Source organism: Ruegeria sp. BHSA123 (assembly GCF_059613425.1).
On record NZ_JBXWSL010000001.1, the window covers coordinates 169,056 to 217,347 of the forward strand.

Sequence of the window (48,292 nt, forward strand, 5' to 3'; positions counted from 1 at the left end):
GATCAGACCGATGCCACAGTTGAAGGTCTTGAGCATCTCAGCTTCCGCGATACCACCAGTCTGCGCCATCCAGCTGAAAACAGACGGCAATTGCCAGCTGCCCAGATCAATCTGTGCCCCCAACCCATCCGGCAATACGCGCGGCAGGTTCTCGGTCAGACCGCCACCGGTGATATGGGCCAGCGCGTGAACGCCACCTTCGCGGATCGCGGACAGGGCCGGTTTGACATAAAGGCGCGTCGGCGTAAGCAGCACCTCGCCCAATGAACCTTCACCAAAAGGGCACGGTGCATCCCAGCCCAGACCAGACAGTTCGACCAGTTTACGTACCAGTGAATACCCGTTGGAATGCACTCCGTTCGACGCCAGACCAAGCAGCACATCCCCCGCCTGCACCCCCGAAGGCAGGTCAGCGCCGCGTTCCATTGCCCCGACCGAGAACCCGGCCAGATCGAAATCGCCATCAGGGTACATGCCGGGCATCTCGGCAGTTTCGCCACCAATCAGAGCACAGCCGGATTGCGCACACCCTTCGGCAATTCCTTCAATGATCCGCGCGGCCGTGTCTGTGTCCAACTTGCCTGTCGCGAAATAGTCGAGAAAGAACAAGGGCTCGGCCCCCTGACAGATCAGGTCATTGACACACATGGCCACCAGATCGATGCCAACCCCGTCCACGACGCCGGTGTCGATCGCAATTCGCAGTTTTGTACCAACCCCATCCGTGGCACCAACCAGAATGGGATCCTGGTACCCGGCAGCTTTCAGGTCGAACAGTGCGCCGAAACCGCCCAGACCGCTCATCACGCCGGGGCGGTTGGTTCGCTTTGCTGCGGGTTTGATCCGGTCAACCAGAGCATTGCCCGCGTCAATATCCACGCCTGCATCGGCATAGGTGATTCCGTTCTTGCCCGCTGTCATGGCCAGTTCCTTTTGAATGCTTTGCGGGCGGGTTATTCGATTGTGGCGTTTGTTGCAACGGTCAGGCTTGACGCGGCTGTTCACCGTGATACGCAATGCGCCTAGGCGGGCCTGTAGCTCAATTGGTTAGAGCAGAGCGCTCATAACGCTTTGGTTGGGGGTTCGAGTCCCTCCGGGCCTACCAAATCACCGCCACTTGCCTTGAACACCCCGCACATCTCACTGGTTTTGTTTGCGTTTTTGACAACAAGCATTCATCCTGTCCCGTGCAACCTGTCCAAACGCGGTTCGAATTTAAAGGCATTGGTCCAGTTCGCAGATTTCCAGTTTCGATCAAAGCGTCCTTGGGTGACAGGTCTTGCTGAAATGCTCCAAAATCTTGTCGCGGGAATCCAGACGCACAAATTGTCATATTGGCGCGAGTTTGAACCGGTAGAGGTGTCAGTTTACCGGCCAATAATGATATCCGCGCACAAACCGCCCAAGCGTTCACTTTTGGCCAGTCTCAGGGTGCCACCATGGGCCCGTGCAACATCCGCCACGATTGCCAAACCCAAACCCACGCCACTGCCTTGATTCTGGTTGCGCGCAGGGTCGAGCCGCGTAAAGGGTTTGACGGCCTCTGTGCGCTGCTCTGCGGGAATTCCGGGGCCATCATCTTCGACACGGATGCGCAGCGACTTGGAATTCAGCGACAGGCTGACCTCAGCCCGGCTGCCGTAGCGCACGGCATTTCCGATCAGGTTTTCGACGGCCCGCCGAACGGCCATTGGGCGCAGCATTGCCGTTCCCTGCCCCTCGACAGCGACCAGTTCGGCCGGATGCCCGGCTCGTGTCGCGTCATCTACAATCTGTCGAACAAACTCAGCCGGATTGATTTCCTCAGGCGATCCTTCGGACGCCCCGCGCGAGAATTCGAGGAATGCATCAACCAAGGACTGCATTTCCGCCACGTCCTGTAACAAAGGTCGTGCCTCGTCCTCGGGCAGCATGGCCAGTCCAAGCTTCAGGCGGGTCAGAGGTGTGCGCAGATCATGGCTGACGCCGGACAACATCAGCGTCCGTTGTTCGATCTGACGTTCGATCCGTGATCGCATATCCAGAAACGCATTCCCCGCCGCGCGTACCTCGATGGCACCGCCCGGTGAGTACGGTACGCTCCGCCCTCGTCCAAACGCCTGCGCCGCATCGGCCAGCCGTGTGATGGGGCGCAACTGGTTTCGCATGTACAGAAATGAAATCGAGGTCATGATGATCGCGAAAAACAGCATCGTCACGATCAACTGATGCGGCGCCGCTGGCGACAATCTGCGCCGGTCGAAGGTCAGTTCCAGCACCCCCAGATGCGTATCCAGATACAAACGCGCCTCGCGGCTGCTTGGCAACGCAACAGCACTCAGCTCCGGCAGCCTTGCACGAAGTTCTGCCTCGACCTGAGGTGCTATGAAGTCGTACCACCGTGGACGGTCAGTTTTGGGAGTTTCGTTGGGAGGCAGAAATCGGGCCTGCATTTCCAGCGCCAGAAGATCCGGGCGCACTTCGGCCAATGCCAGGTGCTGCGTCTCGGCCCCGTCCATCATGGTGGTGATCAGCATCACTTCCCTTGAGGCTGCGCGCGTCATCTGGTCAGTGACATCTTCCAGATGCTTTTGAAGAAAGGAAACTCCTACAACCAGCAGCAACGCGATCACAGGAAGAACCAGAATCAGCGCTGCCCGGGCGTATAGGCTGCGTGGCATATAAGGTTTGAGCCAGTGCGTCGACATGCGCTAAACCTAGCGGGCTGCCCGGACAAGAGAAAGAGCACAGAATGCAGGCACCCGACGATTTCAATCCACCCGCTGGTGTTGCGACAGAATTGCAACCGGGTCTGCGGCGCATTCTGGCCCCCAACCCGTCACCGATGACCTATCGCGGCACCAACACCTATCTGCTAGGCGATCGCGACATTGCCGTCATTGATCCCGGCCCCGCAAGCGAAGAGCATTTGAACGCGATCCTGAATGAACTGCAACCTGGTCAGAGAATCAGCCACATAGTCGTCACGCACGCCCATCTGGATCACTCACCCTTGGCGGCACCCCTAGCCGCCCGAACGGGGGCTGCGATCTACGCGTTTGGCGGCCCCGAAGCCGGTCGCAGCGCAGTTATGACGACCCTTGCAGCACGTGGGTTGGCTGGAGGTGGCGAAGGCATCGACACCGCGTTTCGCCCGGATGTAGAGGTTGCGGATGGTGAGGTCATCTTGGGCGATAACTGGCAGCTTGAGGTTATTCACACTCCGGGGCATCTGGGAAACCACATTGCCCTGGCATGGCAGGATACCTGTTTCACCGCCGACCATGTGATGGGATGGGCCAGTTCGTTGGTGTCACCACCGGACGGAGACCTGACTGATTTCATGACAGCCTGCCACCGCCTGCGCGCGCGCGACTGGTCGGTTTTTCACGCGGGCCACGGTGCGCCAATTTCAGACCCTGCCGCGCGATTGGACTGGCTGATCCGACACAGGCAAAACCGCGAAGCTCAGATTCTAACTGCCTTGGAGGATGCAGACGGAACGGCGCGGCAATTGGCCAAGCGTATCTACACCGACACACCCGTAACCCTGCTGCCAGCCGCGGAGCGGAACGTTTTTGCCCACCTCGTTGATCTTACTGGTAAAAAACAGGTGTCACCACACGGCGAACTATCTGCCACCGCAATTTTTCGCAGAGATCCTTGAAGCCACGAAAATTTTTTAAAGTTCGCGTGCTTAACCTCTGGACGCCGGGAATCCGGATTGCTATACGCCCCTCAGTTCCGGCGTAGCTCAGCGGTAGAGCAGTTGACTGTTAATCAATTGGTCGTAGGTTCGATCCCTACCGCCGGAGCCAAACATATCTGAAAACCAGATATTTGGCTTTTCCCAGATCGCGATCTTGAATTTTCCGGTTTGCTGGAAATAACGTGCCAATCACTCACATGGCTAAGGTTCAATTCCAGTTTCATGCACATCTCAACCAAGCGTTAAGCTGGTTCGGCGCTTGCTTCTCGGACCCTTTAAGGAACAAACCGAATTTAACACGTCCCTAAGGGAGCGTTAACAATCGAATGACACGAATCAAGCGATCGACGGGAATCTGCATTGGCTCTACCTCGAATATCGCCATTCGACCAACAAGCTCAGGCTTAGGCAGAAACTCTTCCGCCGCTTGTAACCGTGGGCGATCACCGTAGTCGTCGATCAACAAGGTCACTGGTCGGGTAATATTGAAGGCCGTCGCCAAAGCACAACCCACGCGAAACCGACCGTCAACAAGAACCACATCCGGGTGCTTAAATCCGTTGCTCTGCCAGATTGACAGCGGATATCTGGGATAGCGCGCCGATTTGTCCTGATTTACCGGAAAACCCCACTTCTTGGTTTCACCGACATCGACCCATGAAATATTGACCTCAGTCCCTCTACTAGGAGGATTCTCACGAAACCAACGCCGCATCATGCGAGCCCAGCCTCGATCACTTTCGACACTGAAAACAGTTTTTGCTTCCATCTCCCCAGCGACCACAGTCGAACCGCCCGAGCCATATTCCAGAATTACAGAGGCCGCATCATAGTGCTTTCGCAGGACACGCTGCGCATTTTCCGGCATGGTTAAAACAGGTCTTTCAAGGCTTGCCGTATTCAATTTGATCTCCGGGTCTTTTCGCTTTTGATGCTTGACGTTGCAATTCACCGTGGTTTCTGAACCGGCACAATCTACCCCTACAGAATTCTCATCACATGACAGCGAAATCAATAGCGACGACTTGATTCCCCAGGCAAAGATTCCACCACAACGGCACCCCGACATATAAGTTTCAGTTGAGCCGGGATTGACAGCTTACCGTACAAGCATCAAGCAAACAGCAATGACCCAAGGAACAGCTTGACGCTCAGATTTCGGGCTGGGAAGATTTTCCTCAAGAATGCTGCTCTCCCTCTGGACGCCAGATACTCCGGTTGCTATACGGCGCGGACCGTTCCGGCGTAGCTCAGCGGTAGAGCAGTTGACTGTTAATCAATTGGTCGTAGGTTCGATCCCTACCGCCGGAGCCAATTCACCCCGCCAGATCGCGTCTCACCCCCCAAGGGCATCCTTGAAATCCGCACGCAGGTTGCGTTTCAGCACCTTTCCGGTTGCGTTCAGCGGCAGCGCGTCAACAAAGACAACCTTGTCCGGAATCTGCCATTTGGCGATTTTCCCTTCGAAGAAGGCCAGAACCTCTTCTTCGCTTGGATTTTCCCCCTCGGCCCTTACAGCGACCAGCAACGGCCGTTCGTCCCATTTCGGGTGCGGAACACCGACCACGGCTGCAGTTGCCAGTTTCGGGTGCGCAACAGCGATGTTTTCAAGTTCGACCGAGCTGATCCACTCCCCTCCGGACTTGATGATATCCTTGGATCGGTCACGAATGGTCATGTATCCATCGGCGTCTAGCGTTGCGACATCGCCTGTGGCGAACCAACCGTCTTGCAACAGATCCTGATCCTGCATCAGGAAATAGCTGTCCAGCACCCAATGCCCCCGCACCATCAGATCGCCCTGCGTTTCACCGTCATGTGGCAGATCTTTTCCGTCATCATCCACGATTTTCAGTTCAACCCCGAAAGGAGGCCGGCCCTGACTCAGACGGATAAGGTGTTGTTCTTCAAGCGGCAGCACCAGATGTTTGGCCAATGGGCAGTTGGCCGTACCAAGTGGGCTCATCTCACTCATTCCCCACGCATGGACCGTATCGACGCCATATTTATTCCGGAAGGTTTCCATCATCGAGGGCGGGCAAGCAGCTCCTCCGATCACGGTCCGTTCGAGGCTTTTCAAGCTCGTCCCGCATTTGGCGGCATGTGCCAACAGTCCCTGCCAGATGGTTGGCACCCCCATGGCCAGCGTCACGCCATAGGTGTCGATCAGATTAACCAGCGCCTCGCCATGCAGATCCGGGCCGGGCAAAACCAGACGCGAGCCTGACATGGCGCAGGCATAAGGCGACCCCCATGCATTAACGTGGAACATAGGAACAACGGGCATCACGACATCCATCGCCGAAAAGCCGATCACGTCGCGCGTATTCGACGCGAAACTGTGCAGGACCGTCGATCTGTGGGAATAAAGAACCCCCTTGGGATGGCCAGTTGTGCCCGACGTGTAACAGAGCCCCGAGGCCGTATTTTCATCCAGTTCAGGCCAATTAAAGGCCGCGTCACCGGTTTCGATCAGCTCATCACAGAATTTCACGTCGGGTATCTGTGCGGCGGCGTCATCATTGCGGGGGCCCATCAGAACAAAATGGCGAACATCCCTCAGCGCACCGTGCAAGGTGGCAACCAGCGGGACGAAGGTTGCATCAAAGAACAACACCCGATCCTGAGCATGGTTGATGATATAAGTCAGTTGTTCAGGAAAAAGCCTCGGATTGACCGTGTGACAGACATATCCCGCACCCGAGGTGGCATAATAGATCTCCAGATGGCGACGATTGTTCCAGGCCAGCGTCGCGACCCTGTCCTGCGGCTCCAGACCCAGCCGCGTCAGGGCCGACGCCAAACGCCGGGCGTTCACGGCTATCTCGGACCAGTTGGTTTCGGTCACTGTTCCATCCGTTTCGACCGAGATGATCTCGGTCTGGCCGTGGTAGCGCTGCGCGTGATCAATCAACGACGAAATCAGCAAAGGCTGCGTCATCATCTGTCCCAGCATGGACATCCTCCCGTCATGGGCGGGACCTTGCCTGGCCCCGGCCTGTTCCGTCTGGCACTGACAGGCAGAGGTGTTCCCTGTCACGTCAGTCCAGCCGTTTCCTAAGACGGAACCCTGCCAATCATTTAATTGTCTGACAATAAGAGAATGCAACCCACACCGATAGCGGACTACATTCCCGCCGCCTAATCCCGGTGTTTCAGTGCGTAGGCGACCAAGGCCGCGGTCGACCCATCCTTGCCCTCGGCGCTTTCTTCACCGTCCACAATGGGGCCGAGCGAATTGGCCAGTTCCTTGCCCAGCTCAACCCCCCATTGGTCGAAAGAGTTGATGCCCAGCAACACGCCTTCGACAAACACCCGGTGTTCGTAAAGCGCAATAATCTGACCCAACACAAACGGTGTGAGTTTGGGGTAAATCAACGTTGTCGAAGGACGATTACCGGGGAAGACCCGGTGCCGGGCCTGCCGGTCCAGTTCATCACCCAGATACCCCTGCTGCGCCATGCGTTGTCGCGCTTCTTCGAACGAACGGCCACGCATCAGGGCCTCGGACTGGGCCAGACAATTGGCCAAAAGCAGACGGTGGTGATGGGTCAGTTCGGGTTCGTGCCCCTCGGCCGCAACCATGAATTCGCAGGGAATGACATCCGTGCCCTGATGGATCAGCTGGTAAAACGCGTGTTGTCCATTGGTGCCCGGCTCACCCCAGACGACAGGTCCTGAAGGCATGGTTAAGGACGACCCGTCCATCGCCACGGATTTGCCATTCGATTCCATCTCCAACTGCTGGAAATAAGCGGGCAGACGCAACAACCGCTGGTCATAAGGCAGCACCGCACGGCTGGTATATCCCAGAACCTGTCGATGCCAGATGCCAACCAATGCCAGCATCACGGGCATGTTTTCATCCCAGTCAGCCGAGCGGAAGTGCAGATCCATCGCCTGCCCGCCACGCAAAAACGCGTCAAAAGCTTTTGAACCAACCGAAATCATGACCGGCAAGCCGACCGGCCCCCAAACCGAATAACGCCCACCGACCCAATCAGCGAAACCAAAAACATGCGCCTCGGGAATACCGAAGGCCTGCGTCTTGTCCAAAGCGCTGGAAACGGCGGCAAACTGACGCGTCGGATCGCCCCCGCCTTCGGACATCCACGCACGGGCGGTGCGTGCATTGGTCATCGTTTCGATTGTGGTAAAGGTTTTTGAGGCGACAACGACCAGCGTGCGCGTCGGGTCGAGCTGCCGCAACGTGTCCGCGATATGCGCCCCATCGACGTTCGAGACGTAATGCACCCGCGGCCCATCGTGATAAGGTGCCAGCGCCAACGTGGCCATGACCGGGCCAAGGTCTGACCCGCCGATGCCGATATTGACCACATCGGTAAAGTTGCCCCCCGCCCCAGCGATGGCGCCGCCACGCACCTCTTCAGCGAACACGCGCATCCGATGCAGCGTGTCCAGAACCTCGGGCATAACGTCCTGACCGTCCACCTCAACCGGCCCGCCATCAAGGTTGCGCAGGGCCGTGTGCAACACCGCGCGCCCTTCGGTCTCGTTGATCTTCTCGCCCGCAAACATCGCATCACGCCGAGACGCCAGATCAGCCTCTGCACACAATTGAATGAGCGCGGATCGCACCGCATCATCGATCTGTGTTTTTGAATAGTCGAAGACCATATCCCCAGATGAGGTTGAAAAAGCTCCAGCCCGGTTTGCATCTGCCGCAAACAGGTCAAGGATACGACGGTCACTTTTCGACAGAGCCAGTGTTTTCAAAGCATCCAGATGCATTGCCTTACTCCGCCCAGTGTACGGTCATGCCACCAAGAACTGCGGCGATCGGTGCCTCTTCCGGCGGTAGCGACATAGCTTTTTCAAGAACGGTGCGCTTTGCCTGACCATAGATGATCAGATGTTTCGACAGCGCCCCGTCCAGGACCGGAGCGGTCAGGGAAATTCGTGCCTCTGGCTGCACTTCGGTCCGGGCAACGATCAACGTAGGTGCATCACTGCGCAAAGCTTCCTCCAGCCCTTCCATCCCCGGAAACAATGAGGCCGTGTGCAAGTCTTCACCCATTCCCAGTACCAGCACCGACAATGGCAATACCGGCGCAATCAGCGACTCGATTTCGGGCAACGCTGCTTCAGGTTCTGCACCAGGGACATAAAGCGGAATATATTGCGCCGCAGAGGCCCTGCTGGTCAGCAATCTTTCGCGGATCAAACGCTCGTTAGAGCGGTCATGATCCGCTGGCACACAGCGTTCATCCGTTGGCAACACACGCACACGATCCCACTCAAGATCGGCGGCACACAGGCTGTCAAATACCGGGCCCGGAGTTGTTCCCCCGGGGACGGCCATTGCAACGGTATCATGGTGCAGCAATGCGGCCTCAAGATCGCCCGCCAACACGTTGGCCACGTCGATGGCAAGCATTTCGCGATCAGCATATTCCTGAATTTTCATGGCTTTATCCCTTGCCAGTGGCGTCCATCACGTTTCATTAGCAGTTCAGCGTCGCCCGGCCCCGTGCTGCCGCTGTCATAAGGCTTCGGCACGTCCCCGCGCGCCAACCATCCAGCGATGATCGGATCGGTCCAGGCCCAGGCGGCCTCAACCTCATCCCCGCGCATGAACAGGGTCTGGTTTCCACGGATCACGTCCATCACCAGGCGTTCATACGCATCTGGCGGGTCCTGATTTTCGGGGCCGAGGGCTTCGGCAAAGCTCATGTCCAAGGGAACATCGATCAGACGCATCCCGCCCTGCCCCGGTTCCTTGATCGTCACCTTCAGCGTGATCCCTTCATTCGGCTGCAACCGGATCGACAACGTGTTGGCGTGACGCCCCGCTTCTTCCCCGAAAATCGAGTGTGGCGCGTCCTTGAACATCACGTTGATCACCGACGAGCGCGCCACCAGACGCTTGCCTGTGCGCAGGTAGAACGGTGTACCTGCCCAACGCCAATTACTGATATGGGCCTTTAACGCCACATAGCTTTCGGTGGTTGATCGCAGGTTGCCAACGCAGTCCCGGTATCCCGGCCCGTCCGATCCGGCCGCAAACTGCCCCCGCACGATGTGATGCGGTTCAACCGGATTAAGCGCCCGGATCACCTTGAGCTTTTCATCCCGAACTGCGTCAGGATCGAACTTGGCCGGAGGTTCCATCGCAATCAGGCAGAGCAGCTGCATCAGGTGGTTCTGCACCATATCCCGCATCGCACCCGCGCGCTCATAATAATCTTCGCGTCCTGCGATACCGACAGTTTCCGCAACCGTTATCTGGATATGGTCGACATACTGGCTGTTCCACAGCGGTTCGAACAGCATATTGCCAAAGCGGACCGCCATCAGATTCTGGACGGTTTCTTTGCCTAGATAATGGTCGATCCGGTAGATCTGATTTTCATTAAAATGCGCGGCCAGCGTGGCATTCAAGTCCCGCGCGCTTGCCAAATCATGTCCAAACGGCTTTTCGACCACGATGCGGGTTTCTTCTGTCACCAGATCATACGCCCTAACCCGCTCGGCCAATGGCCCGAACAGGCTGGGACCGACCGAGAAATAGAAAGCGCGAACCCGGTCGGGCGAGAGCTTTTCACCCAGTACATCCCAACCTTCCGACGTCAAGGCATCCAGCGATACATAGTCGACCCGTTGCAGGAACCGGGTCAGGGCTTGCGAATCCCGGGCGCGTTCCGAAGCGTGCCGTTGCAGCGACTCAGCAACCATCTTACGAAAGGCGTCCGCCGAATGACCGGCGCGCGCCGCTGCGATAATCCGGGCATCCTCGTGCCACTGACCCGCACAATACCGACGGAAAAGCGCAGGCAGGATCTTACGCTGCGCCAGATCACCGGTGCCGCCGAAAATGATCAGATCAAATGGATCAACAGGGATGACACGTGAAACCATGAGTTGTCCTTACCCTGACCCTTCCGGCATGTCCAATGTTAGCGCAACCAAAGCTCAATAAATCTTGTTGATCAAAACTCTGTCAGAACCCCTGCACCAGACTTACCAAATCCGCGACAAAGGGCTAGATCAGTTTGATGACTTCAACGAACCGGATGCGGGAATGAAAGACAACGCCCCTCAGCTTGCCAATATCGGCAAGTTTCAGCGTAAACTGGTAACGGCCGATGGCCAGACCCGCGCAAAGGTTTCCCTGACCAACCCTCAGACCCTGTGGTTCAACACCGGCACGCTGTGCAATATTGAATGCGTAAGCTGCTATATCGCCAGCAGCCCGACCAATGACGCACTGGTTTATATCACTGCAGACGAGGTTCGTGACTACCTGGATCAGATCGAAGCCCGCAATTGGCCTGTGCGTGAAATCGGTTTTACGGGCGGCGAGCCCTTTATGAACCCCGAGATGATCGATATGACCCGCGCCGCGCTGGAGCGTGGATACGAAGTTCTGATCCTGACCAACGCGATGGCCCCGATGATGCGCCGCAAGGTGCGCGACGGGCTACTGGCATTGCAAAGGACTTTCAATGACAAGCTGACCCTGCGTGTTTCCGCCGATCATTACCGCGCAGAACTGCACGACCTTGAACGCGGCAAGGGGAGCTTTGAAAAAACCCTGACGGGTATGAAGTGGCTGCGCGATCACGGCTTTAACATGGCTGTTGCCGGGCGCACCGTTTGGGGTGAGTCTGACACGGAAAGTCGCGCGGGTTATGCCGCATTCTTTACAGAGCACGGCTTTGACATTGACCCGCATAACCCGGCTCGGACCGTCCTGTTCCCGGAAATGGACGAAACTGTCGAAGTTCCCGAGATTACAACGGCTTGCTGGGGAATACTGAACAAGTCACCCGATGCATTGATGTGCGCCAGCGCCCGCATGGTGGTGAAACGGAAAGGCGCTGACCGGCCTGCCGTGTTGGCCTGCACCTTGCTGCCCTACGAGTCGGAGTTCGAGATGGGGCATTCTCTGGCCGAATCCGAGGCTGACGTTCACCTGAACCACCCCCATTGTGCCAAATTCTGCGTGCTGGGCGGTGCCAGTTGCTCTGGCTGAACGATTCAGGAATTCCTGATTTCGCTTCGGACGGATCATCAGACACGCGCCGACCATTTCGCTTCAATGATTGAAGAGCATGCACCAACGGAACTCGTACCTGCCTCTCGCTCAGTTCACACGAAACTCGCCCACCATGTTGCGCCACTCACCCGGTGCGATCATTTTGCGATGGGTGAATTTGACCGAATGCAGCGGGCCTTCGATTTCGCGCTGCCAGAAGTCGATGAATTTGAACAGTTTCGGATGATCCGGCGCAAGGTCGTAATCCTGCCAGATGAACGTGTTCAAGACGTGGATATAGTCGGGCATATGATAGAAAAACTCAGCCGTTGTCAGCCCGTACCCCTTGAGCATCAATTCGGTTTCGCTTGGGTTCATGCAGACCTCCTGCTTGATACAAGGTCCATTCAAGATACCACGAAAAACTTCTAATACTTATATAACAATATGTTACTTGAGTATTACCGCGGAAAATCCCCGTAAAGGCGCTGCTTGCTTGCACCTTATGTGCCGGGTCTGATAAGATACACCCACAAGATATAGACCCAGAACAAGACACGGGCAGTTTACGTGAGCGATACGCCAGAAATTCCTGAAAACATGGATGAAACCCCGCCCGAGCGCCCAGTCTACGACGGCCCGACGGTTTCCATCGAATCCGAAATGCGCACATCCTATCTGGACTATGCCATGTCGGTCATCGTTAGCCGCGCGATCCCTGATTTGCGCGACGGGCTGAAACCGGTGCACCGCCGCATTCTGTATGCGATGCACGAAACGGGGAACACGCACGACAAGTCGTACCGCAAATCGGCCCGTCCGGTGGGCGACGTGATGGGTAAGTACCACCCGCATGGTGACAGCGCGATCTATGACGCACTGGTGCGGATGGCGCAGGATTTCTCGATGTCGCTGCCGCTGCTGGACGGTCAGGGCAACTTTGGCTCGATGGACGGCGATAACCCGGCGGCTATGCGCTACACCGAAGTGCGGATGGACAAGCCCGCCGCTTCCCTGTTGGCTGATATCGAAAAAGAAACGGTCGATTTTCAGGATAACTATGACGGCAAGGACCGGGAACCGACGGTTCTGCCGGCCCGTTTCCCGAACATGCTGGTCAATGGCGCCGGTGGTATCGCCGTGGGGATGGCGACGAACATTCCGCCGCACAACCTTGGCGAAGTAGTCGATGCGACTCTGGCGCTGATCGACGATCCCGACCTTACATCAGAACAGCTGATCGAATACATCCCCGGTCCCGACTTTCCGACCGGTGGCCTGATGCTGGGGCGTTCCGGTGCGCGCAAGGCCTATCTGGAGGGCCGTGGCAGCGTCATTATCCGCGCCAAGACCCGAGTAGAAGAAATCCGCAAGGACCGCTATGCCATCGTTGTCGACGAGATTCCCTATCAGGTGAACAAGGCCGCGATGATTGAAAAGATCGCCGAGGCCGTGCGCGAGAAGCGGATCGAAGGCGTGGCCCATGTACAAGACGAATCCGACCGCAACGGTGTGCGCGTTGTGGTCGAGCTCAAACGTGACGCGACGCCCGAGGTGGTGCTGAACCAGCTCTATCGCTTTTCGCCGATGCAGACCTCCTTTGGCTGCAATATGCTGGCGCTGAATGGTGGCCGCCCAGAGCAGTTGACCCTGCGCCGGTTCCTTACCTCGTTCATCGACTTCCGTGAAGATGTCGTTGCCCGCCGCACCGCCTACGACCTGCGCAAGGCGCGCGAACGCAGTCACATCCTGTGTGGTCTGGCTGTGGCGGTGTCCAACGTCGATGAAGTGGTCGCAACGATCCGGTCGTCTGCGGACGCGGCGCAAGCGCGTGAAAAGCTGATGACCCGCCGCTGGCCTGCCTCCGAAATCGAAAGCTATCTGCGCCTGATCGACGATCCTCTGTCCAAGATGAATGACGATGGCACCTATAACCTGACCGAGGTGCAGGCCCGCGCCATTCTGGAGTTGCGCTTGCAGCGCTTGACACAACTGGGCGTCAAAGAAGTCACGGACGAACTGGAAGAACTGGCAGCCAAGATCAAGGAATACCTTGATATTCTGTCCTCACGCGAACGGATCATGAGCATCATCGCTGATGAGCTGCGCAGCGTGCGTGAACAGTTCGCGGTCGACCGCCGCACTGAGATCGTCGACTGGTCGGGCGACATGGAAGACGAAGACCTGATCGAGCGTGAAGACATGGTCGTGACCATCACTTCGGGCGGCTATATCAAACGAACGCCGCTGGCAGATTTCCGCGCCCAGAAACGCGGTGGCAAGGGCCTTTCGGGGATGCAGACCAAGGAAGAGGATGTTGTTACCAACCTCTTCGTTGCAAACACCCACACTCAGCTGCTGTTCTTCACAACAGATGGGATGGTCTACAAGCTCAAGACCTGGCGCTTGCCCCAATCCGGGCGTACCGGCAAAGGTAAGGCCATCGTCAACATTCTTCCGATCCCAACCGGTGTTTCCATCGCCGCAATCATGCCCGTGGATGTACCCGACGAAGAATGGGAAAACCTCCAGATCGTCTTTGCCACCAGCGCAGGTGACGTGCGTCGTAACCGCTTGTCAGACTTCACCAATGTCCGGCGCAACGGCAAGATTGCGATGAAACTGCCCGACGGCGTTGAACTGGTGAATGCGCGCATCTGTTCGGAAGACGAAGACGTGATGCTGGTCACCAATTCCGGCCGCGCGATCCGCTTCCGGACCACCGACGTGCGAGTCTTCAACTCACGCGAATCCACAGGTGTCCGGGGGATCAGGCTGACCAACGGTGACCGTGTCGTGTCGATGTCCGTGATCCGTCATTTCGAGGCGACCCCCGAAGATCGTGTGGCCTATCTCAAGATGCGGCGTGCAGTTGCAGGGCTTACCGAAGAAGACGCTGGTGACGACGAGGAAGCCGCAGCAAGCAGCGATTTCAGCCAGGAAAAATATGCCGAGATGTCGGCGGCTGAAAACCTGATCCTGACCATCACCGCCGGTGGTGCTGGCAAGTTGAGTTCAAGCCACGACTACCCCGTGCGCGGACGTGGCGGCATGGGCGTAGCCGCGATGGACAAGGCGATGCGCGGTGGGGATTTGGTTGCATCCTTCCCGGTCGAGATCGACGATCAGATCATGCTGGCCACATCGAAAGGCCAATCTATCCGGGTGCCGGTCGATGGCATCTCTTTCCGCTCACGTTCCGCAGGTGGCGTGAAGGTATTCAATACCGGCAAGGGCGAAGAAGTCGTCAGCGTCGCGTGGATCGCCGATCAGGGCGACGAGGAAGAATGACAGTAACCCCGGGCACCGGTTCGACGATTCCCGGGGTTCAGTTCATGTCAGGTAGGCATTGAAAAAAGCGATGGTCCGGCTCCATGCCAGATTTGCCGCGGCTTCGTCATACCTGGGCGTCGTATCGTTGTGAAAACCGTGATTGACGTCCGGATAGAAGTGCACGCTGAATTTCTTTTGATTGGCTTTCAACGCCTCTGAATATGCAGGCCATCCAGCGTTGATACGCTCGTCCAGACCGGCATAGTGAATCATAAGAGGTGCTTCGATGGACGGAACATCTTCAGCTGGTGGTTGCCGACCGTAGAATGGCACCGAGGCCGCAAGGTCCGGATAGGCCACGGCCAAGGCGTTGCAAACACCTCCGCCATAGCAGAATCCGACAGCGCCAACCTTGCCTGTCGAAAGTTCGTGATCACGTAAAAACTCAAAAGCCGCGAAAAAATCCGCCATCAGTTTTTCCCGGTCCATCGAGCGCTGCATCTCGCGCCCTTCTTCATCAGTACCGGGATAGCCGCCAAGGGGGGACAACCCATCAGGTCCAAAAGCCAGGAAACCGGCCTTGGCCGCGCGGCGCACAACGTCCTCGATATAAGGGTTTAGACCCCGGTTCTCGTGCACGACCAGTACCGCAGGCAGTTTACCTTCGGCATTTGCCGGCATCGCCATCAGGCCGCTGGTTTCGCTATGCCCGTCCGGGCTGTCATATGCGACCACCATGGTTTGGATCGCGGGATCGTCCGGGGCCACCTGTTGAGCCCAGGCGTAATTAGGTTGCAACTGGTCCAGAATCATTGCGCCTGTCACTCCAGCAGCCGTGTATTTACCGGCTTTTGAGATGAACTCACGCTTGGACATCGTGCCGTGCACATATCCGTCGAATATCTCGAGGATACGCGGATCAAAATCACTGGCTTTCTTGCGGGCTTTTCCGGTCATCGTTGCCTCCCAGGCGATGGTATCGGTGCACCGATTCTAACGCTTGGGAGGCAATTCGGAAACTCACAAATCGTAGAGCGCGCCGAACTTGGCCTCGAGATAGCTTAGTAATGGGTCCGGTCCGGGTTCGATGCCGCTTGCACGGGCAATAACCTCGCGCGGTGCATAAAGGCCGCCATGCTGCTGCACATGCTCACGCAACCAGCCGGTCGCGCCGGACGTGCAGCCGCGGGCCAGTTGCGCATCAAGATCGGGTTCAGAGACGCGCAAGGCCTGATAGAGGCACCCAGCATAGACATTGCCCAGCGAGTAGGTCGGGAAGTAACCGAACAGCCCAACTGACCAGTGCACATCCTGCAAACAACCGTTCGAGGGCTTGTCGACCGCATAACCGAAATCTGCCTTGAACCGATCATTCCAGGCGGCCTCCAGATCGCCGACCTGCAAGTCTCCGGCCATCAGCGCGCGTTCCAGATCAAACCGCAGCATGATGTGCAGATTGTATTGGACCTCATCCGCCTCGGTGCGGATATAGCCGTTATGGACGCGGTTGACCGTCGCATAAAACGCGTCCGGATCGGCAATGCCGAAATCGCCGAACGCCTCTTTCATTTGTTCGAACAACCATCCGGTAAAGGCCCGCGACCGACCCAACTGGTTTTCGTAGATCCGGCTTTGGCTTTCATGCACGCCCATCGACACGCCAGACCCGAGCGGTGTCAGGAGGTATTTCTCGTCGATCCCCTGTTCATAGGCGGCGTGGCCCACCTCGTGAATGGTGGAATAGAAACAGTTGAACGGGTCTGTTTCGCTGGTTCGCGTGGTGATGCGGACGTCAAGACCGCTGCCGGAACTGAATGGGTGAACCGCCTTGTCCACGCGGCCATTGTTCAGGTCATAGCCAAAGGCGACCGCCAGTTTTTGTGTCAGACGCATCTGGGTCTGCTCATCAAAACTGCGGTTCAGGGCAGCGGGCTCGGGCCGCTCCAGCACGGCGGCACGCAGGGCTACCAGTCGTGGGCGCATCTGGTCGAAGATATCCGCGATCTGGGCGCTGGTCGTGTAAGGTTCGTAATCTCCGGCCATGGCGTCGTATACGTCGCCCCCTTGCGCCAGCGCCTCGCCTTCCTGTCGTTTCAGCGACACGACCTCTTCCAGAACCGGAAGAAAGGCCGAGACATCTTCGTCTGCGCGCGCCTGCGCCCACTTTCCCTGTGCAGCGGACGTCACACGGGCAATCGCCGTCGCCAGATCGGCAGGCACCTTCACCGCGCGATCATATGCGCGCCGGATTTCACGCATCTGCGCCTTGCCGACCTCATCCTGAGGTGCGGCCTGATCCAGCCATTCGGCAACACGAGGATCGGAACGGCGCGCGTGCAGGACAGATTCGATAGCTGCCATTTCTTCGGCACGCTGAGGCGCTGCGCCGCGCGGCATGACGGTTTCCTGATCCCAGCCAAGCCGACCGGCGATCTGGCCCAAAGCCGAAGTTTCCCGCTGAAAGGTCATCAGTTCATTGAAAGCGGTCATAGTTTTAAACTCCGCGCACAGATGTTGCGATTGGATAAGCCGTGAGGAACCGCGCGCGCAGGATCAGCGTCCAGACGATAACGGCCATAAACTGGTGGAAGATAGCGATCTGCCATGGCGCGCCATAAACCACGGTCACGATGCCGACGACGACCTGTAACGTAAGCGCGGCGAAAGCAGCGTTAAAGGCAAAACGTGTCTGCGGATGCGCGCTGCCGCCACCACGTCGCCAGACGACGACGGCAAAGATGAACAGCAGATACCCCGCACAGCGATGGATGAACTGTACCAGACCGGGGCTTTCAAAGAAATTTCGCCACATCGGTTCCAACATAGTCGCATCCGGGGGCAGCACGTGCCCCCCCATCAGCGGCCAGTCGGTGTAAGACCGCCCGGCGTCGATCCCGGCGACAAGCGCGCCAATGAGTATTTGTAAAAAGGCGAAATGCATCAGCCCTGTGGACAATGAAAACAGCCTGACCTCTTTGGCCCGGCGCGCCTGCATCAGATCACGTTCTTCCCGGCCGAGTTCAAAGATGTACCAGGCTAGGGCTCCCAGGATCACAAAGGCCAGCCCCAAGTGTATTGCCAGACGGTAACTTGCAACAGCCGTCATGCCTTCACCCTGGGTGACGCCCGAGGCCACCATCCACCAACCAACAGCGCCCTGCAGACCGCCAAGAAGACCCGGAACGATCAGCTTTCCGGTCCACCCTGTCGGGATCTTGCGGGCTGTTAGGAAGATTAGAAATCCAACGGCCCAGACCAGACCGATCATGCGACCCAACTGACGATGGCCCCATTCCCACCAATAGATGGATTTGAAGTCACCCAACTCCATCCACTGGTTCTGGATGCGCCATTGGTCAATCTGCTTGTACTTGTCGAACTCTGCCTGCCAGTCCGCCTCGGTCATCGGCGGCAAAGCTCCGGTGATCGGACGCCATTCGGTGATCGAGAGGCCGCTGTCGGTCAGGCGCGTCAGGCCGCCAACCGCGATCATCACAACGACCAGAGCAAACAGGATCATCAGCCAGATGCGGATCGCATTGCGAGCGCCGCCGCGCCCCCGGTCGATCATACCGGGTTGAACCGCCTGTTGTTTTTCGGTGTTCGTGACCTCTTCGAAGATGCTGCGCTTACCGCTCATGCTGTCCTCATGTCCTGATTTCGTCGCAAGCTAGGGCTTGGGTGAAGATAGGTCCAGCCTCAGCCTTTATCCTTCCAGCGGACCATCTGCCGCATGATCCCGTGCAACATCTGCACATCGGCCCGCGTCATTCGCATCCGCGACCACAGGTTGCGCAGGTTAACCTTCATCCCTTCGGCCTTTTCGGGAGGGTAGAAGAACCCCGCCTCCTCCAGCCTGTCCTCGTAGTGCTCGACAAGTTTTTCGACTTCGATCCCCGTGGCCCAGTCGCCTTTGCCCAGGTCGGTCGACTCATGCACTACATCCCCGGTCTGGCGCATCCACTCATAGGCGGTCAGCAATACGCATTGACCAAGGTTCAGCGAGGCATATTCCGGGTTCACCGGCACCGAGATGATCGCGTTGGCCTTGGCGATGTCTTCATTCTCTAGCCCCGCGCGTTCAGGGCCGAACAGAACTGTAACCTTCTCGCCCGCAGCGATCTTTTCGGCGGCAATCCTCATTGCGTGTTCGGGGCTGTAGACAGGTTTGGTCAAGCCCCGCTGACGAGCTGTTGTGGCGAAGACAAACGTGCTGTCGGCCAGCGATCCGGCCAGATCATCAAACAACTGCGCCTCATCCAGCAAGCGCCCTGCACCGCTGGACATTGCCACCGCTTTGGGATTCGGCCAGCCGTCACGGGGTGCTACAATACGCATCCGGTCCAGCCCAAAGTTCCACATCGCCCGCGCAGCAGCGCCGATGTTTTCACCCATCTGCGGGCGCACAAGAACGAAGGAAGGCTGGGGTTTGTCGCTGGGCATGGCTCACCTTAAGAAAACTTGGCCTGCTGTAATTGGCAGGCTCTTGCAGGGCAAGGCGCAGGGGCGTTATTTGCAGGCTCTTGACCATAAAAGTTTGCTTCCCAGCCGCAATCCGCTAAACCGCGCCAAAGACTGAAAGCCGAAGGACGCGCCCATGGACACCCCCGAGCAGCCGCAGATTTACCTGATCACGCCTCCGACTATCGAGTTGAGCACGTTCACGAACAAGCTGGCGACTGTGCTGGACGGGGTCGAGATTGCCTGTATCCGCCTCGCGTTGGCCGGAAGTGACGAAGATACCATCGCTCGCGCGGCCGACGCTTGCCGTGAAATCGCCCACGCGCGCGACGTGGCCATCGTAATCTCGAACCATGTATTGCTGGCGCAGCGTCTGGGGCTGGACGGGGTGCACTTGGATGATGCTGCACGCTCGGTCCGCACCGCGCGCAAGGAACTGGGCGCTGATGCAATCGTCGGAAGCTTTTGCGGCGCGTCGAGCCATGATGGTATGACTGCTGGCGAAAACGGAGCGGATTATGTGGCCTTCGGTCCTGTCGGCTCGGCCAAACTGAGGGACGGAACCCGCGCCGAAAAGGACCTGTTCCAATGGTGGTCCGAGATGATTGAGGTTCCGGTTGTGGCCGAAGGTGGGCTGACACCCGAACTGATCCGCGACCTGGCCCCCTGCACTGATTTCTTTGGCATTGGCGATGAGATCTGGGGCAGTGACGATCCGCTGGCGGCGCTGAAAACGCTGCTGGCGGCGTTGCCTTAACCCAGCACCCAAGGCTCGACAATCCAAAAGACACCGGCACCTGCAATCAACATCGAGGCCAGAACCGATATCCGGCCTCGGGTTCGGTGCGAGCCGCCAGAAAACAAAAGCGACAGAGCAAGCCCAGCAAGGGCCACAACAACAAGCGGCAGAATACTCCCGGCGCCAAAGCCCAGGATGGCCGGGGGCAAATGATCTGGTGGCACCCCGATCCCGATTAGGTTCGAGGCAATTACCAGACCTTGAAAACCGCCAATGGCGAGAACCGCCAACAAACGCCAGACCTGCAATCGCCGGGCAACCAGGTTCCACAGCGCCAGAACGATGGTCGAAGCAACCAGAACAGGGGCCTCGCTCACTTTTCCTGCATCCAATACGCCATACAATCCCAGCCCAAGCCCGATCAGGGCGCCCGCTGACAGGAACATCAGTTGAGATACCACCGGGCGCAATTTCAAAGACAGAAACACTAGCGCCAAAACAAGAATGGATGGCTTAATTGGGTTTCGGAGAAACTGATCGACCCCTTTTGTGAAATATGTCTGCAATGTTTGTTGCGTTGTCAGAGACGCCCCGCCTTGTAAGGGGATCAGCGGGCTGGCTTCACCGGCAGCCAAATACCCGGTGTATGGCGCCGCGACATTTTGCTGTCGCAGAACGATTGGTCCGCTTTCTGACGGCCAGGTCAGACGCAGGTTTGACGCCTGATCGGGCAAAGGAGCAGTCAGCAACAGTTTGGAAACCCGCACTTTCTCCGTATCTCCCACAACAGGGATACGCACGCCTTCATAAGACAAACTCAATCGCTCTGGTGCCTCCACTACAAGATTTTGTTTCCAGAGATGAACGAACTCTTTGATCTGGGGTTCCAGCTCAGACGAAACCATTCGCCGCAAGGATTTGTAGTTTGGATCGTTGGAAAACGCAGCGGGCTGCGCGGGATTGTTCCCGGTCAACATGGCCTCGGCATTCCATTTCAACTCAAGAAACAGAGTGTTGGACTTGATCCAGAAATCAACAACGGTCGGCGGGGCGGATTGCGCCCTGCCCGATCCGGGATATAAAGTTGCAAGAACAAAAAAACTCAGGGCACAGGTTTTGAGGGTTCGAAAGATGGCGCGGAAAGCAGGGCCATTCATACGAAAAGCTCCAACAGGAAAATCAAATCACCAATCATTGCTTTCGATTGTTCCCGCGAAGGCCGCAGATCGCAAGCCCAAAGGGTATATCGGACCTGTGGATCGTAAATCTCTGATTGCGGTAACGTTCTGACTTGCATGGGCATCACCGCTGCGGCATGACGTCCTTTATGACTCAGAACAGTAATATCCTGTGTATCGGCTCGGTCCTGTGGGACGTGATCGGACGATCAGCCAGTGCCATGCGGCATGGCTCGGACGTGCCCGGCCGGATTACTCGCCTGCCGGGTGGTGTTGCGATGAACATAGCCATGACGCTGGTGCGTTTTGGTATGACGCCCACCCTGCTGACGGCCATCGGTCGTGACCCCGAGGGCGACGAACTGATTCATGCCTGCTCCCGCCTCGGCATGATCACGGATCACATCTATCGCTCGCAGGACCTGCCAACCGACCGGTATATGGCCGTCGAAGGTGCCAACGGGTTGATCGCGGCCATTGCCGACGCGCATTCGCTGGAAGCCGCTGGAGCAAAGATCCTGCGTCCGCTGATGCACGGCCCGCTTGGTCATGAAAACATGCCCTTTGAGGGCCCCATTGCACTTGACGGAAACCTGACCCTGAACCTGCTGGAAGAAATCGCCCAAAGTCCTGCTTTCGCCCGTGCCGATCTGCGTGTTGCCCCGGCCTCGCCCGGTAAAGCAGAGCGCCTATTGCCCTTCCTGAAACATGCCCGCGCCACGCTTTATGTGAACCTCGAAGAGGCAGGAATATTGTGCCAGCGCGAATTCACCGATTCTGAATCTGCCGCAAAAGGCCTTCTGGATCGTGGCGCGCTACGCGTGCTGGTCACAGATGGCGGCAACTCGGCCACGGTCGGTAGTTCAGACGAAATTCTGACCCAAACACCCCCCTCCGTTCTGGTCACCCGTGTGACCGGTGCCGGGGATACCTTCATGGCGGCTCATATCGCCTCAGAATCCGGCGGCGCATCAAGTGACGAGGCTCTAACCCGCGCTCTGCATGCCGCAGCAACCTACGTTTCCGGAGAAACCCCACTGTGATCGACATCCAATATTCTGCCGCGGTCCGCGCCGCCAAGGACGCGGGCTATCCCATCGTTGCGCTGGAAAGCACCATCATCACCCACGGCATGCCCTACCCGCAAAACGTCGAAGTTGCGGCTCAGGTCGAACAGGACATCCGCGATGCGGGGGCGGTTCCGGCGACCATGGCGGTGATTGAAGGCAAACTGCATGTGGGGCTCGAGCCGGACCAGTTGCAGTGGCTGGGTCAGGCGCAAGGCGTTGCCAAAATCTCGCGCGCGGATATGGCGGCCTGCATCTCGACCGGCGGCACCGGAGCCACAACCGTCGCCGCCACTATGATCGCCGCGCATTACGCCGGGATCGAGGTGTTTGCTACAGGCGGCATCGGTGGCGTGCATCAGGGCGCCGAAACCACGTTCGACATCTCGGCTGATCTGCACGAACTTGGCCATACACCGGTCACCGTCGTCGCAGCCGGAGCCAAGGCTATCCTTGATCTGGCCAAAACCCTTGAGGTTCTGGAAACGCTGGGGGTTCCAGTCATCGCCCATGGTCAGGATGCGTTTCCTGCCTTCTGGTCTGCAAAGTCACCCTATGCTGCCCCCCTGCGCATGGACACTCCAGAAGCTATCGCCAAGGCCCATGCAACCCGTCGCGCATTGGGCCTGCCTGGCGGGCAGCTGGTGGCCAACCCGATCCCGATCGCGGATCAGATCCCTGCCGAAATACTGGCCCCCATCATCGCCGAGGCACAGGCTGATGCTGATGCGCATCGGATTACCGGAAAAGATGTGACGCCCTATCTGCTGCAACGTATCTTTGAAAAGACCGAAGGCCGTTCGCTGACTGCCAACATTGCCCTTGTGCGCAACAATGCGCGCCTCGCGGCGGCGATTGCACGGGCACTGGTAGAACAGGGATAACGCAAGCCTATTGTGCCAAGGCTACCGATTGACTACCTAAATCCCGATAACCACTCGGATCCAAGATGAATACACCGTTCGACGAAGAACCGCTTCATCGCCGCCCCGGCATGCTGGCACGGCTGCGCGCGTCGTTCCTGACGGGGCTGGTTGTCATTGCGCCGGTCTGGCTGACGGTCTGGCTGATCTGGTCGGTAGTCGGTTGGATCGACAGTGCGGTCCTGCCACTGGTTCCTCATCAATTCCAACCGGAACGTTACGTCGGTATCAACCTGCGCGGCGTGGGCGTCGTGATCTTCCTGATCTTTACCGTTATCGTAGGGTGGATCGCAAAAGGAATTCTGGGCCGGTCCCTGATCCTGTTCGCTGAAAGCGTGGTAGATCGGATGCCGGTCGTCCGCTCGATCTATTCCGGGATCAAACAGATCTCGGAAACCGTATTTGCCCAAACCGAACGCTCTTTTGAAAAGGCATGCCTGATCCAGTATCCCCGCCGCGGGATCTGGGCCATTGGATTCGTCTCGACAACCGCCAAAGGCGAAATCAGCAAACGCGCGGAAACTGGAGGAGAGCTGCTCAGCGTTTTTGTCCCGACTACACCCAACCCGACCTCGGGCTTTTTGCTGTTTTTCCCGATGGAAGACGTAATTATGCTGGACATGACAATAGAGGATGCCGCGAAACTGGTGATTTCGGCCGGGCTCGTTTATCCCAACGAAAAAGACCCCACGCAACCGCCCGAGTGATTAACCGAACATAGCTGGCAGATCGACAGTACTGGTCTGACCCAGATCACTCTTATGCTTGGCCAGAAAACGATCCGCCGCTACCCGCCCCGCCTGTTTCAGCTTGTGCAAAATAACCGGGTTGGGCACGGTTTTAGTGGCAACAGACAGGCTGCTCATCAACTCGTTATCGGCAATCATATGCACCAGAACGCGGCTCATGTCCCCGGCCTTCAGCTTGCCCTCTTTCAGAAGCCGTTGAACAAAGCTGATTGCCCGCAATTCGCGAAACAGGGATGAATTGAAGCTGATCTCGTTTATCCGGTTCTGGATCTGCTGCGGTGTGACCGGCACCGCGTCGCGCTCCAACGGGTTGATATTCACGATCACCACATCATCCGGCAGATCATTGTTGAACAGCGGATAGAGCGCCGGATTACCAGTATAACCGCCATCCCAATAGGCCTCGATCCGGTCTGTCTTTGGATCAAATATCTCGACAGCCTTGAACAGGGTCGGCAGGCAGGCCGAAGCCAAAATGGCATCTGTCGAGACTTCCTCCCCGGTAAACACGCGGATCTTGCCGCTTCTCACACAGGTGGCGCACACAAACAGGCGGGGTCCCGCATCGGCGCAAACTTCCGCAAAATTGAACCTGTCCACCACCGGCTCCAGCGGATTGCTGTAGAATGGACCATAAGCATAAGGCGACACCATCCGCGACCAGGCATCACCGAAGGAAAACGGCACCGAATATTCCATCGCCTGCGCGATTACAGCCGGTTCCAACCCGCGAAACCAATTGGCGATACGCATGTCACCAATCGCGCCCATACGCCTCCAAAGCCCATCCAGTTGCGCGCGCGCACCCTCACGTCCTGAATGAACCATCCCCGATTTGAACGCCGCACCGTTCAACGCACCGGCGGATGTTCCAGTGATCGCAGCAACCTCGATGTCTTCCTCATCCAGCAGCCGGTCAAGCACACCCCAGGTGAATGCCCCATGCGCACCGCCGCCCTGCAAAGCCAGATTGATCCGTATCACCGCCCTCACCCTTCATCTTTTCAGAAATACTCCGGGGGTTTGGGGGCAGCGCCCCCAAGGCCAATCACAAGGCGGTCCAGCCGCCATCGACAGAAATCGTGGTTCCCGTGATCTGCGCCGCCGCGTCCGAGCACAGGAAAATGGTTGTCCCGCCCAGTTGCTCAACGGTGGCGAATTCCTTGGAAGGTTGCCGTTCAAGAAGCACGTTTTTCACGACCTCCTCGCGGCTCATATTGTATTCTTTCATCGTGTTCGGGATCTGGGCCTCGACCAGAGGCGTCAGCACATAGCCCGGGCAAATGGCGTTGCAGGTGATCGGTTCTTGCGCCGTTTCCAAGGCAACGGTCTTGGTCATCCCCACCACCCCGTGCTTGGCGGCAACATAGGCTGCCTTGAACGGCGACGCCGTCAAACCATGCGCCGAGGCGATATTCACGATACGACCCCATCCCGCTTTGCGCATCATCGGCAGTGCGGCCGCGGTCGTGTGAAAGGCCGAGTTCATGTTGATCGCAATAATCGCATCCCATTTATCCACCGGGAACTGATCGATCGGGGACACAAACTGAATGCCCGCGTTGTTCACAAGTATGTCGCAAGATCCGGCCTGCTCAATCAGCGCGCGGCACTCATCGCCTCTTGACATGTCCGCCTTGATGTAACGCGCGTTGGTTCCGGTCTCTTTGGCAATCTCAGCAGCCAACGCGTGATCTTCGTCACGGTCCGTAAAGGAATTAAGGACGACATCTGCTCCGGCCTTCGCCAGCTCGCGCGCGACCCCCAGACCGATGCCAGAATTAGACCCAGTGATGATTGCTGTTTTGCCGGAAAGGCTCATGACCGTTCTCCCTGATGCGATGATTTGGTGCACAATGCCATGCTGCACCTGCAAAGAAAACGGGGAAACACACTGGTCTGAAATCCCAGCCTGACACTTCTCAAGCAGCCAAAAAAAACGCCCGCACGAAGCGGGCGTTAAGTTATTGAGGCAGGTTTCATACAGGCAAGAAACCTATCGAGCAGTGCATCCTTTATAAGCAATTCCACGCCTTCGTCCAAGCTAAAAGTTTGATAATATGAAAAATCATCACTACGGTGAATCCCAACAAAATAAGGCCAGAGCAGGATTGTTTCCAAAATGAGCCCGGATTTTCTCCGACCGTTTCGACCACTTGCGGCGGGAATCGCCAGCATTTTCATGATCTCGTCCGCCCATGCAGAATCGTCTCATGGCATAGCTATGTATGGAGACCCGGCCCTACCACCGGATTTTGTGTCCCTACCCTATGCCAACCCCGATGCGCCCAAAGGCGGCAAAGTCGTTTTCGGAAATACTGGCGGCTATAACAGCCTGAACCCGTTTTTGCAAAAAGGCACCTCGCCCTGGCAATTGCCATTTTGGACCCATGAAAGCCTGATGGGGCGATCCTGGGACGAACCTTTCACACTTTACGGGCTGTTAGCCGAATCAGTTGAGACGGCTCCCGACCGGTCATGGGTTGAATTTACCCTGCGGGAAGAGGCCCGGTTTTCCGACGGCAGCCCGGTCACGATTGACGACGTGATCTGGTCATACGAGACGCTCGGCACTCAGGGGCATCTGCGCTATCGCGGTTTTTGGGACAAAATCGACAGGATCGAACAGACCGGCCCGCGTTCGGTTCGGATTACTTTCAACGTGCCGGATCGCGAACTTGCCCTGCTCGCAGGGATGCGTCCGGTCCTCCAAAAGGCGCAGTGGAAGGACAAGAAATTTGCCGACGCCGCCTTGCACGATGTCCCAATCGGAACCGGCCCCTATGTGATCGAAAGCTACGAGGCGGGGCGCTATGTGAACCTTCGTCGCAACCCTGAGTATTGGGGGCAGGATATCCCGTTCCGTCGCGGCACCATGAATCTGGATGAAATGCGGATCGAGTTCTACGGCGACGGCAGCGTCCTGTTCGAGGCCTTCAAAGCTGGCGAGCTATCAGCGGTGCGTGAGTTCAACGGCGACAAATGGGACACGCAATACAGCTTCCCCGCCGTTCAGCGCGGCGATGTCATCAAGACCGAGATCCCGCATGGCAAACCGTCAGGCATGACCGGGTTCGTGATGAATACCCGCAAAGCCCCGTTCGACGACTGGCGCGTTCGCGAGGCCATGACGCTGGCCTTCAACTTCGAGTTCATCAACGACACGATCACTGGTGGGGCGCAGCCAAGGATCACGTCCTACTTTTCAGGCTCGGACCTGGCCATGCAGCCCGGACCGGCCCAAGGGCAGGTAAAAGCCCTGCTGGAACCCTTTGCCTCGGATCTGATCCCCGGCACGCTGGAAGGGTATGAACTGCCGAAGGGCGACGGTTCAGCCCGCAACCGCGCAAATATTCGCAAAGCCACCAAACTGTTGACCGAAGCGGGTTGGACCGTTCAGGACGGAGTCTTGCGCAACACGAATGGTGACCCGTTCAAAATGACGGTCTTGCTGCAGCAGGGTGACAGCGAGATGGCGTCGGTGGTCGAGATTTTTTCCCGCGCTCTGGAACGGCTTGGCATTCAGGTTACGACGGAACAGGTCGACAACGCGCAGTATGTCGGGCGCACTGGGGAACTGGATTTTGATGTTACGCCTTTCCGGCGTGCTCTTTCACTGTCTCCCGGCAATGAACAGCGTTTGTATTGGGGAAGCGAGAACGCGGACACACCCGGCACACGCAACCTGATGGGCGTGGCCTCGCCCGCTGTTGATGCGATGATTGACGCCATGCTTGCCTCGGAAACACGTGAAGATTTCACCGCGGCAACCCGCGCGCTTGACCGGGTTCTGACGGCCGGTCGCTATGTCATCCCGATCTGGAGTTTTGATGTCGGGCGGATTGCCCACATACGCGAGCTCAGGTTCCCCGACACTGTGCCAATCTATGGCGATGGACCGCAATACATGCCGGAAGTGTGGTGGTACGTCGCCGGGTAGTCACATGAACATCAGGGCAGCCGGGTTTTGTACAACACCGGCTGTTCACCGCGGAGTGTTGGCGGACGCCTTGAAATACACGATTCCTTTGCTCTTCCTGCCCGATTGGCCCATGAAAACCACGCCTGTCGGCGGAAATCAGCACATTGCCATCACATTCAGGTATACGTTTGGCGACGACAAATCGCAGCACCACATGCAGGCCATATCGGACGCCGGATGATCCCATGAGACGGGCCTTCGGCCTGCTTTGGCCAACACTAAAAGCTACATTGAATCGAAATATTTAGACGTAGCCCAAAGATCGAGATCGCCTTTACAATCTGCTCGCCGGGATTTCCCGGTGCCGCAACAAACAGGTCTCCTGATCCGTAGGTACTTTGAATAATTTCAAGCCCGCCGCCCTGTTGCGGCAGCTATTGCAGAGGCACAATCTTGTAAAAGGAATGCAGTGACATGCTGCGACATTTTGTCATGTCTTCCCTTACGGCACCCATTACGTACCCTAAGGAGGGGAGAGCAGTCCTAATCGCTACATAAGGAAAGCTCATACATGATGAACTGGACGGATTTGACACAAGACTGGAATGCGGCCTACGCACGTGCAAAGCGGCGTTTTCCGAATTTGCGTGACCAAGACATGATGCGCGTATCACAAGATCGTAAAGGGTTCGAAGCCTATCTGGCCGAGCGTCACCAGTTAACCATGAACGAAGCTCATGAAGAGGTCGAAGACTTCCTGTTCACCGAAGGCCTGAACAGAGAATTCTGCCGCGCGTCGCTAAGCAAGTGATGTGACCCAAAGGATTGTCGCGTCTTCGTCACTGACGGAGATTACGTTATGGCCCATGCTGCCATCGTAATAGGCGCTGTCACCCCTGCGCATTTCGACCGGCTCATAAAACTCGGTATAGAGCCGGACAACACCGGTCAGAACATACATGAACTCTTCGCCATCGTGGCGCACCCAGCCGTCGAATTCATCCATGGACCGCGCCCGAACCCGCGCGCGGTAGGGCAGCATGTGCTTCTTGGTCAGGGTTTCGGCCAGCAACTCATGCTCGTAGGTCGTTGTCGCGTGAGCCGCCCCTTCGCCCATCCGGGTAATCGCCATCCGTCCGATGACCTGATCCCGCTGTGGCGGTGTGAAAAGCTGAGGAACCGAGATTTCCAACCCAACCGCAAGCTTTTTGAGCGCGTCATAGGTAGGTGACATCTGCCCGTTCTCAATCTTGCTGAGGGTCGAACGGGCCAAACCGGCCTGACTGGCGGCCTGCTCCAGCGTCCATTTCCGCGCTTTTCGCAATTCGCGCACGCGCGCGCCAAGGTCCAGCGGTTCAACTTCGGTGTGATCGCCGGAATCGCGGGCAATTCGGATCAGGGATTTGGGATCTTGGGTGCTCATGCCATTCTCTATAGGCTTGGCCAGCCGCGCTTGCAACGCGCCAGACACCGCGTTAGCCAATGGCCATGTTTTCTGTCTTCGATCAAGGGCCGCCCGCGCCCTGCCCTGCACCCTTCAATCTGGCGGCGCACGTCCTTGGCCGCGCGGATCAGGTCCCTGATAAAGTGGCTTTGTCGGTATTAATGCCCCACGGCGCGCTGGACTGGACCTATCGCGACCTGCAATCCGCCGTACTGGGCACTGGCGCAGGATTGCTGCAAGCAGGTCTGACACCCGGCGAAATCGTTCTGATGCGGCTCGGCAATACGGTGGATTTCCCGATTGCCTATCTGGGCGCGATTTCAGTGGGTATCATTCCGGTGCCCACATCGTCGCAACTGACGGAACCCGAAACCGCCAGAATGATCGACGATCTGTCCCCAGCCGCGGTTCTTCGTGATCCCGCTGTCTCATGCGTGCCTCATCCCAGACAGATCGAGTTGGATGAACTGAAGGCTATGCACCATTTGCCCCCTGCCAGCTTTGAATTGGGCGACCCCGAGCGTATGGCATATGTCGTCTACACCTCGGGAACGTCGGGCAGTCCGCGTGCCGTGGCCCACGCGCATCGGGCAATCTGGGCGCGGCAGATGATGGTCGATGGCTGGTATGGTCTGCGCGCGTCCGATCGGCTGTGTCACGCCGGAGCGTTCAACTGGACCTATACACTTGGCACCGGGTTGATGGACCCGTGGACCATCGGCGCAACCGCCTTGATCCCGGAACCGGGCACGGACATCACCGCCCTGCCTGCTCTGCTCCACCAGCATCGTGCAACCATCTTTGCGGCGGCACCAGGGGTCTTTCGCAAATTGGTGCAAGAGTATGAGCAAATCAGCTTACCTGACCTGCGCCACGGTTTATGCGCTGGGGAAAAGCTTTCGCGCGCTCTGCACGAGAAATGGCTAAGCGCCACCGGTACGGAACTGTTCGAAGCCTACGGCATGTCCGAATGCTCGACTTTCATATCCTCAAGCCCGGCCCACCCCGCGCGCGGCGACGCATTGGGGCACCCGCAACCGGGTCGTCGCGTGGCCATTCTGGGCCCGGACGGCCCGGTGCCGCAGGGGCAAGAAGGTACCATCGCCATTCATCGGTCTGATCCCGGATTGATGCTGACCTACCTCAACGCACCCGATGAAGTTGAATCCCGGATGCAGGGCGAATGGTTCCTGACCGGAGATCAGGGGGCAATGGCAGTGGACGGCCAGGTCAGTTATCTGGGCAGGGACGACGACATGATGAATGCCGGTGGCTACCGCGTGTCCCCGGTCGAGGTCGAAGCCGCCCTGTCCCGTTTTCCCGGTATCACGCAGGTCGGTGCAGCTACGGTCGAGGTCAAACCGGACACATTTGTGATAGCAGCCTTCTATACCGGCCCGGAAAAGCTGGACGATGCGGCCTTGCGCGCCTATGTCGAGGCAAACCTGGCACGTTATAAACAACCACGCGCCTTCATCCACCTGTCTGCGCTACCAACCGGCGGCAATGGCAAACTCCTGCGCCGGGCGTTGCCGGCCTATTTCGAGGCATCAACCACATGACCCAGACCGTCAAGCTCGACATCCTGTCCGATCCGATCTGTCCGTGGTGCTATATCGGCAAAACGCATCTCGACAAAGCACTGGCCAATGTGCCGGACCACCCTTTTGTCATCGAATGGCACCCCTTTCAGCTGAACCCTGATATGCCGGAAAATGGAATGGACCGGCGCGAGTATCTGGAGCGTAAATTTGGCGGCAAAGATGGTGCCGTGCGTGCTTATGCGCCGGTGGTTGAACATGCTGAAAGCGCCGGTCTGAAGATAGACTTTGAAGGCATGAAACGCACACCTAATACACTGGATGCACATCGCCTGATCCATTGGGCGGGGATCGAAGACAAACAGAATGCCATTGTGGATGCGCTGTTCGATGCCTATTTTGTTCAGGCCCGAGACATCGGCGACCCCGAAGTCCTGTCCGACATTGCAGACAGTGCCGGAATGGACGCTGCGGTGGTCATGAAGCTGTTGAAATCCGACGCCGACCGCGAGGATATTCGCAACCGTGATACTCATTCTCGCGAAATGGGCGTCAGTTCGGTCCCGACCTATATTGTTGCCAATCAACATGCCGTTCCGGGTGCTCAACCACCTGAAATGTGGGAGAAAGTGATCGCCGAAATCATGTCTCAACTTGAGGCTTCCCCCGCAGAATAGCACAGAGGTCTGTGCGAATTTCCAGTCTGGTCTAACCTGACTCACCATGATAGCGCGAACAGGTTAGGAGTGCTTCATGGCCAACCGCATGTCGAAGGCGGAATTCATTGCGCTGATCGCAATGATGTTCGCCACTATCGCGTTTTCGATCGATTCAATGCTGCCTGCCCTGCCCGAAATCGGCGCGCAGCTCAGCCCCGATGATGTCAATCGCGCCCAACTGATTCTGACGTCCTTCGTTCTGGGAATGGGTATCGGTACATTCTTTACCGGCCCGCTATCGGATGCGCTGGGACGCAAGCCGGTGATCTTTTGCGGCGCGCTATTGTACATTGCGGCTTCGGCTGTTGCCTGGGCCAGTTCTTCGCTGGAACTGGTGCTGATTGCGCGCGTTGTACAGGGGCTGGGCGCTGCAGGACCACGTGTGGTGGCAATGGCCATCATCCGTGACCTGTATTCAGGCCGGGAAATGGCGCGCATCATCTCAATCGCTATGATGATCTTCACTTTGGTACCAGCAGCGGCCCCGATGCTGGGCGCTGGTGTTATCGCCCTCTTCGGCTGGCGCGGGATATTCATGTCCTTTATCCTGTTCGCGCTGGTCGTCCTTTTTTGGGTGAGTACACGACTGCCCGAGTCCCTGGCCGTCGAGAACCGCCGCCCCTTTCGCCTGCCCCTTATGATTGCGGCCGTGAACGAAATGTTTGCCCATCCCACCGTGCGCTTGTCTATCTTCGTGCAGACCTTGTGCATGGGGACCTTGTTCACCATGCTGACTATGGTGCAACCGGTCTATGATGTGATCCATGATCGGGCCGACAGCTTTCCCTTCTGGTTCGGATTTGTCGCCCTGATGTCAGGTTCGGCCAGCCTTTTGAATGCGGCTTTGGTAGTGCGCGTCGGGATGCGCCGGATGGTCACATTCGCCTTCGGCGCGCAGATAGCCATCACGTCTGTCGTCATCATCCTGAACATGGCGAACCTTTCGCCCGATATGTCATTTGCCCTGTTTGTCTTCTGGCAGACGATGGTCTTTTTCATGGCCGGTGTAACCATCGGCAACCTGAACGCCATTGCCATGGAACCCATGGGTCACATTGCGGGCATGGCCGCGTCGGTTGTCGGGTCGATCTCAACCGTACTGGCTGCAGCAATCGCCGCGCCGATCGGGCTTCTGTTCAACGGATCCATCGCGCCGTTGACAATTGGCATTCTGAGTATGTGCGTGCTGTCGTTTGGCCTGATGATCCACATGGGTCGCATCGAAGAACGGCTGCCAGCCTGACCTGTGAATCTCGGGTGAAACACGCTATCCTACCCCGAACTTAGGGGGAGGAACTGTGATGAACGATTACTACGATCTGGGCAGCTATTCCTGCCCGGTTTCCACTTCCAGCCCCGAAGCTCAGCTGTGGTTCGACCGCGGGCTGAACTGGACATACGGCTACAATCACGAAGAGGCGGTAGCCTGTTTTCAACGCGCGGCCGAGCATGATCCGAATTGCGCAATGGCCCATTGGGGTGTCGCCTATGCAGCCGGTCCCAATTACAACCTCCCGTGGGACCTGCTGGATGAGAAGGGTCAGGAAGAAGCGCTGGCACAGGCTTACGACGCGATGCAAAAAGCCCTTGGTCTGCTCGCAGGGTGCACTGCCGTCGAACAGGCCCTGATTCAGGCCCTGCCCGCGCGTTACCCGCAACGTGATCCGGTTCAGGACATGCACCAATGGGACCACGGTTTTGCCGACGCGATGCGCGCGGCATTTGCGGCGCACCCGGACCACCTCGACTTGCGTACCATCTATGTCGAAGCGCTGCTGAACCTGACGCCATGGAAGATGTGGGATCTGAAAACGGGCCAACCCGCCCAGGGCGCGGCAACGAAGGAAGCGCAAGATGCGCTTGAATGGGCCATGGCGAACGATCCGGCTGCGATGTCACACCCGGGCCTGCTGCACCTCTATGTTCATCTGATGGAGATGTCTACAACACCAGAAAAAGCCCTGAAAGCAGGGGATGTCCTGCGCACACTGGTTCCAGATGCCGGCCACTTAGTACATATGCCGACACATATCGATGTGCTCTGCGGACATTACCACAACGTTGTGCACTGGAACGAAAAAGCCTCGGAAGCCGACCTGAAATATTACGAACGCGAAGGCGCGTTCAACATTTACACAGGCTATCGCCAGCACAATTATCACTTTGCCATCTACGGTGCGCTTTTTCTTGGACAGATGGAACCGGCCCTACGTGCCAATCAGGGATTGTGGGATACAACACCCGAAGAGTTGCTGCGCATCGAAAGCCCCCCGATGGCCGATTACTTCGAAAGCTACATGTCCATGGGCCCTCACATCCTGATCCGGTTTGGCCGCTGGGACGAGGCTAAGGCACTGGAACTGCCCTCAGACCCAGACCTGTTCCGCACCCTGACGGCCACGACACACTACGCGCGCGCCATCGCTCATGCAGCAACCGGTGATATCGCCAATGCCGAGGCGGAAGAAAATCTGTTTCTTGCCGCCAAAGAATGCGTTCCGGAAACACGTAGGCTGCACAACAACCGTGTGATTGACCTGCTGAAAATTGCGCGGGAAATGCTGCGCGGTGAGATCGAGTACCGCAAGGGCAACTTTGAAATCGCGTTTGCCCATCTGCGCCGCTCGGTCGAGCTGGACGATACCTTGCCCTATGACGAACCCTGGGGATGGATGCAGCCCACCCGCCACGCGCTTGGGGCGCTTCTTTACGAACAAGGACGGCTGGCCGAAGCTGAAGACGCCTATCGTGAAGATCTGGGCTTGGGCGGTACGTTAAGTCGCGCCTCGATACATCCTGACAACGTCTGGAGTTTGAAGGGCCTTTACGATTGCCTCAAGGCACGCAGCGAACAGGTCGAAGTCCTGCAGATCAAACAACGGCTTGACCTGGCATTGGCCCGTGCCGACCGCATGGTGGCTGCGTCCTGCTTCTGCGCGCAGGCGGCAATGCGTAGCTAAAGTGTCCTGATCGTGCTGACACACGATGCCTCCGGCGGGGATATTTTTAGCCAGATGAAGCAGGGATCCGCTTCTTCATCTGGCCATAAATATCCCGGTGGAGATGCGCGGAACGCGCAGCGGGGGCAGAGCCCCCTCTCACATCTCAACCTGCTTTGACCTTTTTTTGCGCCGCGACCACTTTTTCAGCGAGATCCCGGGCAATTGCAAAAGCCCCTTTGATCTTGTCACTGTCTTTTTTCCAGTCCCGGCGCACGACGATCTTGTTGTCTTTGACCTTGGCCATACCACGTTGATTTTGAATGAACTCAACCAGTCCCTGCGGCGAGGCGAATTTGTCATTGTGGAACTGGATGGTCGCACCTTTCGGCCCACCGTCGAGCTTTGCGATCCCGGCGCGTTTACACATGGCCTTGATCCGCACAACCAGCATCAAGGTATTCACCTCTTTCGGCAATTTGCCAAAACGGTCGATCAATTCCGCAGCAAAGCCCTCCAGTTCGACCTTTGTCGACAGTGACGACAGGCGGCGATAGAGCCCCAAGCGCACATCCAGATCTGGTACATAGTTCTCAGGGATCAGAACCGGCACACCCAGATTGATCTGCGGAGCCCATTGATCGTCCGCATCCGACAACCCCTCCATCTCGCCGGCTTTGATCTTGGCAATCGCCTCTTCCAGCATGGATTGGTAAAGCTCATAGCCCACATCGCGCATCTGGCCGGATTGTTCTTCACCCAACAGGTTGCCCGCACCACGAATGTCAAGATCCTGCGAGGCCAGAGTGAACCCGGCCCCCAACGTGTCCAGCGAGCCCAGAACACGCAGGCGTTTTTCGGCGGCAGCGGTCAGTTTTTGGCGCGGTTTGGTGGTCAGGTAAGCATAGGCACGGGTTTTCGAGCGCCCAACGCGACCCCGGATCTGATAGAGCTGGGCAAGGCCAAACATGTCCGCACGGTGCACGACCATCGTGTTTGCGGTCGGGATGTCCAGCCCGCTTTCGACAATGGTTGTGGCCAGCAGCACGTCGAATTTCCCGTCATAAAACGCGTTCATCCGATCATCGAGCTCACCCGCTGCCATCTGGCCATGGGCAACCACGTAAGTGAGCTCAGGCAGTTGATTTTTCAGAAATTCTTCGATCTCAGGCAGGTCCGAGATGCGCGGTACAACATAGAAACTCTGCCCCCCACGATAGTGTTCACGCAGCAGCGCTTCTCGGATTGTAACGGCATCGAACTCGCTGACATAGGTACGGATCGCCAGTCGGTCGATTGGAGGCGTGCCGATAATCGACAAATCGCGCACGCCGGTCAACGACAGTTGCAGCGTTCGCGGGATCGGTGTCGCGGTCAGGGTCAGCACGTGAATGTCTGAGCGCAGCTGTTTCAGCCGTTCCTTATGACCCACGCCAAAATGCTGTTCCTCGTCGATGATCAGAAGCCCCAAATTGTTGAACCGTATGTTCTTGGCCAAAAGCGCGTGCGTTCCGATCACGATGTCCACTGTCCCGCGGGCCAGACCGTCACGGGTTTGCTGGGCTTCTTTCGCCGAAACAAAGCGTGACAATTGCCGGACCTCCAGCGGGAACCCCCGAAAGCGTTCCCTGAAACTCGCGGCATGCTGGCGGGCCAGCAGGGTCGTGGGTGCCACAACCGCAACCTGAACGCCCGACATGGCGGCGACAAATGCGGCACGCATGGCAACCTCGGTCTTTCCAAATCCGACATCACCGCAGATCAGACGATCCATCGGCGCGCCGGAATGGATGTCCTCCATCACATCCGAGATCGCCCGCAACTGGTCTTCGGTTTCCTGATATGGGAATCGCGCGCTGAATTCCTCCCACGCGTGGGGCGGTGGATCCATGACCGGGGCTTTACGTAATGCACGTTCAGCGGCGATGCGGATCAGCTTATCCGCCATCTCGCGGATGCGCTCTTTCAGCTTGGCCTTCTTTGCCTGCCATGCACCGCCACCCAAACGGTCCAGCAGACCTTCGTCATGGCCGTATTTCGAAAGCAATTCTATGTTTTCGACCGGCAGGTACAGCTTTGCCTGCTCGGCATATTCCAGCAACAGGCATTCATGGGCGGCACCGGCTGCGGTTACGACCTCCATTCCCATGTAACGACCTATACCGTGATCCACGTGAACAACCAGATCACCGGGGCTGAGCGACTGGGTTTCGGTCAGAAAGTTTTCGGCCTTGCGGCGCTTTTTGGGCTGACGGATCAGCCGGTCGCCCAGCACATCCTGTTCAGCGATCACCGTTAGATCAGGAGTTTCGAACCCGTGCTCCAACGCCCAGACGGCAAGGTGCAAGCCGCGTTTTCCAATGCGGGTGCCGTTAGCCACATGTATCGCCTCGGCCAGCCCTTCGTCTTCGATCAGGCCGGTAAGGCGTTCCCGCGCGCCATCGGAATATGAGGCGATCAGCACCGGTCCTTTGTCGAGCTTTGCAGTGATGTGACTGGCCAAAGCACCGAACAGGCTGATGCTTTCCTGCTGGCGTTCCGGCGCAAAGTTGCGCCCGATGCGCCCACCCGCGTCGATGACACCGGGGCCAGAGGCTTGCGGCAGCGGGCTGAACTGCAAAACCCGACGATCCGCGACAGCCGCCTCCCAGGCGGTATCGTCAAGATACAACAACCCCGGAGGTGTGGGTTTATAGACCGTGTCCATGCGAGATCGGTTTTCCAGCGCCAGTCGTCGGGTCTCGTACTGATCGGCAATCGTATCCCAACGCGCCAGACGCGCGGGCGTCACCTGATCATCGACAGTGATCACCGCATCCGGCAAGTAGTCGAACAGTGTCTCCAGTTTTTCGTGGAAGAACGGCAGCCAGTGTTCGATCCCCTGATGTTTGCGGCCTGCGCTTACGGCCTCATACAAAGGGTCATCCGTACCGGCGGCACCAAACTCGATGCGATAGTTCTGACGGAACCGGGTTATGGCGGCCTCGTCCAGGATGACTTCGGACACCGGTGCAAGTTCAACGATGTCCAGCTTTTCGGTTGTTCGCTGGGACGCCGGATCAAAGCGGCGCGCGCCGTCCAGGACGTCACCGAACAGGTCCAGCCGAACCGGGCCCGCCTCTCCCGGAGGGAAGATGTCGATGATGCCGCCACGGATGGCGTAATCGCCGGGTTCCATCACCGTTGGACTTTGTGTGAACCCCATACGCACCAGAAAGTTTCGCAGAGCGGTTTCATCTATGCGATGGCCAACTCGGGCAGTAAACGCCGCCTCTCGCAAAACCTCCCGTGCCGGGACGCGTTGGGTCGCGGCGTTCAGCGTGGTCAGTAATACATACTGTTGGGGCATCTGGTGGACCAGCGCCGCCAGAGTAGCGACGCGCGCCGCCGAGATATCCGCATTAGGCGAGACCCGGTCATAAGGTAGGCAATCCCAACCCGGAAACACAAAGACAGGCATCTGAGGCGCAAAGAACGCCAGTGCAGCGCGCATCGCTTCCATCCGCTTGTCATCGCGTGCGACATGGGCCACCGGCCCCCTGCTGCGGGCGATCTCGTTCAGCACCAGCTGCGCGTCAAACCCTTCGGGGGCGCCGCCAACTGTCACGTGGTTCGGAGCCTTCATCGCCTCGCCTTTCAGAATCTTCTATCCCAGAACGCCAATCGAAAGGTTCTGATACATGCCCCAGAACGAAGTGACCAGTATCGAGATCATGCCGATGATCTGGGTATACAGACGGCAGCGGGAAATCGTTTTCGAGACAGTTTCGAGTGTCAATTCCTGCCGCCGGAGACGCCTTGCATGCACGATATTCACTAAAAGCACCAAGGTCATTGGGAACAAAAGCAAAAACAGGGCCTGCGCGAACTCGACATCATAATAAAACCCAAGCGTGGCCATCCCGGTGAACAGAAAACACCCAAACGCCAAAAGGATGGTGCCAGACATGTCGACGATCAGCAGAATCCGATTTGTATGGATGCGAACGATGTCGAGCAGATCGGTTTCGACCTGACCTCCGATCCGGCGGGCACGAACAACCAGATCATATGGGATGCCCATCACCCAGTGGCTGGCAGACGACCAGAGTACCGCCAGTACGATCCAGAACCACAGATTCGAAAAGCTGCGCATGTCGATGAGTTCAAAGATCGAAGAGTACCAGTCCAAACCCAACCCTTTATTCGCACTACTCAGGGGGGTTCCATCTAGGCGCGCGTCCATTGATACCCTTGAGACCTTTGTGAATTCATGCCACCCAATGCACGAATGTTCAAGGAGAACGCGCCATGAAACCGACCATTGCCCCATTTCCCATGACCCGCTTTCGCCGAGCCCGTCAATCACAGGCAATTCGTGCGCTGGTGCGTGAGAACACTCTGACAACGGATGACCTGATCTGGCCGGTTTTCGTGCGCGATGGCGAAGGTATTGAAGAGCCCGTGCCCTCGATGCCTGGTGTGGTTCGCAGATCGGTTGACCTGATTGCCAAAGCGGCGGTCGAGGCCCAGGCCCTTGGGATTCCTGCAATTTGCATCTTTCCCTACACCGACCCAGCGCTGAAAACCGAAGACTGCGCCGAGGCATGGAACCCCGACAACCTGTCAAACCGGGCCATCCGGGCAATCAAGGCGGCGGCCCCAGACGTCGCCGTAATGACGGATGTGGCGCTTGACCCGTATAACATCAACGGCCACGACGGATATGTCGTTGATGGAGAAATCGTGAACGACCAGACCGTCGAGGCGCTGGTAAAGATGACACTGGCACAGGCAGACGCCGGTGCGGATATCATCGGCCCGTCGGACATGATGGACGGCCGGATCGGGGAAATGCGTCGCGCGCTGGAACGTGCGGGCCATCACAACGTGATGATCCTCAGCTATGCCGCCAAATATGCCAGTGCGTTCTACGGACCCTTCCGCGACGCAGTCGGTGCATCGGGGGCCCTGACGGGCGACAAAAAGACCTACCAGATGGACCCCGCGAACTCGGACGAGGCCCTGCGCCTGATCGAACGCGATCTGACTGAAGGCGCCGATATGGTGATGATCAAGCCGGGCATGCCTTATCTGGATATCTGCCGCCGCGTGAAAGACAGTTTCGGTGCGCCGACATATGCCTATCAGGTATCGGGCGAATACGCGATGGTTCAGGCCGCAGCCCAGAACGGCTGGATCGATGGCGAGAAGGTGATGCTGGAAAGCCTTCTGGCCTTCAAACGCGCCGGATGCGATGGAATTCTGACCTATTTCTCTCCTCAGGTTGCGCGCATCCTGCAGGGATAAAGCCCGCAAGTTTCGCGATATTTCGCCGATAAGATTTCCCGATCGGGCAGCTTTCCCGTGACACATCGCCCTGATCGGCGTATCCTTGCCGCCAAGACCGGGATCACCCGGCATTTCAGGCACAGTTACAGAGATAAAAAACCATGAGCAGTTCCAATTCCCCCCGACTGAATCGTCGCGGCTTTGCCTTGGGCATGGCAGGTCTGAGCTTGACCGCCGCCTGTGGCAACGGCGTCGGCAATTCCAACGCAGCAACAATCGATGCCCGTGTCGACGCCACGCTGACCGAGATGTACAGCCGCTATCCCAACACGGTTGAAATTGCGAACAAGGCCAACGGCATGCTGGTCATGCCGCTGATTACCGAAGCCGGTTTCGTGTTCGGTGGCGGTTACGGCCGCGGCGCGCTGCGCATCAGCGGTGCAACAGTTGACTTCTACTCGGCGGTCAAGGGCACGGCCGGGCTACAGATCGGCGCGCAGCAATATGCGCATGTCCTGTTTTTCATGACCGAAGACGCCCTGAACGATTTCCGTCGTTCCAGTGGTTGGACAGCCGGAGCAGATATTGGCTATGTGGTCAGCGATCAGGGCGATTCCGTGTCGACAGACACAACGACATTGCGATCGCCCGTTCTGGCTGCCATCTTCGGACAGGCTGGGCTTCAGATCGGTGCGACCGTGGAAGGCACGAAATATACCCGAATTATCCCATAATTCGGGCTTCCCACTTCTTCTGACAAACCCCATCACAGCGGAATGCTGCGGTGGGGTGTTTGTTTTCATCCTTTCCGCGCAGGTTCTCGCCGCGTTCCTCTTTCGGTTGGACCCGCCATCCACTAATCTCCGCGCAACCTTCATGTACTAGAATTTGGGGCAGTAATGGGTCTTGTTTTCCGCTGGCTGGTGCGCATCGTGTCGGGTCTGATCATGCTGATCCTCGCCGCAATGGGCCTCGTCTATTTTCTGGCCAGTCAATCCCTGCCGGATTATGACCAGACGCTTGAAGTCAACGGGTTGACCGCTCCGGTTGAGATCGTGCGCGACACCGCCAATGTGCCGCACATTCTGGCCCAAAATGACCCGGATGTGTTTTTCGGTCTTGGATATGCCCACGCGCAGGATCGGTTGTGGCAGATGACAGTCATGCGCCGCACCGCGCAGGGCCGCTTGTCCGAGATCTTTGGCCCGCGCACCCTGCGCGTTGACAAGCTGTTGCGCCGGCTGGATCTGTACGGCCTTGCCCATCGCTCGGTCGAGGTACAGGACGATTATACCAAGGCTGCCCTTCGTGCTTATGCTGCCGGGGTCAACGCACGCCTAGCCGAGATCAACGACGAGGCATTGGGGCGCGGCGCGCCAGAGATGTTCCTGTTCAATGCCCCCGTCTCGCCTTGGCAACCGGGCGACAGTATTGCCGTGATCAAGCTCATGGCGCTGCAATTGTCCGGTCACCTGACCGACGAGGTTCTGCGGGCGCGGACGTCTTTGATGCTGAGCAATCCGGACAGACTGGCAGATATTCTGCCCGATGTTCCCGGCCCCGGCATCGCCGCGCTGCCTGAATATGCTTCGCTGTTTCCCAACCTTCCACGCTATGCCGCTGGTACGAGTTTTCCCGAAACACCTCTGTCACCCCTTCCCAAACGCGGGTTGGCGGGCGCATCAAACGCGTGGACTGCTGCGCCTTCGCGCTCGGCAAGCGGTGGGACGTTGCTGGCCAACGACCCACATCTGGGCTTCACAGCCCCCGGTGTGTGGTATCTGGCACATCTTGGTCTGGCAAAGGGAAGCGTCATTGGGGCCTCGATCCCTGGTATTCCCACAATCATGACCGGCCGTAGTGACCGGTTGGGTTGGGGGGTGACGTCATCTTACCTTGACGATCAGGACATTCACATTGAGCAGCTGAACCCGGACAACCCCGAAGAATACCTGACCCCGGACGGTTATCAGGAATTCAAGACCCGTCCTTCGATAATTGAAATCAAAGGGGAAGCTCCGGTTACACTGACGTTGCGCTGGACTGAAAACGGGCCGGTTTTGCCCGGTACGGATTACAAGCTGGAAACTATCACACCGCCAGGCCATGTTGCGTCTTTGTCCTGGACTGCGCTCAGCCCGCAAGACACTTCGATGTCGGCGTCCATGGCCCTGATGAACGCGGACAACGTGCAGGACGCCATAACCGTGGCGCGGCAATTCATTGCGCCTTCGCAGAACCTGTCACTGGTCGACAAAACGACGATAGGGATGAAACTGATTGGCGCCATGCCCCGGCGTGATCTGCAAAACCAGAGCCGCGGACGCATTCCGACACCCGGCTGGATTGAAGCAAACCGCTGGCAAGGTCGCCTACCCTACACCAAAAACCCGGAATTTGTGGCCCCTGCTGGCGGCGTTCTAGGCAACACGAATAACAAGATCATCAACCGCCCGTTCCCGGATCATGTGTCCTACGAATGGGGAGACACTCAGCGCGTGCATCGCTGGGAACGCCTGATGCAATCGCGTGAGGTGCATACCCGCGACAGTTTCATCGAAGCGCAACTGGATACCGTCAGTTTCACCGCGCGCTCTCTACTGCCACTGATCGGTGCTGACCTTTGGTATACCGGTGCCTCGGCCCCCGAAGGGACGCCCGAGCGCCAGCGCCAGATTGCGCTGTCGCTGCTGGCGGACTGGAATGGCGAGATGAACGAGCATCTGCCCGAACCGCTGATCTACGCAGCCTGGGTGCGGGCCCTTCAGATCCGCCTGATCTCGGACGAGCTGGGGCCGCTGGCCAGCGAATTCAAACATGTCGAGCCTTTGTTCATCGAGCGGGTCTATCGTGACATTGATGGCGCCGGTGTCTGGTGCGATGTACGACAAAGCGCGCCGATTGAAACCTGTACCGAAATGGCTCGACTTGCATTGGATGATGCGCTGATCTGGATCACCGAACGCTATGGTAGCACACTTGAATCCCTACGCTGGGGTGATGCGCATCAGGCAACCCACGATCACCCCGTTCTGGGAAACGTGCCAATACTTCGGTATTTTGTGAACATTCGACAATCGACCAGTGGCGGCGACAACACCTTGCTGCGCGGGCGCACGTCGGGCGAAGGGCTCGACCCGTTTCAGAACGTGCACGGAGCCGGGTATCGCGGTGTGTATGACTTTGCCGATCCCAACAGCTCGGTCTTTATCACGGCTACCGGCCAATCGGGCCATTTCCTGTCGCGTTATTACGACGATCAGGCGCAGCTGTGGCGGCGTGGCGAATATATTCCCATGTCGCTGGACCTTGACCTTGCCCGCGCCGCTGCTGTCGGAGTGACCAATCTGATCCCACGCTAAGCAACGGGGTTTCGGCGAGTCCCCGCCCCTTTTTGTCCGGACCGTGGACGCCACGCGGCAGTTTCGCCTACCATCACCGGGCGAACTGTTTCGGACCAGGGGGAAACTATGGCCAGCATTCGGGATACTCTGAACAACTTTGCCCGAGATTACGCGATCGCCTGGAGTTCAGGTGACGCCGATGCCGTTGCCAGTTTTTTCACGCAGGACGGTCGGATCACAACCAACCGGGGTGAGCCTGTCGAAGGGCGTGCCGCGATTGCCGAAATGGCCCGAGAAGTCTATGCCGATTTTCCGGATCTGGAAGTGCGGTGCGACATGATGCGATGGGCTGGCTCTCACGCCCTGTTTGTCTGGACACGTGAAGGGCATCATGCCCAGACCGGCAACTATGTTATCGCGCGCGGATGGGATGAATGGGAACTTGCACCTGACCATCTTGTACAATCGTCAGTCGGCTGGTTCGACACCGATGATATACAGCGGCAACTTTACGGCACATGACTTAGGTTGTCTTTTTGCCCGCGGTTTCTATCGCATAATTCCGCGGTATTCCCTGCGTAATCAGAAACCACTCGGATGCCTTCGTCCGCCGCTGATGCGCATCAAATGCCCGCTGATTCACAAAAACCTCTGATACAGTGAACCGTCCGGGTGTGATCTGATCCTCGACAACATCGAACGACAGGCAACCCTCTTCCGCCTTTGTGAGGGCGATATGCGTGGACAGAGCGGCGCGCACATCTTCAAGACGATCCGCTGGGACATCAATAAATCCGGTCAGAAATACTCTTTGATCCAATGTGTCAGACAAGTTCCGCCACTTCGCCGTTTCTATAGTGTTTCGAATTGAGCAGCCTGTTTATCCGTCCAAAGGACAGTAATACGGAACCCTTTTTCGGTCTGCTCTTCGGATTGTACAACATCCTGTCGGAACAACCACGCCCGCTTGTTACCTTCAGCGAAGGTCAGGTTCAGAACATCCTCGTGCCGGGCCCCTTGCAGGATTGCTGCAATCTCGGAAAGCAAAGGGGTCACGCCTTCGCCGGTAACTGCCGAGATGGCAAATATGGCCGGATCGCGATCCGCCCTTGCCAATGCAGCGTCTTTTTCTTCGGCGCTCAGTAAGTCAGTCTTGTTCCAAACCTCAAGCCGGGGGCGTTCTTCGTCGACACCAAGCGAGGTCAGGATTGCTTCGACATCCTGCGCCTGCGCTTCGGTTTCCTCATGGCTGATATCACGCACGTGAACAATCAGATCAGCGCCCAATACTTCTTCAAGCGTGGCCCGAAAAGACGCCACAAGCTCGGTCGGCAGGTTCGAGATAAAACCCACCGTATCCGACAGGATCACTTCCGGGCCATCGGGCAGTTGCACACGGCGCATAGTTGGATCCAGCGTGGCAAACAGCATGTCCTTGGCCAACACTTCGGCCCCGGTCAGCCGATTGAACAGAGTAGATTTCCCGGCATTGGTATATCCAACCAATGCAACGATCGGATATGGCACCTTGGCCCGCGCAGCACGGTGCAACGTGCGGGTCTTGACTACTTTCTGCAACTGGCGACGCAGACGCACAAGTTGTTCGTCAATGGCGCGACGGTCGGCTTCGATCTGGGTCTCGCCAGGTCCGCCGACAAATCCCAAGCCGCCACGCTGACGTTCAAGGTGGGTCCAGGCCCGCACCAGCCGCGTCCGCTGATAGCTGAGCGCAGCCATTTCGACCTGCAACACCCCTTCGCGGGTACGCGCACGGTCGCTGAAAATCTCAAGGATCAGCCCGGTCCGGTCGAGGATCTTGACCTTCCATGCCTTTTCCAGATTGCGCTGCTGAACCGGGGTCACCGGCCCATCGATCAGAACCAGTTCAACCTCGTTCTCACGAAGCCGCTCGCCCAGTTCCTCGATCTTGCCACTGCCAAACAAATAGCCGGGCTGGGCGCGTTGCAGGCGTACGATTTCAGACCCGATCACGTCCAGATCGGGCAAAGCGGCGGCCAGCGCAACCGCCTCGGCCAGCGCCGGTTCGGGAACGCGGCGCTGTTCATCTGATTTGATTTCGGGATGCAGCACCCAGGCCCGGGTGCGCGTCCGGTCATGTTCCATCAAGAGGCGTCTTCGCCCTCATACAGGTTGATCGGCTGTGATGGCATGATGGTTGAAATCGCGTGCTTGTACACCAGCTGCGACTGTCCGTCGCGGCGCAACAATACACAGAAATTGTCGAACCAGGTGATCACACCCTGCAATTTCACGCCATTGATCAGGAAAATTGTAACCGGAACCTTAGCTTTCCGTACATTGTTCAGGAAGGCATCCTGAAGATTCTGTCTGTCCGAAGCCATATTTATATAATCTCGCCATTGTTCTTGCCACGCGTTGCGGACCAACACGCTCCCTCCGGTTCAGTATGGAGCGCCGCGTAAAGATATTCCAGACGAAAAATTAAGCAGAAAAAACGGCCGGACCCAACCGCTTCAATCCCGCCACAGCGAAGGAGTGATCAGGGCGATGATCGCAAGTGTCTCGAGCCGGCCAATGACCATCGCCGCGCACAGCGTCAGCTTGGCCCCTGCGGACAGGTCTATCAACCGGATCGGAACATCAGTGGCCAGTTCAATCAGCGGACCCGTCGTGCTGAGCGTTGCGACGCTGAGCACCATGGCCTGTTCGAACCCGGCCCCCATAGCGGCCAACAAAAGGTTGAACACTGCCAATGTCAGCGCAAAGAGCATTAGAAAAATCCAGGCGATAAACGCGCCGTCCCTTTGAATGCGTCGGTTACCGCCTCCAACCCCGCTGACTGACGAGGGATAGATCAACCGGTCGATCTCGCGCGCACCATTCAGGTACAGGGCAAAAACGCGCAGCAGTTTGACACCGCCAGCCGTAGTGGCGACCCCGCCACCGATCAGCGCCAGCCCCATCAGCAACAATCCGGGCGTTCCCAGACCAGACAATTGCTGCGCATCATCCCAGTTTGCGCTTTCAAACCCGGCGGTTGTCAGAAAGGCCAGAACAGTGAACAGCATACCCCAGATGACCTGCAATGCCTGCAAAGGTTCGATTTGCCCGCCGATTTCCGTAACGCCTGCAATAACGCGAAAGAACAGTAACGCAGCAACGGCCAGCACAATCATCAGGCCAATGCGAAACTCCGGGTCCGTATCCAGTCGGGAATAACCGGATGTTGCCGTGTCGGTCGAAAATGTCAGGCGCGAAAGGGCGAAGAACAGGAACAGAAACAGGATCGCCTCGCCCGTGAATCCCGCTTGCGCGCCTTCCATACCACCCACCGGAGAAATTCCCGACGTCGCCATGACCGACATTGCGTGGCAAACGGCCGTCAGACCATTTTCGCCAGCGATCAGAAGAAGGATCCAGATCACTGCCGTCAGCCCGGCATAGACCGGGGTCAGTCCCTTTGCCACACGGAGCAGCCGGCCACGTGGATCAACGCGTTCGCTTTGCGCAACACCCGATACCGGGCGACCCGGCTGACCGCGTGCCGTGACCTCGAACCCACCTAGCGACAAAGGCGCAAGGATTGCCGCGGCGGCAATCCACATCAGCAAACCGCCCATCCATCCAACCAAGGCACGCCACAGGTGCAGCGGGGCCGTCAGGCGGTCTGGATCCGGAAACAGATCCGCCCCTGTGGTCGTAAGGGCACTAACCATGTCAAAGTAAGCGTTCAGGAATGTGGTCGTTCCCAGCGCGTCGTGAAATGGAATTGCAAGAAAGACGGGAAGAATGGTGAAACATGCGAGCATCACCGCCAATTGTCCCAAAGTCCCACGCCGTGGCACGCGATTGGACGAGGCCAATGCGATACTGGCGACCAGAAACAACCCTATGATACCGGAATACAGAAACGATCGGGATGTGTCGTGATCATCCAGCGCCAGCGCGTAAACTGCCGGAACCCACATTGCCAGTGACGCAATAGCCCAGATCAGAAGAAACAGCGGCAACCGCCGCAATAGCCCAATCTGTTGTATCCCCGCATGCGCCATCAGAAGAAATCGATTGAAACCTGCATCAGGCGTTCGACCTCAGGCACGTCCTTGGCCATGGCAAAAATCGCGACGACATCCTTTTCATCGATCCTGAGGCTGCCCGTCGGTCGCATCACCTCATCCCCTTTGCGCACGGCCCCAACCAGTACGCCTTCGGGAAAATCGATATCGCGCAGCTTTTGCCCCGCCATGGGAGAGGTTGACAGAACCTCGGCCTCGATCACTTCGGCCTCAGCATCTCCGATCGAGTAGACCTGTCGCACCCGGCCATGACGGATGTGGCGCAGGATAGAACTGACGGTGGTTGCCCGCGGATTGATATACGCGTCGATCCCCAAAGGTCCCATCAACGCCACCATGCTGGGATCATTGATCAAAGCAATCGCCAACGTGCAACCCTCGGCCTTGGCCCGCACAGCGGCCAGCATGTTCGTGCGGTCATCATCCGTAACCGCCAGCATTGCATCCGCCCTGTCGATACCGGCCTCGCTCAACAAACTGGCATCAAGACCATCACCGTGCAGCACAATCGTTCGTTCCAGCGCCTCGGCGGCGATCTCGGCGCATCGGCGATCCCGCTCGACGATTTTGGCGCGCACGCGGCTTTTTTGTTCTTCCAGAGTTCGCGCCACTTCAAGCCCGACATTGCCGCCGCCCACGATCACCACGCGATCCTGACGCTTTTGGGTCTTGCCAAACACCTCCATGGTGCGATCCACGTCTTTTACATTGGTAAAGACGTAGCATTCGTCGCCGACAAACAGCTGATCCTCGGATTCTGGTGCAAACAGCGTTCCATCGCGACGCACCCCCACTACGATCGAACTGAGCGTCGAGAACAAATCGGTCAGTTGCCGCAAGGGCGTGTTCACGATCGGGCACTCCTCATCAACGCGAATTCCCAAAAGCTGCGCCTTGCCGTCCATGAAAATCTCGGTGTCAAAGGCGGACGGGGCCGACAGGCGGCGCATCGCGGCTGCGGCCACTTCGCGTTCGGG

The 48,292-nt window shown here is 57.7% G+C and carries 41 protein-coding genes and 3 tRNA genes (1 of these 44 running past the window's edge); 20 read left to right on the top strand and 24 right to left on the bottom strand.

What is annotated here, in order from left to right:
- Nucleotides 1–921 carry the 5' portion of a phosphoribosylformylglycinamidine cyclo-ligase gene (purM, locus tag AC2FNC_RS00845; RefSeq protein ID WP_496714335.1) on the bottom strand. 126 nt of this gene lie to the left of the window's left edge, so 921 of the gene's 1,047 nt are visible here — the first part of the coding sequence; it begins with the start codon at nucleotides 919–921; its stop codon lies off the left edge, out of view.
- 107 nt (nucleotides 922–1,028) lie between these two features.
- On the opposite strand from purM, the gene AC2FNC_RS00850 reads away from it, so the two are divergent.
- Nucleotides 1,029–1,105: transfer RNA gene (locus tag AC2FNC_RS00850), tRNA-Ile, on the top strand.
- 262 nt (nucleotides 1,106–1,367) lie between these two features.
- On the opposite strand, the gene AC2FNC_RS00855 is transcribed toward AC2FNC_RS00850, so the two are convergent.
- Entirely contained in the window at nucleotides 1,368–2,687 is a 1,320-nt protein-coding gene (locus AC2FNC_RS00855; RefSeq protein ID WP_480603506.1) for an ATP-binding protein, read from the bottom strand.
- 44 nt (nucleotides 2,688–2,731) lie between these two features.
- Here AC2FNC_RS00855 and AC2FNC_RS00860 point away from each other — a divergent pair, with 44 nt between their 5' ends.
- Together AC2FNC_RS00860 and AC2FNC_RS00865 are read left to right on the top strand one after the other, a co-directional pair.
- Entirely contained in the window at nucleotides 2,732–3,646 is a 915-nt protein-coding gene (locus AC2FNC_RS00860; RefSeq protein WP_496714337.1) for an MBL fold metallo-hydrolase, read from the top strand.
- Between the two features lie 76 nt (nucleotides 3,647–3,722).
- A tRNA-Asn gene (locus AC2FNC_RS00865) sits at nucleotides 3,723–3,797 on the top strand.
- A gap of 195 nt (nucleotides 3,798–3,992) precedes the next feature.
- Here the strand turns inward: AC2FNC_RS00865 and AC2FNC_RS00870 are convergent.
- Complete coding sequence (locus AC2FNC_RS00870; protein ID WP_496714339.1) at nucleotides 3,993–4,592, bottom strand: hypothetical protein; 600 nt, start codon at nucleotides 4,590–4,592, stop codon at nucleotides 3,993–3,995.
- Nucleotides 4,593–4,927: 335 nt separating this feature from the next.
- On the opposite strand from AC2FNC_RS00870, the gene AC2FNC_RS00875 reads away from it, so the two are divergent.
- Nucleotides 4,928–5,002, top strand: a tRNA-Asn gene (locus AC2FNC_RS00875).
- Nucleotides 5,003–5,024: 22 nt separating this feature from the next.
- Here AC2FNC_RS00875 and AC2FNC_RS00880 read toward each other — a convergent pair.
- The 4 genes from AC2FNC_RS00880 to zwf form a co-directional block, all read right to left on the bottom strand.
- Nucleotides 5,025–6,644 (bottom strand): long-chain-fatty-acid--CoA ligase, encoded by a 1,620-nt coding sequence (locus tag AC2FNC_RS00880; protein WP_496714340.1) that lies wholly within the window; start codon nucleotides 6,642–6,644, stop codon nucleotides 5,025–5,027.
- 185 nt (nucleotides 6,645–6,829) lie between these two features.
- Nucleotides 6,830–8,440 carry a glucose-6-phosphate isomerase gene (pgi, locus tag AC2FNC_RS00885; RefSeq protein WP_480553637.1) on the bottom strand — a complete coding sequence of 537 codons (1,611 nt, stop codon included), beginning with the start codon at nucleotides 8,438–8,440 and terminating at the stop codon, nucleotides 6,830–6,832.
- A gap of 4 nt (nucleotides 8,441–8,444) precedes the next feature.
- Nucleotides 8,445–9,116: a 6-phosphogluconolactonase gene (gene pgl / locus AC2FNC_RS00890; protein WP_480517187.1), complete on the bottom strand. Its 672-nt coding sequence runs from the start codon at nucleotides 9,114–9,116 to the stop codon at nucleotides 8,445–8,447.
- Nucleotides 9,113–10,567, bottom strand: a complete 1,455-nt coding sequence (gene zwf, locus AC2FNC_RS00895; protein ID WP_480517189.1) for a glucose-6-phosphate dehydrogenase — start codon at nucleotides 10,565–10,567, stop codon at nucleotides 9,113–9,115. The genes pgl and zwf overlap by 4 nt, the downstream gene beginning before the upstream one ends.
- A gap of 163 nt (nucleotides 10,568–10,730) precedes the next feature.
- On the opposite strand from zwf, the gene AC2FNC_RS00900 reads away from it, so the two are divergent.
- Complete coding sequence (locus AC2FNC_RS00900; RefSeq protein WP_496714342.1) at nucleotides 10,731–11,684, top strand: radical SAM protein; 954 nt, start codon at nucleotides 10,731–10,733, stop codon at nucleotides 11,682–11,684.
- Nucleotides 11,685–11,795: 111 nt separating this feature from the next.
- Here the strand turns inward: AC2FNC_RS00900 and AC2FNC_RS00905 are convergent, their stop codons facing one another.
- The gene (locus tag AC2FNC_RS00905) at nucleotides 11,796–12,065 is read right to left on the bottom strand and encodes an usg protein (RefSeq protein ID WP_267366492.1); all 270 of its coding nucleotides are present in this window, start codon (nucleotides 12,063–12,065) and stop codon (nucleotides 11,796–11,798) included.
- Nucleotides 12,066–12,257: 192 nt separating this feature from the next.
- On the opposite strand from AC2FNC_RS00905, the gene gyrA reads away from it, so the two are divergent.
- Complete coding sequence (gene gyrA / locus AC2FNC_RS00910) at nucleotides 12,258–14,978, top strand: DNA gyrase subunit A (protein WP_496714343.1); 2,721 nt, start codon at nucleotides 12,258–12,260, stop codon at nucleotides 14,976–14,978.
- Between the two features lie 42 nt (nucleotides 14,979–15,020).
- On the opposite strand, the gene yghX is transcribed toward gyrA, so the two are convergent.
- The 4 genes from yghX to AC2FNC_RS00930 all read right to left on the bottom strand — a co-directional run bounded on the left by yghX (nucleotide 15,021) and on the right by AC2FNC_RS00930 (nucleotide 19,403).
- Entirely contained in the window at nucleotides 15,021–15,917 is an 897-nt protein-coding gene (gene yghX, locus AC2FNC_RS00915) for a YghX family hydrolase (RefSeq protein WP_480517197.1), read from the bottom strand.
- 63 nt (nucleotides 15,918–15,980) lie between these two features.
- A complete protein-coding gene (locus AC2FNC_RS00920; RefSeq protein ID WP_496714344.1) occupies nucleotides 15,981–17,450 on the bottom strand; it encodes a carboxypeptidase M32 in 1,470 nt (489 codons plus the stop codon).
- A gap of 4 nt (nucleotides 17,451–17,454) precedes the next feature.
- Complete coding sequence (ctaA, locus tag AC2FNC_RS00925) at nucleotides 17,455–18,600, bottom strand: heme A synthase (protein WP_496714346.1); 1,146 nt, start codon at nucleotides 18,598–18,600, stop codon at nucleotides 17,455–17,457.
- A gap of 59 nt (nucleotides 18,601–18,659) precedes the next feature.
- The gene (locus AC2FNC_RS00930) at nucleotides 18,660–19,403 is read right to left on the bottom strand and encodes an RNA methyltransferase (protein ID WP_480473016.1); all 744 of its coding nucleotides are present in this window, start codon (nucleotides 19,401–19,403) and stop codon (nucleotides 18,660–18,662) included.
- Between the two features lie 154 nt (nucleotides 19,404–19,557).
- Between AC2FNC_RS00930 and AC2FNC_RS00935 the strand changes: the two genes are divergently transcribed.
- On the top strand, nucleotides 19,558–20,178 hold the full coding sequence (locus tag AC2FNC_RS00935; RefSeq protein WP_496714348.1) for a thiamine phosphate synthase: 621 nt from the start codon (nucleotides 19,558–19,560) through the stop codon (nucleotides 20,176–20,178).
- Here AC2FNC_RS00935 and AC2FNC_RS00940 read toward each other — a convergent pair.
- On the bottom strand, nucleotides 20,175–21,317 hold the full coding sequence (locus AC2FNC_RS00940) for a HupE/UreJ family protein (protein ID WP_496714350.1): 1,143 nt from the start codon (nucleotides 21,315–21,317) through the stop codon (nucleotides 20,175–20,177). The genes AC2FNC_RS00935 and AC2FNC_RS00940 overlap by 4 nt on opposite strands.
- Before the next feature lie 170 nt (nucleotides 21,318–21,487).
- Between AC2FNC_RS00940 and AC2FNC_RS00945 the strand changes: the two genes are divergently transcribed.
- The 3 genes from AC2FNC_RS00945 to AC2FNC_RS00955 all read left to right on the top strand — a co-directional run bounded on the left by AC2FNC_RS00945 (nucleotide 21,488) and on the right by AC2FNC_RS00955 (nucleotide 24,035).
- Complete coding sequence (locus AC2FNC_RS00945) at nucleotides 21,488–22,381, top strand: PfkB family carbohydrate kinase (RefSeq protein WP_496714351.1); 894 nt, start codon at nucleotides 21,488–21,490, stop codon at nucleotides 22,379–22,381.
- Nucleotides 22,378–23,289 carry a pseudouridine-5'-phosphate glycosidase gene (locus tag AC2FNC_RS00950; RefSeq protein ID WP_496714352.1) on the top strand — a complete coding sequence of 304 codons (912 nt, stop codon included), beginning with the start codon at nucleotides 22,378–22,380 and terminating at the stop codon, nucleotides 23,287–23,289. The genes AC2FNC_RS00945 and AC2FNC_RS00950 overlap by 4 nt, the downstream gene beginning before the upstream one ends.
- A 65-nt stretch (nucleotides 23,290–23,354) precedes the next feature.
- Nucleotides 23,355–24,035, top strand: a complete 681-nt coding sequence (locus AC2FNC_RS00955) for a DUF502 domain-containing protein (protein WP_480553649.1) — start codon at nucleotides 23,355–23,357, stop codon at nucleotides 24,033–24,035.
- On the opposite strand, the gene AC2FNC_RS00960 is transcribed toward AC2FNC_RS00955, so the two are convergent.
- From AC2FNC_RS00960 to AC2FNC_RS00970, 3 genes are all read right to left on the bottom strand, one after another.
- On the bottom strand, nucleotides 24,036–25,061 hold the full coding sequence (locus AC2FNC_RS00960; RefSeq protein WP_496714353.1) for a patatin-like phospholipase family protein: 1,026 nt from the start codon (nucleotides 25,059–25,061) through the stop codon (nucleotides 24,036–24,038). It abuts the gene before it with no gap.
- A gap of 64 nt (nucleotides 25,062–25,125) precedes the next feature.
- Entirely contained in the window at nucleotides 25,126–25,899 is a 774-nt protein-coding gene (locus tag AC2FNC_RS00965) for a 3-hydroxybutyrate dehydrogenase (RefSeq protein WP_496714354.1), read from the bottom strand.
- A 137-nt stretch (nucleotides 25,900–26,036) separates the two neighbouring features.
- Nucleotides 26,037–26,261 (bottom strand): hypothetical protein, encoded by a 225-nt coding sequence (locus tag AC2FNC_RS00970; RefSeq protein WP_480493162.1) that lies wholly within the window; start codon nucleotides 26,259–26,261, stop codon nucleotides 26,037–26,039.
- On the opposite strand from AC2FNC_RS00970, the gene AC2FNC_RS00975 reads away from it, so the two are divergent.
- A complete protein-coding gene (locus AC2FNC_RS00975) occupies nucleotides 26,200–28,017 on the top strand; it encodes an extracellular solute-binding protein (protein ID WP_496714356.1) in 1,818 nt (605 codons plus the stop codon). The two genes, AC2FNC_RS00970 and AC2FNC_RS00975, sit on opposite strands and share 62 nt — an antisense overlap.
- 553 nt (nucleotides 28,018–28,570) lie before the next feature.
- Entirely contained in the window at nucleotides 28,571–28,810 is a 240-nt protein-coding gene (locus AC2FNC_RS00980; protein ID WP_480473034.1) for a hypothetical protein, read from the top strand.
- On the opposite strand, the gene AC2FNC_RS00985 is transcribed toward AC2FNC_RS00980, so the two are convergent.
- Nucleotides 28,799–29,422 (bottom strand): helix-turn-helix domain-containing protein, encoded by a 624-nt coding sequence (locus AC2FNC_RS00985; protein WP_209503779.1) that lies wholly within the window; start codon nucleotides 29,420–29,422, stop codon nucleotides 28,799–28,801. The two genes, AC2FNC_RS00980 and AC2FNC_RS00985, sit on opposite strands and share 12 nt — an antisense overlap.
- Before the next feature lie 65 nt (nucleotides 29,423–29,487).
- On the opposite strand from AC2FNC_RS00985, the gene AC2FNC_RS00990 reads away from it, so the two are divergent.
- From AC2FNC_RS00990 to AC2FNC_RS01005, 4 genes are all read left to right on the top strand, one after another.
- Nucleotides 29,488–31,005: a class I adenylate-forming enzyme family protein gene (locus AC2FNC_RS00990; protein WP_496714383.1), complete on the top strand. Its 1,518-nt coding sequence runs from the start codon at nucleotides 29,488–29,490 to the stop codon at nucleotides 31,003–31,005.
- The gene (locus tag AC2FNC_RS00995; RefSeq protein WP_480553661.1) at nucleotides 31,002–31,661 is read left to right on the top strand and encodes a DsbA family oxidoreductase; all 660 of its coding nucleotides are present in this window, start codon (nucleotides 31,002–31,004) and stop codon (nucleotides 31,659–31,661) included. Before AC2FNC_RS00990 ends, AC2FNC_RS00995 begins: the two co-directional genes overlap by 4 nt.
- 76 nt (nucleotides 31,662–31,737) lie before the next feature.
- Nucleotides 31,738–32,946 (top strand): multidrug effflux MFS transporter, encoded by a 1,209-nt coding sequence (locus tag AC2FNC_RS01000; protein WP_496714359.1) that lies wholly within the window; start codon nucleotides 31,738–31,740, stop codon nucleotides 32,944–32,946.
- A gap of 58 nt (nucleotides 32,947–33,004) precedes the next feature.
- Complete coding sequence (locus AC2FNC_RS01005; RefSeq protein ID WP_496714361.1) at nucleotides 33,005–34,663, top strand: hypothetical protein; 1,659 nt, start codon at nucleotides 33,005–33,007, stop codon at nucleotides 34,661–34,663.
- 145 nt (nucleotides 34,664–34,808) lie between these two features.
- Here AC2FNC_RS01005 and mfd read toward each other — a convergent pair whose 3' ends face one another.
- Both mfd and AC2FNC_RS01015 read right to left on the bottom strand, forming a co-directional pair.
- Entirely contained in the window at nucleotides 34,809–38,267 is a 3,459-nt protein-coding gene (gene mfd / locus AC2FNC_RS01010; RefSeq protein ID WP_496714363.1) for a transcription-repair coupling factor, read from the bottom strand.
- Nucleotides 38,268–38,288: 21 nt separating this feature from the next.
- Entirely contained in the window at nucleotides 38,289–38,813 is a 525-nt protein-coding gene (locus AC2FNC_RS01015; RefSeq protein WP_480486469.1) for a component of SufBCD complex, read from the bottom strand.
- 119 nt (nucleotides 38,814–38,932) lie between these two features.
- On the opposite strand from AC2FNC_RS01015, the gene hemB reads away from it, so the two are divergent.
- The 4 genes from hemB to AC2FNC_RS01035 all read left to right on the top strand — a co-directional run bounded on the left by hemB (nucleotide 38,933) and on the right by AC2FNC_RS01035 (nucleotide 43,779).
- Nucleotides 38,933–39,931, top strand: a complete 999-nt coding sequence (gene hemB, locus AC2FNC_RS01020) for a porphobilinogen synthase (RefSeq protein WP_480553669.1) — start codon at nucleotides 38,933–38,935, stop codon at nucleotides 39,929–39,931.
- 143 nt (nucleotides 39,932–40,074) lie between these two features.
- Entirely contained in the window at nucleotides 40,075–40,647 is a 573-nt protein-coding gene (locus AC2FNC_RS01025) for a lipid-binding SYLF domain-containing protein (RefSeq protein WP_480473050.1), read from the top strand.
- A 165-nt stretch (nucleotides 40,648–40,812) separates the two neighbouring features.
- On the top strand, nucleotides 40,813–43,275 hold the full coding sequence (locus AC2FNC_RS01030; protein ID WP_496714366.1) for a penicillin acylase family protein: 2,463 nt from the start codon (nucleotides 40,813–40,815) through the stop codon (nucleotides 43,273–43,275).
- Between the two features lie 108 nt (nucleotides 43,276–43,383).
- Complete coding sequence (locus AC2FNC_RS01035; RefSeq protein ID WP_480517229.1) at nucleotides 43,384–43,779, top strand: nuclear transport factor 2 family protein; 396 nt, start codon at nucleotides 43,384–43,386, stop codon at nucleotides 43,777–43,779.
- 1 nt (nucleotide 43,780) lies between these two features.
- Here the strand turns inward: AC2FNC_RS01035 and AC2FNC_RS01040 are convergent, their stop codons facing one another.
- The 5 genes from AC2FNC_RS01040 to trkA form a co-directional block, all read right to left on the bottom strand.
- Nucleotides 43,781–44,089, bottom strand: a complete 309-nt coding sequence (locus AC2FNC_RS01040) for a putative quinol monooxygenase (RefSeq protein ID WP_480919640.1) — start codon at nucleotides 44,087–44,089, stop codon at nucleotides 43,781–43,783.
- Nucleotides 44,090–44,109: 20 nt separating this feature from the next.
- Nucleotides 44,110–45,381 carry a GTPase HflX gene (gene hflX, locus AC2FNC_RS01045; RefSeq protein WP_480919641.1) on the bottom strand — a complete coding sequence of 424 codons (1,272 nt, stop codon included), beginning with the start codon at nucleotides 45,379–45,381 and terminating at the stop codon, nucleotides 44,110–44,112.
- Nucleotides 45,381–45,620 carry an RNA chaperone Hfq gene (gene hfq / locus AC2FNC_RS01050; RefSeq protein ID WP_005982826.1) on the bottom strand — a complete coding sequence of 80 codons (240 nt, stop codon included), beginning with the start codon at nucleotides 45,618–45,620 and terminating at the stop codon, nucleotides 45,381–45,383. The genes hflX and hfq overlap by 1 nt, the downstream gene beginning before the upstream one ends.
- Before the next feature lie 132 nt (nucleotides 45,621–45,752).
- On the bottom strand, nucleotides 45,753–47,291 hold the full coding sequence (locus tag AC2FNC_RS01055; protein ID WP_480553679.1) for a TrkH family potassium uptake protein: 1,539 nt from the start codon (nucleotides 47,289–47,291) through the stop codon (nucleotides 45,753–45,755).
- Nucleotides 47,291–48,292: Trk system potassium transporter TrkA (gene trkA, locus AC2FNC_RS01060; RefSeq protein ID WP_496714370.1), on the bottom strand; the 1,002-nt coding region annotated here is incomplete at its 5' end. The genes AC2FNC_RS01055 and trkA, both read right to left, overlap by 1 nt.

Coding starts and splice junctions, on each gene's coding strand:
- AC2FNC_RS00855 (WP_480603506.1), bottom strand. CDS start 2,687: ATGTCGACGCACTGGCTCAAACCTTATATGCCACGCAGCCTATACGCC.
- AC2FNC_RS00860 (WP_496714337.1), top strand. CDS start 2,732: ATGCAGGCACCCGACGATTTCAATCCACCCGCTGGTGTTGCGACAGAA.
- AC2FNC_RS00880 (WP_496714340.1), bottom strand. CDS start 6,644: ATGCTGGGACAGATGATGACGCAGCCTTTGCTGATTTCGTCGTTGATT.
- pgi (WP_480553637.1), bottom strand. CDS start 8,440: ATGCATCTGGATGCTTTGAAAACACTGGCTCTGTCGAAAAGTGACCGT.
- pgl (WP_480517187.1), bottom strand. CDS start 9,116: ATGAAAATTCAGGAATATGCTGATCGCGAAATGCTTGCCATCGACGTG.
- zwf (WP_480517189.1), bottom strand. CDS start 10,567: ATGGTTTCACGTGTCATCCCTGTTGATCCATTTGATCTGATCATTTTC.
- AC2FNC_RS00900 (WP_496714342.1), top strand. CDS start 10,731: ATGAAAGACAACGCCCCTCAGCTTGCCAATATCGGCAAGTTTCAGCGT.
- AC2FNC_RS00905 (WP_267366492.1), bottom strand. CDS start 12,065: ATGAACCCAAGCGAAACCGAATTGATGCTCAAGGGGTACGGGCTGACA.
- yghX (WP_480517197.1), bottom strand. CDS start 15,917: ATGACCGGAAAAGCCCGCAAGAAAGCCAGTGATTTTGATCCGCGTATC.
- AC2FNC_RS00920 (WP_496714344.1), bottom strand. CDS start 17,450: ATGACCGCTTTCAATGAACTGATGACCTTTCAGCGGGAAACTTCGGCT.
- ctaA (WP_496714346.1), bottom strand. CDS start 18,600: ATGAGCGGTAAGCGCAGCATCTTCGAAGAGGTCACGAACACCGAAAAA.
- AC2FNC_RS00930 (WP_480473016.1), bottom strand. CDS start 19,403: ATGCCCAGCGACAAACCCCAGCCTTCCTTCGTTCTTGTGCGCCCGCAG.
- AC2FNC_RS00935 (WP_496714348.1), top strand. CDS start 19,558: ATGGACACCCCCGAGCAGCCGCAGATTTACCTGATCACGCCTCCGACT.
- AC2FNC_RS00940 (WP_496714350.1), bottom strand. CDS start 21,317: ATGAATGGCCCTGCTTTCCGCGCCATCTTTCGAACCCTCAAAACCTGT.
- AC2FNC_RS00945 (WP_496714351.1), top strand. CDS start 21,488: ATGACTCAGAACAGTAATATCCTGTGTATCGGCTCGGTCCTGTGGGAC.
- AC2FNC_RS00955 (WP_480553649.1), top strand. CDS start 23,355: ATGAATACACCGTTCGACGAAGAACCGCTTCATCGCCGCCCCGGCATG.
- AC2FNC_RS00965 (WP_496714354.1), bottom strand. CDS start 25,899: ATGAGCCTTTCCGGCAAAACAGCAATCATCACTGGGTCTAATTCTGGC.
- AC2FNC_RS00975 (WP_496714356.1), top strand. CDS start 26,200: ATGAGCCCGGATTTTCTCCGACCGTTTCGACCACTTGCGGCGGGAATC.
- AC2FNC_RS00970 (WP_480493162.1), bottom strand. CDS start 26,261: ATGAAAATGCTGGCGATTCCCGCCGCAAGTGGTCGAAACGGTCGGAGA.
- AC2FNC_RS00980 (WP_480473034.1), top strand. CDS start 28,571: ATGATGAACTGGACGGATTTGACACAAGACTGGAATGCGGCCTACGCA.
- AC2FNC_RS00985 (WP_209503779.1), bottom strand. CDS start 29,422: ATGAGCACCCAAGATCCCAAATCCCTGATCCGAATTGCCCGCGATTCC.
- AC2FNC_RS00990 (WP_496714383.1), top strand. CDS start 29,488: ATGTTTTCTGTCTTCGATCAAGGGCCGCCCGCGCCCTGCCCTGCACCC.
- AC2FNC_RS00995 (WP_480553661.1), top strand. CDS start 31,002: ATGACCCAGACCGTCAAGCTCGACATCCTGTCCGATCCGATCTGTCCG.
- AC2FNC_RS01000 (WP_496714359.1), top strand. CDS start 31,738: ATGGCCAACCGCATGTCGAAGGCGGAATTCATTGCGCTGATCGCAATG.
- AC2FNC_RS01005 (WP_496714361.1), top strand. CDS start 33,005: ATGAACGATTACTACGATCTGGGCAGCTATTCCTGCCCGGTTTCCACT.
- mfd (WP_496714363.1), bottom strand. CDS start 38,267: ATGAAGGCTCCGAACCACGTGACAGTTGGCGGCGCCCCCGAAGGGTTT.
- hemB (WP_480553669.1), top strand. CDS start 38,933: ATGAAACCGACCATTGCCCCATTTCCCATGACCCGCTTTCGCCGAGCC.
- AC2FNC_RS01025 (WP_480473050.1), top strand. CDS start 40,075: ATGAGCAGTTCCAATTCCCCCCGACTGAATCGTCGCGGCTTTGCCTTG.
- AC2FNC_RS01030 (WP_496714366.1), top strand. CDS start 40,813: ATGGGTCTTGTTTTCCGCTGGCTGGTGCGCATCGTGTCGGGTCTGATC.
- AC2FNC_RS01035 (WP_480517229.1), top strand. CDS start 43,384: ATGGCCAGCATTCGGGATACTCTGAACAACTTTGCCCGAGATTACGCG.
- hflX (WP_480919641.1), bottom strand. CDS start 45,381: ATGGAACATGACCGGACGCGCACCCGGGCCTGGGTGCTGCATCCCGAA.
- hfq (WP_005982826.1), bottom strand. CDS start 45,620: ATGGCTTCGGACAGACAGAATCTTCAGGATGCCTTCCTGAACAATGTA.
- AC2FNC_RS01055 (WP_480553679.1), bottom strand. CDS start 47,291: ATGGCGCATGCGGGGATACAACAGATTGGGCTATTGCGGCGGTTGCCG.